This is a genomic window from Shewanella algidipiscicola, from assembly GCF_900380485.1.
GTDB lineage: Bacteria > Pseudomonadota > Gammaproteobacteria > Enterobacterales > Shewanellaceae > Shewanella > Shewanella algidipiscicola.
The window spans coordinates 346,030-397,500 of record NZ_OXJV01000016.1 but is presented as its reverse complement, the minus strand read 5'-3'; the positions used below and the strand labels follow the sequence as shown (position 1 = coordinate 397,500).

Here is a 51,471-nt window from a genome sequence, read left to right as displayed (position 1 = left end):
GCCTCAGCTTAGTGATAAAGAAGCTGAGGCCTACACGTCCACGTACTACTTTTTCGCTCAAGATGAGCCAATATGATGCTTTAAAATGAGAGTAGGGCGAATATCGTGGTAGCGATGTGTTTATGGCAGAAGTTTTCTCCAGGCATTTACTATAGCCCCCTACATCTATATATCGGTTAGCATGACGTTTTAGCGTAGCTGACCATTTCCAGATACCTAAATATCTTCAAAAAAAGCATTTTAGAAAGAGAGGCGAATAATTGCTAGCATGCAGTGCAGGGATTCGCTTTTAACATTATCATTCGAACATGGGGGGTATAAAGCCTGTGAACGGCGTAAGGTGTAATACCTATGTTGAGGTCGTTAATGTCTCCTCAGTAACTCTTAGATGCATTACGCTGTCTCCTACATTCTATAGCACTCCCGCTATTCTTGGCGCTTGTAGTATGGAGTTCCTGTATTTATCAAGAGCAGCTTAAAACTGGATAATAACCGCTTAAGATTGGTTACCATCTGGGCTGCACAAGATTAGCTATAGAAGTCGATAATAGATGCTCAATTACAAGGTCACTAATTCAGTGTTCCAATAAAGGTTTATGAAGGAATCTTATTGATCTTGGTTTGTTGAGCCTTTTTAAGTCCACATTTACCGCTAGATTCAGATGCTTTGCCTCGTTGTGTTTCATGGAAGGGAAAAGTCATCTAGTGAACTAATGGCGATTAACTTAGGATAAAACGTACATAATATCGATGATATAGGTTGTCTTGCATGAAAAAGAGGCAGTCAGGTGATTTAGCTTGAAAAAGTACTTTACCTTTGGAGGCTGTTTTTGCATAATGCCCCACGTCAACAGGGGTGTAGTTCCAATTGGTAGAACAGCGGTCTCCAAAACCGATGGTTGCGGGTTCGAGTCCTGCCACCCCTGCCAAATTAAAGAAGCCGTTCAGAAATGAACGGCTTTTTGCTTTTCTGCTTTTATTAAATGTGGATGTCGATCGATACGTTTACTGTGTTAATACCTGTCAAAGTGTTTGCCATCTTCCTCGTGTTTAACGACTTGCTTTAGTTACTCCAGTGACATTCTAACTGTGTAACTGGTATTCTTGTGTCGTATTTGGATTGATTGGAGTGAACTTGAATAGAGACGATTATTTGGACGCGATGGGGGTAACCCGTTGGACCGATGCTAATAATGTATTGCCTAGGGCTGTTATTCTGCTTGATTATAGTGGGCAACTCGATCTCAGTCATCCGATCATCCAAATTGTGCTTAGGCTTGTTGATGTAGAATCCGCTCAAGTTCAACTAACCACTAAATTACAACATAATATTCTTTGGGATATGCGTAAGTTAAAGCTGCCTAAAGTGAACTCTGTAATCAGCTCCGCCCCTTTGAATGAGCTTGAGCGTGACGTTCAGGCTAAGCGGGCGCTTTGGCAATCGATATGCGAGCAACAGCATGCATTATAAGTTAAGGGCTTTATCGCTGGCTGATGCGGGCAAGGTTGCTGAAATAGAGCAACGTTGTCACCCATTTCCTATGTCTATAGCAACGCTTGAGAGTTGCTTTGGGCGTTTCTATCATGTCATTGGTCTTGAGATTGATGGCGACCTCGTAGGATTTGCCATTTTGCACTTGTTATTTGAGGACGTCACATTGATGGATATTTGCGTGTCACCAGAAAATCAAGGCAAAGGACTTGGTAGAGTGTTATTAGATGCTGTAGTCGATTTAGCGGCCTCTGGTGGTGCAGAGCGGATAATGTTAGAGGTTAGGGCATCGAGTACTGCGGTGATCCGTTTGTATGAAAGGGCGGGTTTTGTTAGTACTGGTTTACGGGTTAACTATTATCAACATGAGCTAGGCAAGGAAGATGCGGTGTTGATGGAGCGATTATTATAGGCTTACCTGCAACAAATATTGTGATAAAAAAATAGCGCCTTGCGGCGCTATTTTTAGATTAAAACTTGTTGCGGTTAAAAGAAGCGCTTATTTAACTTCTTTGCCTTGCGCTTGCAGATCGGCATGGTAGCTAGAGCGAACCATTGGGCCACATGCTGCATGGGTAAAGCCTATCTTTTCGGCAAATTCTCTTAGCTCGTCAAACTCCGCAGGCGGAACATAACGTTCTACCGGCAGGTGAAACTTAGAAGGTTGAAGATATTGGCCTAGTGTGAGCATTTCGACGTTATGAGCGCGCAGATCTTGCAATACTTCAGCGATCTCTTCGTTGGTTTCACCAAGTCCCATCATCAATCCAGACTTCGTGGGAATTGATGGATGACGCTCTTTAAATTTCTTCAGCAGATCCAGTGACCATTGATAGTTGGCGCCAGGACGGGCCTTACGATAGTGCTTCGGCGCCGTTTCTAAGTTGTGGTTAAACACATCAGGCGGCTCTGTGGCTAAGATGTCCAGTGCGGCATCAATACGGCCTCTGAAGTCAGGCACGAGAATCTCAATTTTGATCTCTGGATTTAATATCCGAATTTCACGAATGCAGTCGGCAAAATGTTGTGCTCCACCGTCTCTAAGATCGTCACGATCGACAGAGGTGATCACCACATATTTAAGCTTCATATCGCGAATTGTTTGTGCAAGCTTGACGGGCTCTTCGGCATCAGGCTTTAGTGGTCGGCCATGGGCTACGTCACAAAACGGACAGCGGCGAGTACAAATAGCCCCCAAAATCATGAAGGTCGCAGTGCCATGGTTAAAGCATTCTGCTAAGTTCGGGCAAGATGCTTCTTCACAGACAGAGTGCAAACCGTTTTTACGCAGTGCTTGCTTGATGTCGATAATACGCTGATTAGAAGCAGGTAATTTTACCCTTAACCAATCGGGTTTACGTAACATTGTTTCGCGCTCTGAAGGCACGATCTTAACTGGAATGCGTGAGACCTTATCGGCGTCACGTAACTTAACTCCCGGTTGTAGTCTTTCAGGCCTATTCATATGACTTTGCTAACCCTTGATGATGTTCTAAATGATGATAGCCCAGTGTTTGGCTAAAGGTTTGGATAAGTTTTTCGCCTGCTTCTATGACGGTTTGAGGTCCGTTTAACGGTTTGCATTGCGCCATCTCTAAACCGGCATACCCACAGGGGTTGATGCGTTGAAATGGGGACATATCCATATCGACATTAAGTGCAAGGCCATGAAACGAGCATCCTTTGCGGATACGTAACCCGAGAGAGGCAATTTTGCGCTCATCGACATAGACACCCGGCGCATCGGCTTTGGGATACGCCTGGATATCATACATGGCTAGCATGTTGACGATGCTTTGCTCTATATCGGTCACCAGCTGGCGCACCCCAATTTTGAGACGCTTGATATCCAGTAAAGGGTACGCTACCAGTTGTCCAGGTCCATGATAGGTGACTTGGCCACCTCTATCGACTTGAATAACGGGGATGTCACCTGGATTAAGTATATGTTCACTCTTACCTGCTTGACCTTGGGTAAAAACGGCTGGGTGCTCTACTATCCAAAGTTCATCTTGGCTGTGCTCATCGCGAGTATCGGTATAATGCTGCATGGCATGCCATACCGATTCGTAATCTTGACAACCAAGATGACGAATGTGTAAAACTTTATCCTTCAAGGGCAACCTCTCCCCTTAGCATTTTGTGCGCTTATTATACGCGCGAAATTAAGAAATGTAATATAGATCACACCTCTTCTTGTATGGCACTGGATTAGAGCACGCGTTTAACACCGTCAATCGCGGCTAACTCAACGTACAGCGTCTCAATTTGTTCTTTGCTGTCGACCGTCACTTTGATGGTGATGGAGTTATAAGTGCCCTTGCTCGACGCTCTAGTGGTCGGAATATAGTCACCTGGTACATGGCGCTGCACAACGGCAACGACATCATCGGCCAGTGTGCCTCTTGCATCACCAACAACTTTAAACGGAAATGCTGCAGGGAACTCCATGAGCTCGTGAAACTTAGTGTCTAACATTGGTTTTAATCTCTTGCCGAAATAGATGAGGTATTAAATGGGGCGCATTATACCTAATTCAACCCCTGTAAGGTAAAACAAAAAGGCCACCCAGAGGTGACCTTAGTCTTGCGTGGTTAAATTAGCTGAACCAGCTGGCAAACATCTGCTTGAAGTAATCCATTAACTTACTGAACCAGCTACCTTCATTGACTTCTTGTAAGGTAACGAGTGGGAACTGGGCTACATCTTTACCATCAAGCTGGAAATAGAGGCGTCCGACAACTTCACCTTTGGCGAGTGGCGCGGTAAGTTCTTTATTCAGTTCAAAGTTAGCTTGAAGGTTTTGCGCCTGGCCACGGTAAATGGTGATAGGGGTGTCTGTGGTGACGCCCAGATCAACAGTTTCTCGGTCGCCGTACCAAATTTTTTGAGTAACAAAACTGTCACCGGCTTGATACGGAGTGATGGTTTCAAAGAAGCGGAAACCATAATTGAGTAGTTTTTTGCTTTCAGCCTTACGCGCTGACTCGCTTGCCGTGCCCATGACTACAGAAATAAGACGCATGCCATCTTTAGTCGCTGAGGTGACGAGGTTATAACCAGCGCCTGACGTGTGGCCAGTTTTGATGCCATCGACATTTAAGCTTTTATCCCACAATAAACCGTTACGGTTGTATTGCTTAATGCCATTAAAGGTAAAGGATTTTTCAGCGTAGACTCGATACTCCTCTGGTACATCTCGGATTAATGCCGCACCAAGGATCGCCATATCATAAGCGGTGGTTTTATGATTTTCCGAGTCAAGCCCATGTGAATTTTCAAAATAGCTGTCGGTCATGCCAAGCTGCTGTGCCCATGAGTTCATCATGTTAACAAAACCATCTTCAGTACCAGCAATATGCTCCGCCATCGCGACACAAGCATCGTTACCCGATTGAATGACGATACCGCGATTAAGGTCCTCCACAGTCACTTGCTTACCGACTTCGATAAACATCTTGGATGAATCAGGGAAGTTCTTTGACCAGGCTTTTTTGCTAATAGTAACCTGATCGGTAGGCGCGATATTGCCCACTTTGATCTCATGACCGATAACATAACTGGTCAACATTTTAGTCAAACTAGCTGGGTTTAAGCTTTCATAGGCATTTTCTTCAGCAATAATCTGCCCCGAATGGTAATCCATCAAAATATAAGCTTTAGCTGCGACCTTTGGTGCGTCTGGCGTAACCACTGGCGCGGCGCTGACAGCGGTAAAGGAGAGTGAGCTTAGAAGGAGCAGTGATTTAGCGTATTGATTTATCAATTTCATATTAAAAAGGCACGTCTTTTGGTTGAATGCGAAAAGAAAGCAGCTATCAGGCCGAGTATATCATTAGTCGACTCTGTAATTGAGTGAAGGTTCATTAATCTTCATTAAATTGAGTCAATTATTCATCTACTCTACGACTAAGTAGCTTTGCGGAAAACCATTTTGCCGCAGGGTTTGATGTAATTCGGCAGCAATTTGCTGCCGACCAATGGGACCCAATTGAAGCTTATATAAGTCTCCCGTTTGCTGAATACGGGTTTTTACTTGGTACTGGCTAGCTAATTGGCCAGATAGCTTATCGATGCGGCGCTTATCTGATGATGCCACCACTTGCACATAATGCAAGTCGGTACTTTTGAGTTCGGCAAGGGCAGCCGATTCTGGGTTCTCAATATAAATGACCTCAACCTTGACTTTGGCCGTCCCGGTTTTGAGCATATCGAGTCGATGGGCGGCGGCGTAAGACAAATCAATCAAGCGCTCATCATGAAACGGGCCTCGGTCGTTCACGCGCACGATCACACTCTTGTTGTTGGTTAGGTTCGTGATTCTAGCGTAACTGGGTAAAGGCAGGGTTTTGTGGGCCGCCGACATTGAATACATATCATAGGTTTCACCATTCGAGGTAAGGTGACCATGAAACTTGGCGCCATACCATGACGCAACTCCGGTCTTCTGGTAGCCTTTACCCGTATCGAGTACGCTATAGGTCTTACCGCGAACAGTGTAACTTTTACTGTTTCCGCCACGGCTGTAGGGTTCAAATCTAGGATGCGCGTCTTCAACCTTGGTGACATCTGGTGTGTGTGTAGGCGCCGTATCGTCACTCATTTTATAGCGGCGATCGCTGTTTGATGAGCATGCGCCAAGTAATAAAATACATACCATTAAGCTGGCGTGATACAGACAGTGTTTCTTATGATTAAAGCGGTAACTATTTAACATATGAGTCTTTCAGTTGTTGGCTGAATTGATAAACGGCCATGGCGTATAAGGGGCTGCGGTTGTAGCGAGTGATCACATAAAAGTTGTGCAATCCTAACCAATAATCGGTTTGCTGAGCTTGAACCAGCTCAACGATCATCGCTGGCTGGTTGATATCTAAGTCGGTATTTTGGGCCAGTGAAATCTGAGGCGAGAGTATATCGGCCACCTGGTAATGTAACTTTTCACCTTGCCACACCTTTAAATGCTCGGGTAGCGTATGATTGGTTAAGGGCAAGGCTATTGGCTCGCCTTTTTGCCAGCGATGTTGATGAAAGTAGTTAGCAACGCTGCCAATAGCATCGATAGGATTTCCTATTAAGTCACGCTGGCCATCATTATCAAAGTCTACGGCGTAATGGCGATAACTCGAAGGGATAAATTGCCCAAAACCCATCGCGCCCGCATAAGAGCCTTTTAAGTTGCTGATATCAAGTTGCTCCTCTTTAGCGAGCATCTGCAGATTAGCGAGCTCCTTGCTAAAGAACTTGGCTCTAGGAGTATAGTGAAACCCTAGGGTATATAGCGCATCGATGACAGGGTAATTTCCCAAATAACCACCATAAAAGGTTTCGATACCAATAATGGCTACAATGATCTCCGGTTCGACCTGAAACTCATTGGCGGCCTTAGTTATAGTATCGGCATAACGTTGCCAAAACTCGATACCTTTAGCTAGGCGTTGCTCGGTAAGAAAAATGGGTTGATAAAGATGCCAAGGTTTGGCTTCCCAGGGGGTGGTGATTGCATCGATGACTTTTTGATTATAATTAGCCTTGGCAAGAAACTGCTCTACCTCTGATGCGGTAAAGCCTGCATCGAGTTGTGCTTGAATAAAAGCTTGCTTGGCGGGGCTAATATCACCATCGGCAGCGACTACAGTTGCAGCTTGGGTCGTTGGCGAGGTCAGGCTCAGTGTGAGGGCGGCCATAATGACAATGAGGGTCGATCTTAGCTTCACTCTGGTGCTCCGTTATCGGTCGACAAAACGTCTATGGGTATGAATGCTCATTAAGATACCAAAGCCAGCCATCAGTGTCAGCATCGAGGTGCCTCCATAACTGATTAGGGGCAATGGCACACCAACCACAGGTAAAATACCCGACACCATGCCTATGTTGACAAAAATATACACAAAGAAGGTTAAAGTAATACTGCCAGCGAGTAAACGGGCAAAACTGGTTTGTGCCCGCGTGGCAATGACTAAGCCGCGACCAATTACGTATAAATAAAGCGCCAATAAAAATAGGCTTCCGATCAAACCAAACTCTTCACCAATGACGGCGAAGATAAAGTCGGTATGACGCTCGGGTAAGAATTCCAATTGTGACTGAGTTCCATCTAACCAGCCCTTGCCCAATAAACCTCCTGAGCCGATAGCAATTTTCGACTGAATAATATGGTAGCCCGCGCCAAGGGGATCCTTTTCAGGATCGAGTAAGGTTAATACTCGTGTGCGCTGGTAGTCATGCATTAAGAAAAACCACAGCACAGGTAACATGGCGAGTACGCCGCCGACAAAACTGCCGACAATCGCCCAGCTCATGCCCGACAAAAACAGTACAAATATCCCCGAAGCGGCGACCAAAATCGAAGTGCCCAAATCAGGTTGCTTGGCAATCAACAACGTTGGAACCAGCAGTAACACCCCCGCACCCGCTAGGTAGCGTTTCTTTGGTGGTAGAGGAAACTTACTGATATACCAGGCCATCGTGATGGGAAAGGCCAGCTTAATAAGCTCTGAGGGTTGAAACTCCATAAAGCCCAAGTTTAACCAACGCCGAGCCCCCTTGTTTATCTCGCCAAAAAAATGCACCCCGAGCAACAGCACAATCCCGGCAATATAGATGGGGAATGCCCAGCGCCTGAAGACTTCAGGGTTGATCTGTGCCACAAATAGCATGATGGCCAGCGATAAGCCGATACGCACTAACTGACGTTCCATTAGGGCAATATCTTCACCGCCAGCAGAATAGATAACAAATAGGCCAAAGCACATCAGTGCCAAGATCCCCAGCAGTAGGGGCAGGTCTATGTGTAAACGCTGCCAGATGTTAGGGCGATAGCTATGGGCGGTCATTGTTCGGCGCTCCAACGGTGACGGTGGGAGACTCATCTCTGAGAATATATTCATCGAGTAAGGCGCGTGCGACGGGACCTGCGTTAGCACCACCCCACCCAGCATTTTCGAGTACCACGGCTAATACAATTTTGGGGGACTCATAGGGCGCATACGCAATGACAAGCGCATTATCGCGTAGGTGCTCATCAATGGTATCGGCATCATACTTTTCATCTTCTGCCACGGTAAATACTTGTGCCGTACCCGTTTTCATCGCGGCGGTGTATCCGGCGTTGACAAAGCGCGATTTATGCGCCGAGTCTTTCATGGCGGAGTTGATGATCTCCCAATTACGAGGGTCTTTCAGCTCCAGCGGGGGCATTTTATCGATCAAGGTATCGACCTTGGTGGTGTCGTTTTCTACCGATTTAAGCAGGTGAGGCACAAATCGCTGGCCATTATTGGCTAAGATAACCGTTGAATTAGCAAGCTGTAGCGGGGTGGTAGTCCAATACCCTTGGCCAATTCCCACTGAAATGGTGTCACCTATATACCAAGGCTGGTTGTACTTAGCGCGCTTCCATTCTCGAGAGGGCATGATGCCGGCAGATTCTTCGAAAATATCCACTCCAGTACGTTCACCAAAGCCAAATTGCAGCATAAAGTGGCTCATCTTATCGATGCCAGTCTTATAAGCTAAATCATAGAAGTAGGTATCGCAGGAGTGTACTAGTGCACCATTAACATCAACCCAACCATGGCCCCAGCGTTTCCAATCGCGATACTTATGATCGACATTGGGGATCTGCCAAAAACCCGGATCCCAGACGCGGGTTTTCGCGGTGACGACTTTATCTTCTAAGCCTAATAGCGCCATATGGGGTTTTACCGTTGAGGCCGGTGCATATTGCCCTTGAGTCGATCGATTAATTAAGGGGCGTGAGCGCGAGTTAAGCAGCTCGCCATAGGCTTTAGAGCTAATGCCGTGTACAAATTGGTTCGGATCGTAAGTTGGGCTAGAAACCATGGCTAATATTCCGCCATCGCGGGGATCGATAGCGACAATTGAGCCGCGCCTACCGTCTAATAGCTCCATGGCCTTTTTTTGCAGCTGCAGATCTAAGGTGAGATGGATATCTTGGCCAGGTATCGGTGCGACTGACTTGAGGGTCCTAATGGTGCGACCACGGTTATTGACCTCTTCCTCTAAGTGACCTGGGGTGCCATGCAATAAATTTTCGTAAAACTTTTCGATGCCTTGCTTACCAATATCATTGGTGGCGGCGTAATTTTTCCATAAGCCAGCGCTTTGAAGGGCTGCTTGATCGCGGTTGTTAATTCGGCCGACATAGCCAAGTACATGGGTCATTAAACCGTTGTAAGGGTAATGACGTTTAAGGCCTGCATCGATAGAAAACCCGGGAAATTGATGTTGGTTAACACTAAAGGCGGCGACTTGCTCTTCTGTCAGGCGATTTTTAACCGTAATAGGCTTGAAGCGGCGATGATATTTCAAGGCTTCGAGGAGATTTTCTCTTTCATCGTTACTGATCTCAATCACCTCGTTAAGCGCATCGAGGGTCGAAGCTACGTCAGTGACTTTTTCGGGGATCAGCTCAAGCGAGAAGAAGGGTTGATTTTCTGCCAGTAGTTGTCCATGGCGGTCATAAATCAGGCCGCGGCTCGGTGCAACGGGAACCACTCGAATGCGATTGTCATTGGAGCGGGTTTCATAATCGGTGTAAGAGAGGATCTGCAACTGATAGAGATTGGTGAACAGGATGCACAATAACACCACGACACATATGAAAGTAAAAATCGCTCTTCGCTTGAACAGTGAGGCTTCGGCGGCATGGTTATGCATCGCCATCCGTTTACGTGGCGCCAATTATACTCTCCAGCAGTAAGTTGGTGTTCGCAATCATTAGCCTATCCTGTGGTGTCCTACGGGCATAGGAGCGTAAGGGTTATTCTCGATGATAGGGATGGTTATTGTTAACGCTCCAAGCGCGATAAAGGCTCTCGGCCACCAATACCCTAACTAAGGGGTGAGGTAATGTCAGTGCCGAAAGACACCAGCTTTGTGTTGCCGCTTGCTTGCAGGCGGGAGCAAGTCCCTCTGGGCCACCAATCAGTAAGCTGACGTCGCGTCCATCATGTTGCCAACGGCTAAGCTGGGTAGCCAGTTCAGGTGTTGTCCAGTTTTTGCCGGGGAGATCGAGGCTAACGATATGATTACTTTTAGGTATCGCCGCTAGCATCAGCTCGCCTTCTTTATGAAGAATTCGAGCTATATCGGCATTTTTTCCACGTTTACCCGCTGGGATCTCAGTTAATTCGAAAGGCATATCCCGTGGAAAACGGCGCTGATACTCTTCAAATCCAGTGGTAACCCAACTGGGCATACGGGTGCCTACGGCAACTAGCTGTAACTTCATTACTCTGGCTTTTCAGACCACAGCTTTTCAAGCTGGTAAAAATCACGGGTCTTGTCTTGCATTACATGCACAATAACATCGCCTAGGTCGACGAGAACCCATTCGCTGCTATCACGACCTTCAACACCATTGATGTGCAGGTTGGCACGTTTAGCTTCTAGTACCACGTTTTCAGCAATCGCTTTAACGTGAGTCTTAGATGTTCCTGAGCACACCACCATAAAATCGGTGATATTTGATTGCTCACTCACATCTAATACTGTGATATCTCTTGCTTTTAAATCTTCGACTTTGTCGATGACAAATTGTTTTAGCTCGGCGCTTTGCACGCGGTTTTCCTCATTCATTTTTGACAGCGGGGCAGTATAACAGGTTATCTTGCCAAAGTAATCGCCTATAGGCAGCATCGGCAGGGGATTTTTAGCAAATTAGAGCGCCGATAGCAACGCTTGTATCGCGATCAACGGTACAGTTGGTGCTCGGTAATATAGTCGCGAACGACTTTGGGCATGGCGTCAGCGGGCAAGGTGTTGTTAGCTAGTTGCTTTCTTATTTGCGTCGATGAGTAAGGTTGCTCTGTAATGGCCACTGGCAGAATAAGCCCGCCATATTGCCCCCGCTCTGTGGCGATGGCTAGGCTGGTTTTATCGCCGCGACGCTGTTCAAGTAACTGCTGCATGTGGGAGGCGTTTGCTAACTGCCAGCCTGGTCGTTGGCATACCACCAAATGGCACAGCTCGAACAATTGCTGCCATTGATGCCAGCTAGAGAGGTTGATAAATGAGTCCATGCCCATAATAAATAACAGTTGATCATTCGGGTGCGCCGCACGTAAACGTTCAAGCGTGACCACAGAATATGACGGGCTGCTACGTTTAATTTCGATATCACATACCTGCATTTGTGGGTATTGCTGGCAGACTAAACGCGCCATTTGCAGCCTATGTGCACTGCTGCACATAGGCTGAGGCTTGTGCGGCGGAATGTTATTTGGCATTAGCCACACTTGGTCTAACCCAAGTGCCTGCTGCACCTCAAGTAACGGTGTGATGTGACCATAGTGGATCGGGTCAAAAGTGCCGCCTAACAAGCCGATATTCATTTTATGCTAGTTCGATATGGCTCAAGTGCTTGTGAGCGTTAGGATCGTATAACAGGCATAGATGGCTCAAGGCGGTCCAATCTTCGACGCCTTGTTGTTTGAGTCTCAGCTCGGTTTTGGATGCAAACGCCAGCATGGCTTCGATTTGCGTTAGGCTTAAACGCGACAGCGCCGCTTGGTATAACGTTTTACGTTTATCCCAAATACGCAGTTTGCTCCATAAGCTACTGACATTGCCGCCCAGCTCTTGCGCTTGCTTTAGCTGTAATAGCGTGGTCAGCTCTTTAAATTGGCTCCACAATAAAATGGGCATGGCTACGCCTTCGGCCTGCAGTTGCGACAACATATGCTGCGCTTTATCTTGCTGATTATTAAGCAGCACATCGGCTAACTGGAAAACGGTAAAGCGAGATTGATCTTCAAAGTATTGTTCAAGTTGTTGGCTGTCGATCAGATCGTTAGGGTTGAGCAACAGCAGCAGTTGCAACGCTTGATCGGCGGCGAGCAAGTTACCCTCATACAGGTTAAACAGCATCTGCTGTGCATCTTGGGTCAGCCGTAACTTGAAGTGAGCTATTCTGCCTTGCAGCCAGCGCTGAAATTGCGCGCCTTCAGGCGTGGTGCACGGAATATAAACGCCTTTGGCGTCGAGACTTTTAAACCACTTAGATTTAGTCTGTTCGCTGGCTAATTTGGGGCCGGTTAGCAGCAATAAGATATCGGGGTTATCGTGTTGCATTAACGCTTGCAACTGTGCACTGCCATCACTGCCAGGCTTGGCTTGGGGTAAAGACAACTCAATAATACGGCGGCTCGCAAACAGGCTCATGGTATTCCACTCTTCGAGCAAGTCTGGCCAATTAAACCCTGTTTCTTGGGTGAGTTGAATTCGCTCTTCGAAACCGTCGCGTTTGGCTTGAGCGTAGATTAAGGATTTACTGGTTTCGCACAGCCAAGGATCATCGCCAAAGACTAAATAGCATTGGGCTAATGGCGTGAGCTGTTTGGCTAATTGATCTGGATAAATCCGCATCAATTAGTCTCGATTGAAGCCAAAATTTGAATAATTTGGTCTGCGGCTTGGATGCGCATCTCTTTAACCAGTAGCTCCATTTCACGGCTTTTAGCCAGTGCGGTGCGCGGGTCATCGAGGTAGTCGCGATGAATTGCCACTTCAAAACGCTGTGCATCACGTTCAGGCAGTTGCACCGCAAATGAGACTAGGTAGTTGAGCTCATACTCGGCGACATTCCCTGTGGGATATAAGGAGAGTGTGGTTCTGTCGAGTGAATCATTAAGGATGCTCAGCGTGGGTAAGGTCGCGTTCGCGTCAACCACATTGATGCTGTTAAGACGTAAGCGTTCACGTACCAAGCGGGTGAGTTCGCTGTATTGATCTTGACTGCTAAGATGCAGTGATTTGAGCGCATCGGGAATAGAGTAACTGCGCTGCAGTTTAAAGCCGCAACCGCTGGTGGCCAAAAGGGTCAGGGTTAACAGGGCGAAACACAGGCGTTTAATAAACATAAGTGAGTCTGTTCTTCCTAAAGTAATGATGCTCAGCCTAACAACATAGGCTGAGCATTGCAGCACCTGAATCACAAAGGTTATTCAGGTGCCGGGCTTGCGACAGTTAGCTTGCTACGATATTGAGCAGCTTACCAGGGACATAAATCACTTTACGTATGGTTTTGCCTTCGGTGTGTTTAATCACGCCTTCTTGCGCCATACCCAAAGCTTCAACTGCGTCTTTATCGGCATCGGCCGCGACAGTGATTTTAGCACGTAGCTTGCCGTTAACTTGCACTATGATAAGTTTACTATCTTCCACTAGCGCCGCTTGATCGACTTCAGGCCACAGCACCTCTTCGATCGCTTGTTCGTGCCCTAAAGCTTGCCATAGGCTGAAACACGTGTGCGGAATGATTGGGTACAGTAGACGTACCACAGCGCAAAGTGCTTCTTGCATTAAGGCGCGGTCTTGCTCGCTCTCTGCTGGGGCTTTTTGCAGACGATTCATCAACTCCATCACCGAGGCGATGGCGGTGTTAAACATCTGACGGCGCTCAATATCATCACCCACTTTAGCAATGGTCTTGTGCAGCTCGCGGCGCAGCTCTTTCTGTGCTGGATTGAGCGCAGTGAGATCTAAGCTCGTGGTCGCCCCTTGAGAGACATGGTCGTGTGCCAGTTTCCATAAACGCTTGATAAAGCGATGCGCGCCTTCAACACTCGACTCTTGCCATTCCAGAGTTAGCTCTGGTGGCGCAGCGAACATCATAAACAAGCGTACGGTATCGGCGCCGTATTTATCGACCATCTCTTGTGGGTCAATACCGTTATTTTTAGATTTAGACATCTTGCTCATGCCGGTATAAACCAGTTCATGGCCTTGGCTGTCTATCGCTTTAACGATACGGCCTTTGTCGTCCGTTTCGGTGACGGTGGCATCACTTGGTGAAATCCAAACACGGGCGCCTTTCTCGTCGTTGTAGTAGAAAGCATCGGCCAACACCATTCCTTGAGTCAATAGGCGTTTGGCTGGCTCATTACTGTTGACTAGGTCCATATCACGCAGCAATTTGTGGAAAAAGCGGAAGTAAAGCAGGTGCATACATGCGTGCTCAATACCACCGATATATTGATCCACAGGCAACCAATAGTTGGCTTTCGCAGGATCTAACATCTGGTCTGCGTGTGGGCTGCAGTAACGAGCATAGTACCAAGATGACTCCATAAAGGTGTCAAAGGTGTCTGTCTCTTTGAATGCTTCTTGGCCATTAATTTGAGTCTTGGCCCACTCTTTGTCCGCCTTGATTGGGCTTTGAATACCATCCATTACCACATCTTCTGGCAAGATGACCGGCAGTTGATCTTCTGGCGTTGGCATTACAGTGCCATCGGCGAGCGTGACCATAGGAATTGGCGCGCCCCAGTAACGCTGACGAGATACTCCCCAGTCGCGTAGACGGAAGTTAACTTGGCGTTTACCTTTACCTTCGCTCGATAGTTTGGCATCGATGGCATCGAATGCTGCTTGGAAGTCTAGGCCATCTAGCTCTGGGAACGCGTCGCCAGAGTTAAACACAATACCTTTTTCGGTATAAGCTTCTTTACTAATATCAAGCTCACCATCGACTGGCTTAATCACGCCCTCGATTGGCAGGCCATATTTAGTGGCAAATTCATAGTCGCGTTGGTCATGACCTGGAACCGACATCACCGCGCCAGTACCGTAGTTCATCAACACAAAGTTAGCCGCCCATATAGGCACTAATTTACCCGTGAGTGGATGAATCGCTTTAAGACCAGTATCGACGCCTTTTTTCTCCATCGCAGCCATAGCGGCCTCGGTGGTGTCGGCATTTTTACACTCCTCGATAAAGTCTTTAAGTGCGGGGTTGTTGGCCGCGGCTTGCTCAGCGAGTGGGTGACCGGCGGCAATCGCCACATAAGTCACCCCCATTACTGTATCGGGACGCGTGGTATAGATATCGAAACTCTGTTCGCTATCAGCCACTTGGAAGGTCATCTCTATGCCTTCACTGCGACCAATCCAGTTGCGCTGCATGGTCTTAACTTGCTCAGGCCATTCATCGAGTTGGTCGATGTCGTTGAGTAGCTCTTCGGCGTAATCGGTGATTTTAATAAACCACTGAGGGATCTCTTTTTGCACCACTTCGGTGTCACAGCGCCAACAGCAGCCGTCCTGTACTTGCTCATTGGCGAGTACGGTTTCATCGTTGGGGCACCAGTTAACCGCTGAGGTTTTTTTATAGACTAGGCCTTTTTCGTATAACTTGGTGAAGAACCATTGTTCCCAGCGGTAGTACTCTGGGGTACAGGTGGCGATTTCACGGCTCCAGTCGTAGCCAAATCCCAGCATTTTTAGCTGGTTTTTCATGTAGTCGATATTTTCGTAAGTCCAAGGGGCTGGCGCCGTCTTGTTATTGATTGCCGCATTTTCAGCAGGCAGGCCAAACGAGTCCCAACCGATAGGTTGTAGGACATTTTTGCCCTGAAGACGCTGGTAACGCGCAACTACATCGCCTATGGTGTAGTTGCGAACATGGCCCATATGGAGTCGGCCAGAAGGGTATGGAAACATCGAGAGGCAGTAAAACTTCTCCTTGCTTTCATCCTCGGTTACTTCAAATGTTTTTGTGTCTTGCCAGTGCTGCTGCACCTTAGCTTCAATCTCTGAAGGTAGATATTGCTCTTGCATTGATGATTCCCGGCCATGTCGCCTATTATTTGATCTTGCGCACGTTGCGCGCGAGTGAGATCTGCATAGAATAAACTAGAAGTGAGTCATTAAAAAGGTTCGCATTAAGGAGTATTGAACATGAGTCAAAGAAGTGCCGAATTACTATCGCTTTATCAGGCCCTGATCTCGCAGGTTAAATTGGATTTTGCTGATGATAACTCTATGACAGTAAAGGAGTTATATAAGGTTGTCACTAACAGTAAGGACTTTTTGGCTCTCAAGCAACAAGCTAAAACGGAAGAGTTAGCTTTAGTCGAACAATTTTTAAAACGTGATATCGCAGATTACTTGCAAGAGAAAAATGCCTCCGACTTAAGCCATAGCCCCACAGTTATCGCGGTTGAAAATACGTTATGGCATTGGTTAAGTGAAATCACTGATCGTAGCCAAGTGGAGTGGCATGAGGTCACGCAAGATTTTAAACATAATGGTCTGTATCAAAGTGGTGAAATTATCGGGCAAGGGACGTTAGTCTGCACCGCCTGTGGCCATGAGATGCGCATTGAATTTCCTGGGGTGATCCCCGACTGTCCTGAGTGTGATTGTGGGCAGTTTACTCGTGAGGCGTTAACGCCTTAGGGTTAGCTTGTGAGTGTCGCCAATCGCTTTGACGGCGCACGGTAGCGCTAACGATTCTTTGTTCTTAGCGCTACCATCTCTATCGAAACGGCTAGGTGTTTAACTTAATGTTTAACCGCTTTTCATACCGGTGCAGTGGGTGATTGATAATCGCTCAGCGCACCGTCCATCGGCGTATCATCACATACCCCAAAACGCCCCAGCTAAATAGCAATATTGGCCATTGTCCCCAGCGGCTAAACAGTGTTGTTCCTGTCATCAGTGGAATACTTGCGTGTAATACCCCGGTTTCAAATTGCGGTAAGCTGGCGGTGATCTCACCATCAACATTAACCACTGCAGTGACGCCATTATTGGTGCCCCTGACTAAGGGCCGACCCAGTTCAATGGCCCGCATCTGGGCAATCTCCATATGTTGCAAAGGGCCATTTGAGCGGCCAAACCAGGCATCGTTAGACACAGTCAGCAGTAGTTCGGTGTCGCTGGTCACATTCGCGCGCAGTTGCTCAGGAAAGGCAATTTCGTAGCAAATAGCGGGCGCGACTTGATGGCCTAGGGCATTGAGATTAGGTTGCTGATAATCGCCGCGCGCAAATGAGGACATGGGTAAATTAAAAAAGGGCGCTAGCGGACGCAGTAAAGCCTCAAAAGGCACAAATTCACCAATAGGGAGAAGGTGATGCTTTCTAAACTCATTAATTCCATTGGCTTGATAATCCGGGCTACTTTGCATCGGCGCCTGGTGATTGCCTAAGACAATAAGCGAGTTATAAAACTGCTGTTGTTGACGGCTGATAATGCCGGTAATGATGGCGCTATTATTAAGATTGGCCACCTGATTGGCATTGTCGAGAAAATCACTCACCATATCTTCAGGAGCGGGAATTGCAGCCTCTGGCCAGATAAAAATGTCGGTATTGGCAAATTCTGGTCGCGACAAGTCCATATATTTAAGCATGGTGGGCCATAGGGCTTCGGGCTGCCATTTCATGCTTTGGGCAATATTGCCTTGCACCAAGGTGACATTAACCTGCTTACCGGTAGGCGTGATGGGTGACAGTACTTTAGTCATGTAGCTCGCTGAGCAGGCCACTAATACGATGATGAATAAAGGCGCGCCGCGCTTTGCCAATGATGTTTTATGAGCGCTAAACAGCAACGCAAGCGCGCCAGCCAACAGTGCTACTAGGTAACTGAGGCCGAGTGCGCCGATCACACTGGCTAATGGACTCAACGGGCCGCTGGTTTGGCTGTATCCCGCCCATAACCAAGGAAACCCCGTCAATACCCAGCCACGAGACCATTCGGTGAGCACCCAAAGGGCCGGGAAGAGTAATAGGTTGCGCAGGTAATGTGATTGCGGCGTCAGCTTGGCCAGTAAATAGCCTGCCAGCGCAGGATACAGTGCCAAATACAGGGCCAATAACGCCATTAATCCAATAGAGGCCGCCAGCGGCAGGCCGCCGAAGGTGTCCATGCTCACGTGCACCCAGCTAATGCCTACTGAGAAGCAGCCAAAGCCAAAGCTAAGCCAATAGTAAAATGTCAGCTTCGGTGAGAGTGGCTGGCTTTGACTAAGGGCAAAGGCCATTGAAACCAGATAGATAGGCCATAGGCCATAGGGAGCAAACGCAAGGGTAGTGCTGGCACCCGCCAGATAGGCGAGCACCAGTTTTAACCAAGGTTGATGGGCTATAGCCCTAAGTGGTAGCAGCATTTAAGCCTCATCAAGGGGATACGAAACTAGTCGTTATCGTTGTCAGTTTGGTTATCGGGCAATTTAACCCTGAGTTGGACCAGTCTGCGGGTATCGGCGCTAATGACTTTAAATTCTATATCGTCGATCATCACCTTTTCATTACGCTCAGGCAGGTGCCCAAAAGCATGGGAGACCAAACCACCGACAGTATCAAATTCTTCGTCACTAAAGTGAGTACCAAATTTTTCATTAAAGTCTTCAATGGGCGTTAAGGCTTTAACCATATAAAGCTGTTTGCCCACTTGACGGATTTCCGTTTCTTCGGCCGAATCGTGGTCAAATTCATCTTCAATTTCACCGACAATCTCTTCGAGAATATCTTCAATCGTCACCAAGCCCGATACGCCACCATATTCATCGACGACAATCGCCATGTGATAGCGTTGTGAACGGAACTCTTTTAATAAGACATCAACACGCTTGCTCTCTGGCACAACAACAGCAGGGCGGATCACTTGCCCTAAAGAAAAAGGTTCGTCGTTGTTTTTAAAGCCGTATTTAAGCAGATCTTTGGCAAGTAAAATGCCTTCGATATGATCTTTATCTTCGTTGACGACAGGAAAGCGAGAGTGTGCAGAACCAATGACTGTCGATAGTAGTTCTTCAACTGTACTATCAATCTTTAGCGCCACAATTTGTGCTCGTGGGATCATGATGTCACGCACGCGCAGATCGGAAACTTCTAAAACACCTTTTATCATCTCGCGAGTGTCTTCGCTAATCACTTCTCTTAGCTCAGCATCGTGGATCACTTCCACTAACTCGTCGCGACTCTGTGGTTCGCCCTGGAATAACTGACTTACTTTTTCAAACCAGCCCTTCTTGTGGGCGTTGGTACTCGGTGGGATGTCATCGCTCATAGTAATTTCCTGGCTATTACAGCCAATTATTGCTCCTTGTAAGGATTAGGAAAGCCTAGGCTTTCAATCAGTTGAGTCTCTAAGGACTCCATCTCTTCTGCTTCGCTATCATCGATGTGATCATACCCTAGCAGATGCAGACAACCATGTACAACCATATGAGCCCAGTGGGCTTCTAAGGCTTTATCTTGTTGTTTTGCTTCAGCTTCGACAACGGGTACGCAGATCACTAAATCGCCAAGTAGTGGTAATTCCACTTCTGGAGGCGCTTCAAACGGGAATGATAGCACATTTGTCGGCTTGTCTTTACCGCGATAGCTATGATTTAAGCGTTGGCTCTCTTCTATGTCAACCAGTCGAATCGTCATTTCAGCTTCGGCCATAGTGTTGCCCAGTGCTAAGCGCACCCAGGTTTCAAATTGTGCCTGAGTCGGAAGCGCTTGGCTGTCGGTTGCAATTTGCAGGTCGAGACTCAATGCAAGAGTAGGGTGATCAGACATCATGTTGGGCTTGTTCCTGGGATTGATATTGGCTTGCGCGCTTGGCTTTTTCGCTAGCCATTTTTTGCTCATGGGCTTCATAAGCTTCGACAATGCGGGCCACAACGGGGTGGCGCACCACATCTTTGGCTTGGAAAAAGTTAAAGCTCACCTCATCGACATCACTAAGGACTTCAATGGCGTGACGCAGGCCTGATTTTTGGTGCTTGGGCAGATCTATCTGAGTAATATCGCCGGTGATCACGGCGCGCGAATTAAATCCGATGCGGGTTAAAAACATTTTCATCTGCTCGACGGTGGTATTTTGGCTTTCGTCTAAGATGATAAAGGCATCGTTTAGGGTTCGTCCGCGCATATAGGCCAGTGGCGCCACTTCGATAACGCTGCGTTCAATTAATCGTTCGACTTTTTCAAAGCCCATCATCTCAAAGAGGGCATCGTATAGCGGGCGCAGATACGGATCGACCTTTTGGCTTAAATCACCTGGCAGAAAGCCCAGTTTCTCACCGGCTTCAACCGCAGGGCGCGTCAGTAAGATGCGTCTTACCTCTTGGCGCTCGAGCGCATCGACCGCGGCGGCGACCGCAAGGTAGGTTTTACCCGTACCAGCAGGGCCAACGCCAAAGCTGATGTCATGGCGGACGATATTGGCTACATAATCACTTTGGTTAGGGTTTCTGGGCTTAATGACACCGCGTTTGGTTTTTATATACAGCTCTTTGTCATCGCGGGGGGCGTCGGCCTCTAGGGCGATGGCAGCTTGAATGGCCATATGAACAGCGTCTGGCTCTAAGTCAGGAGTACTGCCTCGTACAGGCTGGGTTTCAACATACAGCTCTTTGAGTAAGTTGTTGGCGGTTAAGCAGTTGCGTGGCAGGCCAACAATTTGAAAATGGTTGTTGCGGTAATTGATCTCAACACCGATGCGGCGTTCTAACTGTTTGATGTTGTCATCAAAAGGGCCGCATAGCGATGCAAGCCTACGGCTGTCAGCGGGTTCGAGATACAAATTGAGGGTGGTTAATTTATTTGACAAAAATAACTCCAAATGATGTTTGTCTGTATCCACAAATAGGGTTAACTCAGACAGTTTACGAGGCATTAAGTTGAAATGCTAACGCTAATTTTAGTGTTCGATGCCATTAAAAGGGGGCCACAGGTGTAGTGGCCTATGTGTACTGGCAAGTCGAGTGAGCAATAAAAAAGCGACTGTGATGCACAGTCGCTTTGATTCAACTTATCGTTGTCACTCGCCCAAGTTAAGGGATGTACTGGGTGACGCCTAGCTCATCATCTTTCTTATGCTTAGCCAAGATGTCAGATGGACGAAGGTCGCGACGTAAGTCCATCTCATCTTCACCACGGATAAAGATACCGCGCAATGAGTTAGTGTAAACATCGACAATTTCAACATCGACAAAGCTGCCAATGTGCTTAGGATCGCCCTCGAAGTTCACCACGCGGTTATTTTCGGTGCGTCCACGAAGCTCCATTGGGTTTTTAACCGATGGCCCTTCGACTAAGATACGCTGCACGGTACCGAGCATTTGACGACTGTAACGCATCGCTTGCTGGGTGATCCTGTCTTGCAATATGGCTAAGCGCTCTTTTTTCTCTTCCATTGAGACATCATCTGGCAGATCGGCCGCAGGCGTGCCCGGACGAGCGCTGTAGATAAAGCTAAAGCTGTGGTCAAATTGCACATCTTCTATTAGCTTCATGGTGTCGGCGAAATCCTGTTTCGACTCACCAGGAAAGCCAATAATAAAGTCAGAGCTTATCTGAATATCGGGACGTGCTTTGCGTAGACGACGAATGATAGATTTATATTCAATCGCCATATGACCGCGTTTCATCTGGGTCAAAATTAGATCGGAACCCGACTGCACAGGCAGGTGCAGGAAGCTCACCAATTCTGGTGTATCTTCATAAACATCTATGATGTCTTGGGTAAACTCGATGGGGTGGCTAGTGGTGAAACGAATACGGTCGATACCATCAATAGCGGCTACATAACGCAGCAGTTCGGCAAACGTGCAGATGTCATCGTCGTGGGTGGCCCCACGATAAGCATTCACGTTTTGGCCAAGTAGATTGACCTCACGGACTCCTTGTGCCGCCAATTGGGCAATCTCAAGAATGACATCATCGAGCGGGCGGCTGACCTCTTCACCGCGAGTGTATGGCACTACGCAGAAAGAGCAGTATTTGCTACAGCCTTCCATGATAGACACGAAGGCGCTTGGTCCTTCGGCACGCGGCTCAGGTAGACGGTCAAATTTTTCGATTTCAGGGAAACTGACATCGATAACCGCTTTGCCGCCTTGCTGGATTTGGTCAATCATTTCAGGCAAACGGTGTAAGGTCTGTGGCCCAAAGATCAGATCCACACACTGGGCTCTGTCTTTAATCGCCTTGCCTTCTTGTGAGGCGACACAGCCACCAACACCAATGATAAGATTAGGCTTTTTATCTTTTAAGGTTTTCCAGCGACCAAGTTGGTGAAACACCTTTTCTTGCGCTTTTTCACGGATAGAGCAGGTGTTAAGCAGCAGTACGTCTGCCTCTTCTGCATTATCCGTTAAGGTATACCCTTGGTATTCGTCTAGTAGGTCGGCCATCTTTGATGAGTCATACTCATTCATCTGACAGCCCCAAGTTTTAATATGGAGTTTCTTACTCATCAGTTTTGCGCCGTGGTTGCAATTACTGGGAAAAATAGCGCGACATTTTACCCTTTGAGCACCACTCTGGCTAGCTTTTGCGCGTTATATATTAGAAATTACTCCGGGCTAAAGGTTTTTGCCGTTAACATTGACGTTGTGTCGAAGGCCGATTCAAGGGCTGCGCTTTCGAAGGCTTGCGCCATTGCAAGGCTGCTGTTTCTGGCTTGATCTTGTATGCTGTCATAAATTTCTACTCTGTATTGACTGCGCCATTCTGTCGTATATTGATATAGGGCATAATCGAGCGGCGCGCGATAGGTTATAGTCATGGTTTCCATGGCGGGGGCCTGATCGGCTAACGCCACATTGGCGATTAATGCGCTGGTCATCATTACACTGGCAATCATTGAGCGTTTCATAGTGAACCTCTAATGCAATAAATAGTGAATGTAGGTGCATAAGTGAGTATCCATACTGACTAACGTCCACAACCACTATAGAACACGCTGAGCTTGGGATTGGCCGCCTTTGTAACTGAGTGTGAGTGATTGCAGTGTCAGTCATATTTGCATACGTAATAGGCCTAATTGACATATTTAGACACAGAAACCGCTCGTCAGGGAACCAACGTAATAAATGTGTCGCCATGAGCGTGCACTAGAGAGTTAACCATCAGGGAGTAAAGCGTAAGGTGAGTCAGAATCAAAACCAACATCTAGAACAAGATGTCGTGATCCTCGGCGGTGGCATGGTGGGAGCCGCGACCGCAATTGGGTTAGCCCAGTTAGGGTTAAAGGTTGCCGTTGTTGAAGCCTTTGCGCCTCAAGCATACAGCCCTGAGCAACCATTGGATTTACGTGTTTCAGCCATCAGCGTCGCTTCTGAGCAGTTGCTGCAACAGCTAGGAGCGCTCGACGCTATCGCCGCGATGCGTCAGGTGGCCTATAAAGGACTGGAAACTTGGGAGCTTGATGGGTGCCAGACACAGTTTCATAGTGATCAAGTGGGTGCGACTCATCTTGGGCATATTGTCGAAAATCGTGTGGTGCAATTAGCCTTGTGGCAGGCATTTGACAAGTATGACAATTTGCAGCTTATCTGCCCGGTTAACGTCGACCAGTTTAGCCGGAGTGAGCAAGGGGTTAGGCTACGATTAAGTAATAACACAAGCATAGATACTCGCTTGTTAGTCGGTGCCGATGGGGCAAACTCTCAAGTACGTCAGTGGGCAGGGATCGGCTTAACTGGGTGGGATTATGCCCAGTCGGCGATGCTGATTAATATTGAGACCCAGCAGGAAGAGCAAGATGTTACTTGGCAACAGTTTACTCCCCAAGGCCCACGCTCTCTGTTGCCGCTACCAGGTCGCAACGCGTCTTTGGTGTGGTACGACGATGCTAATCGCATTGCGCAGTTAAGCGGATTAAGCGCTGAGGCGCTGTACGAGCAAATTAACGCCCATTTCCCCGCACGCCTCGATCGGGCATTTAAAGTGGTGTCTCATGGCAGTTTTAAGCTTACCAGACGTCATGCGCAGCGCTACTATCAGGATAATGTGGTGATTTTAGGTGATGCTGCACACACGATTAATCCATTAGCTGGTCAAGGAGTGAATATTGGCTTTAAAGATGTCGCGGCATTAATTGCATCTGTTAAAGGGGCTATTGATGAGCAGCGCAGCTGGTGGACTCAAGATGTGTTGGCACAATATCAGCGTCGCCGCTATGGCGACAATTTGTTGATGATGAGCACTATGGACCTCTTTTATGCCGGCTTTAGCAATAAGAATTTACCGCTAAAATTACTGCGCAACAGTGCGCTTAAAATCGCTAATATAGACTCACCCATTAAGCATAAGGTGTTGAAATACGCCATGGGTCTCTAAGCGTTAACTCAAACGAGCTGGCTTTACTCGTCATCTTGTGGGTAAAGCGGCTCACCGACCAGTCACCGCAGCACCATGACGATTGATTTCGCGGCTGAGGTTAATCGCTTAGATCTTAGGGCATGGCGCAGTGCTAACCTTCCTTAAATTCCGCTGTCTTTACTACAACAAATTTGTTGCTCGGGCGATAGAGTGCTAAAATGCCGCGTTTTTATGCGCCCTGGCGAGATGGACATAGGTTAAATGAGCAATATTAAGCTGATTGTTGGGCTTGCAAACCCAGGTGAGAAGTACGAGCAAACCCGCCACAATGCGGGTGCTTGGTATGTTAATGAACTGGCGCGCGTTTGCGGTGTAACATTAGTTGCAGACAGTAAATATTACGGCCTCACAGCGAGAGCGACCCTATACGGTAAAGATGTTCGCTTATTGATCCCAACCACATTTATGAACCTCAGCGGTAAATCGGTTGGTGCCTTGGCTAATTTCTTTCGCATCGAGCCCGAAGAGATCCTCGTCGCCCATGATGAGCTGGATATGCCGCCCGGCGTGGCTAAGTTTAAACTCGGTGGCGGTCATGGTGGTCACAACGGTTTAAAGGATATCATTGCTAGGCTTGCCAATAATAAAGGCTTTTATCGTTTGCGCATTGGTATCGGTCACCCAGGTGATAAGAGTCTAGTGAGCAATTATGTTTTAGGTAAGGCGCCGCAAGTTGAGCAAAGGTTAATCGAAGACGTGATTGACGAAGCGGTGCGGGCCACCGAACTGTTATTTAAAGAAGATATGAGTAAGGCGATGCATAGACTGCATTCTTACAAGGCGGGTTAATCCATCACATTCTGAAGCAATCAGGTGTGAGCAGCGTTATTATTGGTTGTGCCGATAATACTAATTGAATAAAGGTAAAGATATGGGTTTTAAATGTGGCATCGTTGGCCTACCAAACGTAGGTAAATCGACATTGTTCAACGCACTGACTAAAGCGGGCATCGAAGCGTCTAACTTCCCGTTTTGTACGATTGAACCTAACACCGGTGTGGTGCCAGTGCCCGATCCACGATTAGCAGCATTGGCTGAAATCGTGAAGCCTGAGCGTATTTTGCCGACTACAATGGAATTTGTCGACATCGCAGGCCTAGTGGCGGGCGCTTCTAAAGGTGAAGGGCTGGGCAACAAGTTCCTTGCTAACATTCGTGAAACCGATGCGATTGGTCATGTGGTGCGTTGCTTTGAAGATGACAATATCGTGCACGTGGCAAATAAAGTGTCGCCTGCCAGTGACATTGAAGTGATCAACACCGAATTAGCCTTGGCTGACTTAGACTCGTGCGAGCGCGCTATCACGCGTCAGCAAAAGCGTGCTAAAGGTGGCGACCAAGAAGCTAAGTTCGAAGTCAGCGTGTTAGAAAAGATGCGCCCAGTATTGGACGAAGGTCAAATGCTGCGTTCAATGGACTTAACTAAGGAAGAGTTGGCGGCAGTCGCTTATCTTAATTTCCTTACACTTAAGCCAACCATGTATATCGCGAACGTCGCAGAAGATGGTTTTGAAAATAACCCGCATCTGGATACGGTTCGCGACATTGCGGCCAAAGAGAATGCCGTGGTCGTTGCCGTGTGTGCTGCCATTGAATCTGAACTGGCAGAAATGGACGCTGAAGACCGTGAAGAGTTTATGGCTGACCTTGGTTTAACCGAACCTGGATTGGATCGTGTGATCCGCGCCGGTTACCAGCTACTGGATCTGCACACCTACTTTACCGCAGGCGTTAAAGAGGTACGTGCTTGGACCGTTAAAGTGGGGGCGAGTGCACCACAAGCCGCTGGTGTTATCCATACAGACTTTGAGCGCGGCTTTATTCGTGCCCAGGTAATGTCTTATGATGACTTTATTACCTATAAAGGTGAAGCTGGCGCGAAAGAAGCAGGTAAACTGCGTATCGAAGGTAAAACCTATATCGTTAAAGATGGCGATGTGATGCATTTCCTATTTAACGTATAAGCATGAGGCTAATCTTGCTAATAAAATAGCAAGTGGCATTATAGAATCTAAACGGCTCAATAAATTATTGAGCCGTTTTTGTATTTTAAGGCTTATATAAATCTGATATTTAAACCCAACCTAAGGCTTAATATGGCGCTTTAAGCCTCTTTTTTGGATAACTGCTGCTCACTTTGGTGAGTTTATAAGCGAACGATGAGGTAAGTGTAAATTAGCGGAAAAAAGCTGTTGACCTCAATACGCTGAATAAGCATAATACGCCCCGTTCCTCACCAAGAGGGACACGTAAGAAAACGATGGCAATGTAGCTCAGCTGGTTAGAGCACAGCACTCATAATGCTGGGGTCGCAGGTTCAAGTCCCGCCATTGCTACCATCTTATTCGGATGAAAAATGAATGCGTAGCAAGTCGGTATAAGCCCCGGCAATATGGCTACCATCTTCTCTAAGATGTAAAACTTGAGGTAAGCCGACTAGTTGATGGTTGAAGTATATCAATCAGCAGAAATAGGGTTGGCAACATCTTAATCAAGATGTAAAACTAGGTACAGCGTAAGAGTGGTGGATGTTGATAGTTAGACAAGCCATATCTTAATGCCATCTTAATCAGGATGTAAAACTAGATGCAGTACGGGAGTAGTGGATGTTGATAGTTAGACACGCTAGTTCCATAATGCCATCTTAATCAAGATGTGAAACTAGATGCAGTGCGGGAGTGGTGGAATTGGTAGACACGCCAGATTTAGGTTCTGGTGCCGTAAGGTGTGAGAGTTCAAGTCTCTCTTCCCGTACCATTTATTTTAAGTTAGAGATTGTAAAGTCTTTAACTTGAAGCAAGAAAAGATTGGGGTATCGCCAAGCGGTAAGGCACCGGGTTTTGATCTCGGCATTCCCAGGTTCGAATCCTGGTACCCCAGCCATTTCTTTTTGCTTCACACAGTTTTGGGGTATCGCCAAGCGGTAAGGCACCGGGTTTTGATCTCGGCATCCCCAGGTTCGAATCCTGGTACCCCAGCCATTATCTATATGATAATTATGTGGCAATGTAGCTCAGCTGGTTAGAGCACAGCACTCATAATGCTGGGGTCGCAGGTTCAAGTCCCGCCATTGCTACCATCTTATTCAGATGTAAAATGAAAGCGTGACTTGAATGAGTTACCATCTTAATCAAGATATAAAACTAGATGCAGCTTGAGAGTAGTGGATGTTGATAGTTAGACACGCTAGTTTCATAATGCCATCTTAATCAAGATGTAAAACTAGATGCAGTGCGGGAGTGGTGGAATTGGTAGACACGCCAGATTTAGGTTCTGGTGCCGTAAGGTGTGAGAGTTCAAGTCTCTCCTCCCGTACCATTTATTTTAAGTTACAGCCTTGTGGTCTACAGGGTGTAACAAAAGCGAAAGCTTTTGGGGTATCGCCAAGCGGTAAGGCACCGGGTTTTGATCTCGGCATTCCCAGGTTCGAATCCTGGTACCCCAGCCATTATTCAACCACCTAAGTCATTGACTTAAGTGAGTGGGTTAGCCCCACCATCTTTAATCAAGATGTAAAAAATGATGCAGTGCGGGAGTGGTGGAATTGGTAGACACGCCAGATTTAGGTTCTGGTGCCGTAAGGTGTGAGAGTTCAAGTCTCTCCTCCCGTACCATTTATTAAAAACAAATAAGCCTGTCTTTTTGACGGGCTTTTTTGTGCCTAAAATTTGCCCCCTTTAGCCTGTACGACTCTACTATTAATCTATATTGTCTGCGGCGTTAAGCGCTTTACAGTCGCGACTTTAGATGCTTTGTTGCCCTAAGCGTGTATGTATTGAGTTAAGCCGTTGGCAGCGAGTCAGTGGCGTTAGCGAGGCTTAGGGATGGTTTAGGCTATGACTTATACCTAGGGATTAAAAACTTACTTAAATCGAGGGCTGATATTCACGATCTTTTGCGTAGGTACCACCTCGGGCCGCCGCATAGGCTTTCTTGCCAGCGCCACCCTAATGACCAATTCAAGCAATATTGTCGCTCCCTTGCATTGTGTTCGCATCTCAATTTTCGCTTCTTGAGTTTGTACAATCTGGTCATTTCATCAGTGTAATGGGTTAAATTTGCTGTGAATTAACTACTCTAGAGCCGTCTTAGGAAGTGTTAGCGCATTATGTTTTGATGCTGGCTTAAAGGTAATGGCCCGTTTTGAGGGGGCGTTAGCGATAAACTTAGCGGCCTTGACCATGAGCTATCTTTCATCACAGGGCTATTTCATCGCGAGCGGTATTCATAGTATTTACAGAGCTATATCAAAGCGGGCATTTGAGGGCGCTAGGCCTTTATTTAGGGGGGGCAGGTAAAGCGGGTTGAATAGGGCAAGGGCAGAGCTGTGCGTATTAATTAGGCTCCTGACTACAAAGTATAAAAAAACGCACTCAATCGAGTGCGTTTTTTATTCGCTAAATAATCTAATCGATTAGTGCTTGAACATCGCAGAGATGGACTCTTCGTTGCTGACACGACGAATGGCTTCGGCCATCACTGTTGACATAGTCAACTGGGTGACTTTATCTAGCGCGGCAATTTCAGGACTTAGCGGAATAGTATCGGTCACAATTACTTCATCAATCACTGATTCAGCAATGTTCTTTGCAGCGTTGCCAGAGAAGACTGGGTGTGTCGCATAAGCAAATACACGGTTAGCACCATGTTCTTTTAACGCTTCAGCGGCTTTACACAGTGTGCCCCCAGTATCAATCATATCGTCAACGATAATACAGTCACGGCCTTGAACATCACCGATAATGTGCATCACCTGCGCGACGTTTGCCTGTGGACGACGCTTATCGATAATGGCGAGATCAGAGTCATCAAGTAGTTTGGCAACAGCACGAGCACGTACTACACCACCGATGTCTGGCGATACCACAACAGGATTATCTAACTTCTTGGCTAGCATATCTTCTAACAGTACTGGGCTACCAAATACGTTATCAACTGGCACATCGAAGAAGCCTTGGATCTGCTCAGCATGTAAGTCGCAAGTCAGTACGCGGTCTACGCCTACGCTTGACAAAAAGTCGGCAACCACTTTAGCAGTAATAGGTACACGAGCACTGCGTACGCGACGATCTTGACGTGCGTAACCAAAGTAAGGAATAACCGCAGTAATACGGCCAGCAGATGCGCGGCGTAACGCATCAACCATAACGATAAGTTCCATTAGGTTATCGTTAGTCGGTGCACAAGTAGATTGAATGATAAATACATCCGCCCCACGTACATTTTCGTTAATCTGGACACTGATTTCACCGTCGCTGAAAACGCCAACCTCTGCGTCTCCGAGTTTACAAAATAGACGATCTGCTATCTTCTTTGCGAGACTGGGTGTTGCGTTACCGGCAAATAGTTTAATGTCAGGCACTGTATGAACCTCAGGCGTATGCTTCATTTTAATGGCCGGGATAAAGTAGCCTTATCCCGCATGATTTTAACACTGCGCTAAGCGCAGCATAAGTGGTGATTTATTTGTCCCTTTCGCGATAAAACCGCTCATATCGGCAGGTTTTTTGGCAAAAACTTGCTCTGCTTGCTCGCGAGTAGCGAATGTCCCGAAAACGCATGCTCCGGTTCCGGTCATTCTAGACGGCGCATATTCTATCAGCCACGCCAATGCTTTGGCAACTTGAGGGTGACGTTTGGCGACCAGTTGTTGGCAATCATTGTGCCAGTCACTGGTCATTAAATCGGCTAAAGATAACTTTGGCGTATCTCGCGGTAATTGTGGATCGTTAAACACCTCAGCCGTTGACACATGAACGTCGGGCGTGAGTACTAGATACCAAGGCTCTGGTAAATCTACCGCAATAAGTTTCTCACCGACACCTTCGGCAAAAGCGGATAAACCATTAATAAAAACAGGTACATCGGCACCCAAACTTAGGCCGATCTCTGTCAGTTGAGTTAATGATAACTGGGTGTTCCATAAGTGATTTAGCGCCACTAAGGTTGTGGCGGCATCTGACGAGCCGCCGCCAATTCCACCGCCCATAGGCAATTTTTTATCGAGCCATATCTCTGCGCCAAGTGTAGTTGCGGTTTTTTGTTGCAACGATTTTGCCGCTCGAAGAATTAAGTTATCTGTATTTGCGACAACATCACTAATGTTGGAGTGTAAGGTAAGTTCGCCAGTCTGGTTGATGGCAAAATCCAGTAGGTCACTCTGCTCGATAAATTGAAATAGGGTTTGCAGCTCATGATAACCGTCATTACGGCGCCCATTGATGTGTAAAAACAGGTTAAGTTTTGCTGGCGCAGGCCATGCGATAGAGCGTTTATTCGTCATGCGATAGTCCGGCGTTATCTGATGATGGGGTGCTGTTAGTAAGAGCTTGCCATTGATTTATTTGCATTTTTAATCGTATGTTTTCACGAGTTAACTCAAGTAATCTAGGCAGTTGTGCGCCGCTTTGGTGTTGCCAACTCTTAAACTCTACCTGCCATGGTGTTTGTGTCATTGTTGACTGTACTTGTATCGGTCTGTGATTGTTATCATAACGGATCACCAGATCTGAAGACGCCACTTGGCCTGTTATCCATAATGGTAAATGTTCGATAGGGATAGACCAGCCCGTGAGCCGCTTGAGCAGTTGCTCGGCGTCATGATGCTGGTAGGTGTTACCGTCAATCATCAGTTGAGCCCCATCCTCGTCACGCTCCAGTAGCATGACCGTTGTGCCTAACATCGTCGTTAGGCGTAATTGGTCGCGATTGGGGGTGTGAAGCCAATACAAATTGGTACTGAATTTATCGTCACGGGTTTTGACCGCTAGCTTGCCCTGCATCTCCCAGGCTTTAGCTTGCTCAACATGGCTGACATTGATGTCCTGCAGATCAATATCGGAGCGACTGGCGCACCCTCCTAACAATAAAGGTGTCAGCAATAGGGCGCTAATTAAGATTTTTGTGAAGTAGTTCAAATTATTTATCTATTACTGTTACAACGAGCTCATATCATACGAGTGCTGTGTATAAATACCAATGGCAATCGTTAAATTTCCTGCCAAGCCTAGGCTTTCAGCTAGTGCTAAGTGTTTTTGTAATGGCTTGTATTTTGGTGATTATTGCTGCGCTTTAATGTGAAAAAAGCGTAATAAACGAGATTATTATTCGGTTTTGTTAAGCGTATTCTGTTTTTAGTTGGCTCAATTCAGTAGAATGGCTGCCACTAAGAGAGATTAATCAGGGCGATGGCCCTTGCATGAGGACTTTGTCGCCACTCTATGAGGCAATGTGACGCGCTCGCATTAAACCAAGTGTCGCCTGTGACTATCAAAAAAATGGTAATAAGGCATGGTCAGCAAAAGTCAGCAGCAAGCTAAACCCTAGTCGTTCGCCTCAAAGCCGTTAGTGGAGCAATATGAGCCAGTCGCATTTTCGTTTGTATTCTGACCACCGCTTTGAGCCAGAACAAATCTAATTCGCAAGATAAACAGACCCTAGAGACCAGAAAGAGTCAGATGAGCCTTGTAGCAATCGGTATTAATCATAAAACAGCGACGGTAGACCTACGTGAGAAAGTAGCGTTTTCACCCGATAAAATTCATGACGCGATGAAAAGCCTTGCCAGTCTAACTAAGACGGGTGAAGCGGTGATCATCTCGACCTGTAATCGCACCGAACTTTACTGTAACAACGGTGAAGCGCAGGACGTGATTACTTGGTTAGAGGAATATCATCAGCTGTCCCATGAAGATGTGCTACCTTGCCTGTACCAATATCGCGGCCAAGAAGCCGTGCGACATTTGATGCGTGTCTCTGCAGGTCTTGACTCATTGATCTTAGGTGAGCCACAGATCTTAGGCCAAGTTAAGCAATCTTTTGTTAAGGCAAAAGAAGCAGGCACGGTGGCGGTCACCATGGACCGACTGTTCCAAAATACCTTTTCTGTTGCCAAGAAAGTGCGCACCGAAACTGAAATCGGTGCCGCAGCCGTGTCGGTAGCGTTTGCCGCGGTGAGCATGGCTAAACATATTTTCTCGGCTTTGAGTGCCACTAAGGTGTTACTCATCGGCGCGGGTGAGACCATAGAGCTGGTTGCCCGGCATCTTAAAGACAATGGCGTCGAGTCAATGATTGTGGCTAACCGCACCATTTCGCGCGCCGAAGCCATGTGCGAAGAGTTTGGCGCAACGGCCATTACGCTCGAACAGATACCAGATTTTCTCCCTAAGGCCGATATCGTGATATCCTCTACCGCCAGCCCATTACCTATACTGGGTAAAGGCATGGTAGAAAAAGCGCTGAAACAGCGTCGTCATCAACCTATGTTATTGGTTGATATAGCAGTACCTAGAGATATTGAAGCCGAAGTAGGGGATCTAGATGATGCCTTTCTCTACACGGTTGACGACCTGCAAAGCATCATTGAACAAAATATGGCCTCCAGACGTGAGGCTGCCGAGCAAGCCGAATTAATTGTCGAAGAAGAGTCTCATCTTTTCATGGAGTGGATCCGCTCATTAGAGTCGGTCGACAGTATCCGTGAATACCGTACCCAAAGTATGGCGATCAAAGATGAGCTGGTAGAGCGCGCGATCAATAAGTTAGCCCAAGGCGGTGATAGCGAACAGCTAATACTGGAACTGGCCAATAAGTTAACCAATAAATTGATCCATGCGCCGACTCAAGCCCTTACTCAGGCGAGTCGACGCGGTGACTTAAACAGCATCGGACAATTAAGAGCGGCGCTTGGATTAGATAAAGACTAAGGTTAGCGTTGGAATGAAGGACAGTGTGATTCGCAAGCTTGAAGGCTTGCTTGAGCGTAATGAAGAAGTATTGGCGCTACTGAGTGATCCTAGTGTGATTGCTGACCAAGAGCGTTTTCGCGCTCTGTCCAAAGAGTACTCTCAACTCGAAGACGTGGTAAGAAGCTTTAAGGCATTTCAACAGGCGCAGGCCGATCTCGAGTCGGCGCAAGAGATGTTAGCCGAAGACGATGCCGAGCTAAAAGAGATGGCGCAAGAAGAGATTAAAGCCGCCAAGCAAGTGCTCGAGACGCTCGAAGATGAACTGCAGATCCTACTGCTGCCTAAAGATCCTAAAGATGACAACAATGCCTTTGTCGAAATTCGTGCTGGCGCAGGGGGGGACGAAGCGGCCATCTTTGCCGGTGATCTGTACCGTATGTACAGCCGTTACTGCGAAGCTAAACGCTGGCAGATAGAGGTGATGAACGCTAACGAAGGCGAACATGGCGGCTTTAAAGAGATCATCATTAAAGTGTCTGGCGATGGGGTCTATGGCCGACTGAAATTTGAATCGGGTGGGCATCGTGTACAGCGTGTGCCTGAGACCGAGTCGCAAGGGCGGGTGCATACCTCAGCTTGTACTGTGGTCGTTATGCCTGAAGTACCCGAAGCCGAAGCGATTCAAATTAATCCTGCCGATCTAAAAGTGGATACCTTCCGCGCATCGGGCGCGGGTGGTCAGCACGTTAACAAAACCGATTCGGCTATCCGTATCACTCATATTCCGTCTGGCATCATCGTTGAATGTCAGGATCAGCGCTCGCAGCATAAAAACCGCGCTCAAGCCATGAGTGTATTGACGGCTCGTATACAAGCGGTTGAAGATGAAAAACGCCGCAGCGAAGAGGAATCGACTCGCCGCACATTAGTGGCCAGTGGTGATCGCTCTGAGCGTATTCGTACTTATAATTTCCCTCAGGGGCGTGTCAGTGAGCATCGTATCAATTTGACCCTTTATCGCTTAAATGAAGTGATGGAAGGGGATTTAGATGCGATTATCGAACCGCTAATGCAAGAAAACCAAGCCGATATGTTGGCTGCTTTGGCAGACGATTAATATACTCAATATCGCGACTCTAGGTTAATAAGGATATTTTTTTGTACCAGACGTTAGCTGAAGCCCTTCAATGGGCTTCTTCTCAACTTGTTGAGATCTCTGATACTGCCAAGCTAGATGCCGAAGTGATGCTGCTTCATGTCATCCATAAGCCGCGCAGCTACCTCTACACTTGGCCCGATGAACGCATTACCAGTGAACAATCCGCCGCGTTTCAGCAGATGGTTGCAAGGCGTGCGATAGGCACTCCTATCGCGCATATCGTTGGCGAACGCGAGTTTTGGTCATTGCCATTTATGGTTAACCCCACCACGCTTATTCCGCGTCCCGATACCGAAATTTTGGTTGAGACCGCGTTAAACTTGCCGTTAGCACAAAATGCTAAGGTGCTCGATTTAGGCACGGGAACGGGGGCAATAGCCCTGTCGTTAGCCTTTGAGCGCAGCACATGGCAGATCACGGCTGTCGACAAAGTGATTGAAGCTGTGGCCTTGGCTAAGGCGAATCGTGACAACTTGAAGTTACCGCAAGTCGAGGTACTACAAAGCGATTGGTTTGATGCCGTCAATCAGTACGATTTCAATCTGATTGTCTCTAACCCGCCTTATATCGACGAAGAAGATGAGCATTTGTCTCAAGGCGATGTACGCTTTGAGCCACAGAGTGCGTTGACCGCTGCCGAACATGGTTATGCCGACCTGTTTCATATTGCTCTGTCGGCGCGTGATTATCTGGCGCCCGGTGGCTATTTGCTACTCGAGCACGGTTTTGAGCAAGCCATTACGGTGCGCAATAAGATGATTGAGCTAGGTTATGAGTCGGTGTCGACCGTGAGAGACTTTGGCAGTAACGACCGTTGTACCTTAGGCCGTTGGCCTAGGCAGGGTTAACTGACACGCTCGATACTTTATTAAAGCGACTAAGGTGATTAAACGCCATTGGCTTATGCTAATGGCGTTTTTTTTGTGTATGTTTTTGCTCCGAATGTTGATTGTCCGCATGATTAAGCTCAAGTTCGCGTTAAACAATACTGCCTGACGAAGATAAGTTCACCTTGTACAAATCTAAATGCATTACTACCTTAATATCTGGGTGAGCGTTTTAGCGTGGGTGGTCTTTGTTCACTTGCATATTTAGGTTAGTCATCGTCGTTGTGTTCTGGCTATGTGTCGCCAGCACATACACAGAAATGTTGGGTAACTTGTAATTCATTAATAACCAAGGAGTTAGGTGTATGAATACAAAGCTCGTCAATGTCGCACTACTGTCAGCCCTCGTCAGTGTGACAATATCGACCCATATCGTTGTCAACGCCGCTGGTGGTGGCAGCGTGGTAACAAGTGATCCGAATAAACACTTTGATCCTAAAGGGCAAGCACCATCAAAATACACCTTAGCATTACAAAATGGCTTGCGTAAGACCCTACCGTTTGACGATAAACGTGACTTTGAAGAAGCCCAAAAAGGCTTTATCGCGGCGCCCGAATATAAACAAATTATGGCCGAAGCGGGTAACGTTGCGTGGGATATGGGCAGTTATGAGTGGCTGCTCGATGAAGGCAAAACCTTCGATACCATTAACCCTTCGTTGCAGCGTCAAGCAGTGCTCAACATGGCTTATGGCTTGTATGAAGTGTTACCCGACCATATTTATCAGGTGCGAGGCTATGATCTTGCCAATATCAGTTTTATTAAAGGTAAGACGGGTTGGATTGTATTTGACCCCTTAACGGCCAAAGAGACCGCGGCGGCGGCATTGGCCTTTATTAATCAGCAATTAGGTGAGCGTCCGGTTGTGGCTGTGATCTACTCTCACTCTCATGGCGACCACTTTGGTGGGGTCCGTGGTGTGGTGGATGAACAAGATGTTCAAAGTGGTAAGGTGAAAGTCATTGCCCCTGAGGGCTTTATGCATCATGCGGTCTCTGAAAATGTCATGGCCGGTAATGCCATGACGCGCAGGATGTTTTTTCAATACGGTGTACTACTCCCCAGAAGCCCTTATGGTCATGTAGATCAATCTATCGGTAAAAATACCGCGGCAGGTAATTTAGGTTTAATTGCGCCTAACGTAATTATCGATAAAGCCTTTACTGAAATGACCATAGATGGCGTCAACATGGTGTTTCAAAATACCCCAGGTACTGAAGCGCCAGCAGAGATGAACACTTGGTTTCCAGACTTGAACGCTTTTTGGGCCGCCGAGAATATAACTGGCACCATACATAATATCTATACCTTACGCGGCGCATTGGTACGTGATGCATTGGAATGGTCTAAGCAAATTAATATTTCGCTGTATAAATTTGGCCAGCAGGCAGAGGTGATGTTTTCTGCCCACTCTTGGCCTCGGTGGGGCAATGAGCGTATTCAAGAGGTGATGCGCAGTCAGCGTGATACCTATGCGCACCTCAATAATCAGGTGCTGCATCTGGCTAATCAAGGTGTGACCATTAATCAAATTCACAACGTATATAAGCTCCCCGATAGTTTACAGCGGCAATGGTCAGCCCACAGTTATCATGGATCTGAGGAACACAATAGCCGCGCAGTGTTGAATCGTTATTTAGGTTATTGGGATGCTAACCCCGCGACCTTAATGCCGCTATCACCAGAAGATTCAGCGCCCTTATATGTTGAGATGATGGGAGGTAGCAGTAAGATTATTGCCAAAGGCCAGCAATTATTTGAGCAAGGAAAATATTTCCATGCCATAGAGATTCTCAATAAACTGGTGTTTGCTGAGCCCCAAAATCAAGCCGCTAAAGATTTACTCGCTAATGTGTATGAGCAAATTGGTTATCAAAAAGAGAGCCCTAGTGTGCGAAATAGCTTTTTAGCGGCGGCTTACGAATTGCGAAATGGTATGCCAACAGGTGCTTCGCCTAAAACGACTGGACCCGACATTATCCGTGGTATGTCTACCGGTTTATGGCTTGACTACCTCGGCGTTCGCCTTGATACCAGCAAGACTGCAGATAAACACTTTGTCATTAACTTGGTCACTCCGGATAATGGCGAGCAGTATCTGGTTGAACTGAGTAATTCGGCGCTGACCAATATCGAGGGAATACAATCACCGCAAGCGGACCTCACTTTAACGATAGATCGCAGCGAGTTAAATGATGTCATGATGGGCACGCAGAGTTTCGACGATAAAATCAAAGCCGGCAAAGTGAAGGTGGAAGGAGAGCGTCGTGCAATCGATGAGCTAATGGGGGCAATGGTCGAATTCTCCATGGAGTTTGAACTGCTCCCCGGCACATTGCCTGATACGGTCAAATAGGCCACCGCTTACGGTTAATTTCAACAGACAGCCGCTTGCCACAGGTAGCCGGTGATAATTGGTTGGCAGTCGGCTCAAACCACGCTAAAGCTGCGGTCTTGGCGTGGTTTTTTTATTAGATAAGTTGGGGAGATAAATACGGGATCATTGCGAGTGACATTATCTTTTTTAAATTCATCACGTTTTGGTGATTATCTTGTGTTATTGGCTGCGATGCTGATTATGCTGTGTTTATCGTCGATAATCGGTTGATGATATTGGTGCGGTTGGAGCAGATCAGTTACACTAGCGCCTTTGTCAGCAACCAAAGAATTTAAAATGGACAGTTTATACCCTGCTATAAAGCATATTCACCTTACGTTTATTGCCCTCAGTGTATTGTTTTTTATTGTGCGTTTTGCGCTGCACTTAAAGCAGTCGCCTATTATGGATAAGAAGTTCGTTAAAGTCGCCCCGCATGTTATCGACACTCTGCTGGTGCTATCTGGTTTAACCCTGTGTTTTATCATCAAGCAATATCCTTTCCAAGATGTATGGCTGACCGAAAAAATCGGCGCGCTTTTGGCCTATATCTTCTTAGCAACCATTGCGCTCAAAGCCAATCGCAATAAGCTGTTTAAGATATTTGCCGCCCTCGGTGCTATTGCTTGGGTAGTCTATGCAGGTAAGGTCGCCATGCTTAAACAAGCGATAATACTGAGTTAATGGCGCAGATGATCCTAAAAGATGAGCTCTTGTTACCCGAGAGCGTGTTTGACATCACTCAGCATTTAGGTTTTTCCAATAAACAGAGTGCTAATTGGGCTTGGCTAGAACTTGCAGGCTCTGTACTGAGTCATTATGTGGTCGACCGTGAAGATAGATTAAATGCCTTGGTTAAGTGGTTTTATGGCGACTTAGGTTTTTGTGCTCGCGAGGCGTATTTTAGTGTAGAGGCTGCCGATTTAGGCAGCTGCATACTCACTCGTCAAGGTAATAGTACAACCTTAGCCACCGTATTGATGTTACTGGCGAAACAGTTAGACCTAGTGCTTGAGCCCTTGCTGCTGCCCGGCAATACGGTGTTGTGCAGTCGCATTGACAAGCAGGTGCGTTATATCGACCCATTAACGGGGCGGTCGCTGTCTCGGCACCAGTTGCATGTGTTGGTACGTGGCGAGTTGGGTAATGGCGCGGCCTTTAAACCGCGTTACTTAAAGCCTGCAAGTTTGAAGCGGTTATTGTCGCGCATGATCCACGAGCTCAAAGCGGGAGCGATTTTATCGAACCAGTTTGAGAGTGCGATGGAGTGTTGCAATCTGTTATTGCAGTGGCATAGCGATGACCTTAACCTCAATCGTGAGCGAGCTTTTATTGCACAGCAGTTAGGCTGCATCAGTGTAGCCGCCGCGGACTTACAGCATTTTGTCGACAATAGTCCGCATGATCCTGTGACTGAATTGGTTAAGCTACAAATTAAAGAGCTAAATGAAGAGCTTGAGATATACCATTAAGGAAAAGCTGAAGCCGTTATGGCTTCAGCTTTTTTATGTGGGTCAATGAAGACCGTGGCAATAGATGCCTTGGCGTTAGCGGCCATTTTATGCTGGTCGGCTCGCAATCTTGTCAATCTTATATTGAACCACCTGTCGTTACAGGCTAAAACGGCTCACCATTGGATCAACTAATACCATTATTAATATTTACAACAGGCTTGCATCACAGGCCTGATAAATGACGCGCTTATACAAGCCGAATAAAACAACAAATTGATATTAAAAATAAAACTAAAAATAGATGTGAATTAGGGGGAAATATGAGCGGTACCGCATTAGTGACCAATGATGCCACAGGGTTGGGATTATTAGCAGCCATTTTAGGCTTAGTATTTTATACCAATAGCAGCACTCATCCATTTTGGGTAAAATTTTATCGTTACATTCCAGCGTTGTTACTGTGTTACTTCCTGCCATCACTGCTTAATTCATTTAATATTGTCGATGGCGATACCTCTAAGCTCTATTATGTGGCTTCACGTTATTTACTACCAGCCTGCTTAGTATTATTGATCTTAAGCGTCGATTTAAAAGCGATCTTAGGCTTAGGCCCTAAGGCCATTGTGATGTTTCTCACCGGCACCGTAGGTATTGTGATTGGCGGGCCGATTGCCTTGCTTATTATCTCCAGCATTAACCCTGAGGTATTAGGTGTTAGTGGTCCCGATGCGGTCTGGCGTGGCATGACCACCCTAGCCGGTAGTTGGATTGGCGGCGGTGCGAATCAGGCTGCGATGAAAGAGATCTATGAAGCGGGCGGTAATATCTTCTCAATTATGGTCACCGTGGATGTGATCGTAGCCAATATCTGGATGGCGGTGCTGCTCTATATGGCCTCGAAAGCCAAGGAGATCGATGCTAAAACTGGTGCCGATACCCGTGCCATAGAAACCTTAAAGCTCAAGGTTGAGAAGTACCATGCCGAGCATGCACGAATCCCTAGCTTACGCGATTTGATGATGATAGTGGCGGTCGGTTTTGGTATTACCGGACTGGCGCACATGTTTGCCGATTTCCTCGGGCCTTTTTTCGAAACCAATTATCCGTGGACACGTGATTACAGTCTAACGTCCAAATTTTTCTGGTTAATCGTCACCGTCACCACTATTGGTTTGGCGATGTCATTTAGCCCGGTGCGCCATTTAGAAGCCGCTGGCGCCTCTAAAGTGGCGTCGGCCTTTTTGTATATTCTGGTTGCCACCATTGGCTTGCATATGGATGTGTTTAAACTATTTGATCCGGCAAATCTTTGGTATTTCGCCATCGGTATTATCTGGATGTTAGTGCATGCCAGCTTTATGCTGCTGGTGGCTAAACTGATTAAGGCGCCGCTGTTTTATATGGCGGTGGGCAGTCAAGCCAATGTGGGCGGCGCTGCATCTGCGCCAGTTGTGGCGGCGGCATTCCACCCCGCATTAGCGCCCGTCGGTGTGTTATTGGCTGTGTTAGGCTATGCTGTAGGCACTTATATGGCATGGTTATGTGGCCAAATTTTACAGGCAGTTGCGCTATAATCGCATGCAGCGATACCTATTTGAACAATGCTAAGGTGTGGCCTTAGCTTCTTAAGAGAGAAGTAATGATGAGTAATAAAACCATAAAGTTAGGTAGCATTGAGATTGCAAACGATAAGCCGTTTGTGTTGTTTGGCGGCATGAATGTGCTTGAATCACGTGATTTAGCCATGCAGATCGCGGAAACCTATGCCGAAGTTACTCAAAAATTAGGGATCCCTTATGTGTTTAAGGCCTCATTCGATAAGGCTAACCGCTCTTCGGTGAACTCCTATCGTGGCCCCGGTATGGAAGAGGGGCTGAAGATTTTTCAAGAGATAAAATCGACCTTTAACTTGCCGTTAATCACCGACGTCCATGAACCGCATCAGTGTGCGCCAGTGGCCGAAGTGGTCGATGTGATTCAGTTACCCGCGTTTTTAGCACGCCAGACAGATCTGGTGGTAGCAATGGCCAAAACCGGCGCCATCATCAACGTTAAAAAACCGCAGTTTTTAGCGCCACACGAGATGCGCCATATCATCACTAAGTTTAATGAAGCGGGTAACGATGAGATCATGCTGTGCGAGCGTGGCTCAAGCTTTGGTTACAATAACTTGGTGGTCGACATGTTGGGCATGGATGAGATGAAGCAATCGGGTTACCCAGTGATTTTCGATGCGACCCACGCCTTACAGCGCCCGGGTGGCCGCAGCGACAGTGCGGGTGGGCGTCGTGCGCAAGCTACTGAACTTGCCCGCAGTGGTATGGCATTAGGCTTAGCCGGTCTGTTTATCGAAGCGCATCCCGATCCAGATAATGCAAAGTGCGATGGTCCTTGTGCTTTGCCTCTGCATCAGCTTGAAAACTACCTCAAGCAGATGAAGGCGGTGGATGAACTGGTTAAATCATTTGAGCCTATAGACACCAGTAAGTAGTGTCTCCACTTAGTCTGTAACGCCTTGCAATCGCGAGGCTTTTTTTTAACTAATGCTAAGGCTTACGATAACCTGATTGGGTATAGTATTGAATATTAAGCCTAATATATAATAGCGGCTCAGTGGTGCTGAGTATGCTTGTATTAAGCTGATTTATTGGGCTAGCTATTATGCATGCTGCGACAACCAAGGATAATAACAAGTACGTGTAAGTACAAGGAGTGATGATGACAACAAATGCGCAGGCCCCCGGCTTTTTAGGGCGGGCACTCGATGCCATAGAACGTGTGGGCAATAAACTGCCCGATCCGGCTATGTTATTTTTAATGTTACTGTTTGCGGTATGGGGCTTATCGGCGCTGCTATCTGGGGTCAGTTTTGATGCCATAGACCCTCGTACTGATGCGCCTATCGTTGTCAGTAATCTACTGAGTGCCGAGGCGTTGACCCACTTTTTAACCTCCATGGTATCGACGTTTACCGCCTTTGCGCCTTTAGGCGTGGTGTTAGTGGCGATGTTGGGTGTGGGCGTCGCGGAGCATTCTGGGTACATCAATACCGCGTTAAAGCAAATGCTAAAGATAACGCCGGCTAAGTTGCTAACGCCTGCTGTGGTTGTGGTGGGGATTATTTCCCATACCGCGACGGATGCGGGCTATGTGGTGGTGATTCCGCTGGCTGGGGTGATCTTTTTTACCGTAGGGCGTCATCCGCTGGCGGGGATCGCGGCAGCTTTTGCGGGTGTGTCTGGCGGTTTTTGCGCCAACTTCATACCCTCGGGTATCGACCCATTACTGCAAAGTTTTACCCAATCGGCGGCGCAGATTGTCGATGCTGATATTCAGATTAATCCATTGAATAATTGGTTCTTTGCCGCTTCATCATGTATTCCGATCACCTTGATTATTTGGTATCTCACCGACAAAGTGTTGGAGCCGCGTCTTAACCGTACTCACAAGGTCAATCGCGACGCGGTAGATATTCCTGAGATGGAGATGACAACGCCCAGCGAGCTTAAGGCTTTTCGTATCGCCAGCCTAGTGATGCTGGTGGCGATTATTGGCTTTTTCTCGTTAACCTTGCCTGAAACCTCGACTTTGCGCGACGCTAACGGCTCACTCACCAGTTTTAGTGCTCCTTTGATGAAGTCGATTGTGCCATTGATTTTTATCTTCTTCATGCTGCCTGGCCTAGTGTATGGCTATCTCACTAAGACCTTTACTCAGTCTGCCGATGTGGTGCAGGCGATGTCTAAATCGATGAGCGGCATGTCGCACTATATTGTGATGGCTTTTTTCTGCGCTCAGTTTGTCGCGGCGTTTTCAGCCTCTAATTTGGGGGCATTAATCGCGGTCGAGGGGGCTGGTGCACTCAAGGCGCTTAACTTGTCTGCCGAAGTCACCATTGTCGGCATGATAATACTGGTGGGTTTTGTTAACTTATTTGTCGGCTCATCGTCAGCCAAATGGGCACTGATTGGGCCAGTATTAGTGCCCATGTTAATGCAGCTCAATATTAGTCCAGATCTGTCGCAGGCAGCCTATCGTGTCGGTGACTCTAGCTCTAATATCATCACGCCCTTGATGCCCTATTTCCCCTTGGTGGTGGTCTATTGTCAGCGTTATGTGCAAGGCATAGGTATCGGTACCTTAATTGCCATGATGTTGCCGTTTAGTGTGGCATTGATGTCGATTTGGAGTGCCTGGTTATTGCTGTATTGGTCACTTGGATTGCCACTGGGCTTAGGAGCCAGCTATACCTATTTTTAGCGCTAGATGATTCACGCGCCTGAGATTAGAACTACCACGTTGAGCAAAGAGTGACTGTGTAGCAAGCCAACAGGATAAAAAAACGCCATGATCAACATGGCGTTTTTTTGTTAGCTACGCAGGCTCTCAATCAGATAATTGAGGCTGGGGTTGTCCTCTAAGTTTGCGGTCGGAGTGACGTTAAACTTAGGGGCGATGAGCCAGTTGCGCTGCACTAGCTCATCGAGTAAATCCAGATACTGTACGCTGGTTTTTCCCACCAACAAGTTGGTTAAGCTGCGGCTACTTGAGAGCTGCAACATCTGCAGAAAACCACTGAGGTAAAGATGGTCTTTGGTGAAACCGCCGCCGCGATAGACCCGCGCCGTCGTCACAAAAGCGTCACCAGGCTCCATACCCACCTCATCTACTAGGTAATTATGGGTGAGATAAAAATCTTGCTCTTTGAGCATAGATTCAACCGCCAATACGCGACAGGCGAGGGTATTGAGGCGTGAGTGTGCCATAAAGCCAGCCTTTAGTTCGGCCAAGATAGCCAAACCTTCCTGGGTATAGGTGGCGCCCGGTAATCCAAGGCGTAACACCTTTAAGGGCTGCTGTTTGGCATTTAAGGTGGTTGCCATGTGGACCCCCAGTTCATGCTGGATCAGCCGCTGCACCTCTGCATGGGAAAATGTCGCATGGCTGTTAACGGTCAGCTGTGGTGGCATTGAGCTCACCATGGCCCGCGCCACAATCGATGAGCTAAGGCTTACCTTGCACTGCATGTCCCATTGCTCAGCTTGTCGCTTCATGAGTTCGGTGGCGGTTTTGGCATCATATTGCTCACCAGCAACCTCAGCAATCTCTTTGGCATATAACAAGAACTTAGCATTGTTAATTGCATGGGTATCGGGGCGGCCATGGTAGCGTAGCGAGTTATAAACAAAGCCTTCTTGGCCAACACTGGTCAGTAAGTCGACCTGTTCGCCGAGCTTGTTGACGATATCGCTGTACATCTGTTTGAGCGCAGGATCAGAGATATTGTCTATCGGTAATCGATACAACTTATATTTAAACTCGTTGGCATCGATAGGCAGCTGACGGTAGCGAAAGTTGGGCTTATAGCGGCTTGGCGCGCTAAAAAAGCGTTTGCGCTCAGCGACCAAGTTGGTCGGATTGACATATTTTAAGGTGTCGACCTTTTGCGCTAAGCGAAACAGGGCGGCATCGATGTCCAGTACCGTTGGCTCGATGGCACTGCTGAGCATGTCGGCGCTACGGGTTTTACTGCGTCGATTTAACTTGCGCTGAAAATAGGCACTGGTGGCACTGAAGGCGTTTTTAAGCCCTAACTTTAAGTCATCGAGCACGATAGGATAAACTTCGCCAGTGAGTTCATCCATAAACACTTTTTTGATCTCAGTGGGTAACACTAAGGTGCGGTCAAAGTGGGCATTGGTATGAGCAATAAGGTAGCCACGACCCTCAAAAATCGCGTTAATTTTGGCGTCAACTTCGATATTGGGTAGGGTGATCTGGTTAAGTTCACTCTGGAACTTTTTCACCACAGGTGCCCAACGTTCCATGTCGATTTGCGCGGTGCCGATATTGAATACCGGCACGGGTTTGTCGATGCGTTTGTAATTGTACGAGTGCAGGTCAAACACAATCACCATGCCAAACAAGGACTCGAGCTTACTGATAAGCGCTTCATAGAGGAGGTAAAAATCATTGTGTTTGGCTTGGCTGATCGCGCGCTGTTTGGCACTAAGCGGTTTACGCCATACCTGTTTTAACCAGGCCGATTTGTAATAGGTGCTTAAACTTTTGGGTCGATTAAGATCGTACTCAAAACGTGAGTCAGTACCCACTAATGTGATGGGTTGTGATGCAATAACCTCGTCGGTATAAGGGTCTTCCTCAAAATAGCGTTCCTCTGCGCTGAGCTGACCGAGTTTGATCAGCTCATTACGTAAGGTGTGGCCCGCATGGATAGCGGTACACACTACAGGCAGGTATTCTTCAATTTTGATAAAACAACCTGATGATTCGAGTTGCCCCGAGAACGCTTCTCCACGTTTAATCAGGCCTAACATCTGCTCTAAACTATAGGTTTGCATCTTCTACCGCACGTCGATATGCATTCTTACGTTGCATCAATAAGTCTTTTGAGTTGATGATGTTCTCGGCAAAATCGATCACCTGTTTTTGCAGTCTTACGCGATTAAGCTTGTTAATACGGGTTATGCCACCTGGGCTTAACACGTTTACCTCGACCAATTTATTACCTATCACGTCTAGGCCGGTAAAATAGAGGCCATCGCGCACCAGTTTAGGACCAATCGCGGCGCACAATTCGCGCTCTTCGCGGGTGATGGTGTGTTTAACGACGGTACCACCGGCGTGCACGTTAGAGCGAAATTCACCGCTGGCGGGGACGCGTCTCATGGCACCAATCGGTTCGCCGTTGAGCATTAAAATGCGTTTATCACCCTCTTCGGCGCCTTCGATGTAATCTTGTAAGATCACATAGTTACTCTGATCATCGGCACCAATATAAAAGTCGAGTAGCGAGCTAAAGTTTTGCCGTGCGCTTTTTTCAATGACGATAACCCCATGACCGCCAAAACCGTTTAAGGGTTTAAGGATCATCTTGTCGCTGTCACTCTCTTCGAGTACACGTTGCAAGTAGTCGCGGTTTTTGGATACGTGGGTGGTAGGAATATAGCGACTCGCCGCACCGCTCATGCTGGCGGTGTACAGTTTATTGTTGGCGACCCTTAAGCCTTCAAGATCGTTAATGATCAGGGTGTCACCTTTTACCGAGTCGAGAAAGTTTAACGCTAAGTTGTCCAAAGGAGGGTTAGCGCGCATAAAAATGCAGTCAAACCCCGCCATTGGTAGACGCGCCTTATGAAACTCAACTGAGCGATAAAAGCGCGGAACATTATCCGGAATTTTGATGCCTTTTTTGATGATTTGGCAAAACCCGTAGACGCTACTGTCTCGAATGGTTAAACCACTGGTGGTGGTTATGGCAACGGTGTGACCACGCTGAGCGCACTCATGAACTAGTCTTAGGGTGGTATCGGATTCAGCATCGATACGTTCCCACGGGTACATCAAAAAGCAAATGTGCATCTTAGTTAAGCAACCTCATCTTCCGGGTGTGATTCTACATACGTGTATTGTTCAACACGCTGATTAACTGTGCTATTGAGCGTGTGAAACTTCTTTGGCTCTCGTGTGAGTTTTAGGTATTTCATCCACACATGTTCGAGCTTAGTATTGGCTTTATTGGGGTGTTTGAGCACCTTAATAAAATGTTTTTCCTCTGCAGTCTCAGGGTCTAATTGCTCGGCCTCGAAGGCTTGCATTGTGTCGCCGTATAGGCTTAACAACTCCGCTTCGGATAAGGTAAATTCTCCTGACTTGCTGAACCCTCTTGGAAAGTTTTTGTCATCAAAAAAACGCTTTTGACCAAAACGGAATGACTCTTCTGACATGGCAACCTCTAACTGTGATTTAAACGCTTTAACTACAGGGATATTCGATCGCGAAATTATGTTTTTTGGGGGCAAAAGAGAAACAAAACATTTTTGTCGTCACCATCAGGATTAGTTGTTATTCTCTCGGTCAAATCGATAGAGAGACCAAAATGGACGTCAAAGTATTTAAAACGTTTTTAGAAGTTGCGCAAACCCGCCATTTTGGCCGCGCCGCTGAGAACTTATATATTACCCAAGCTGCTGTTAGTGCTCGAATTAAGCAGCTAGAGTCTTTTTTTGATTCAGCACTTTTTATTCGAGACCGAAACAGCATTAAATTGACCTCGGCAGGCGAGCGTTTAGTCGGTTACGCCCAAGTGATGGTGAATACCTTAGAGCAAGCCAAAAATGAGTTAGCCCTAACCAACAATAAAGCGCTGCAATTGACCATGGCGGGGACGCCTAACATTTGGGATGCCTATTTACAGCACTGTTTAAGCAAGGTCACTGACGCCTTTGGTGGCTATGGTTTTATGGCACAGGCGCTTAGCCGTGAGCAGCTTAATCGCAACCTCATTGAGCGCACCTTAGATATGGCGTTTGCCTTTGACCCATTAAAGTCAGACGAATTAGTCTGTAAACAGGTGGCCGATTTAGTGCTGGTACTGGTGTCTACGTCGCCATGTGTCCAAGAGCAGGCATTAGCGGATAAATATGTGTATGTGGATTGGGGCACACGTTTTGCCTCGGAGCACGCCGAGCGTCATCATTGTGCGGTGCCGCCGTATTTGCGTACTTCGACTGGGCGTATCGCGCTTGATTTTATTCTCGATAAGGCGGGCGCCGCTTATCTGCCGTTATCGATTGTTGAGCCTTTTTTGGCATCAAAGCAGCTGTATCGTGTTGCGGACGTCGAACCTTGGCATCGGCCTATTTACCTTTCTTATCGTAAGGATAGTAGCTCATTAGAGGCGATCACTAAAATTCAAGAGCTGGTAAAAGAGATCGCTCCCTTGACGGCGTATTCGTTGCAACAGATAGGGCAAATGCGTTAGTCCATATCAGCTACTGCTCGTTACCATGGCGGCGTTTATAGGCAATCGCAATGCATAGCGCCGCGCCTCCCCAGGTTAGCGTTAATGCAAGACACATCATGATTAAGGCGCTGTTACTCATGTTTTTTTTCTCCTTTAGTCGATGACATCGGCTGGCTCTGCCACAGCTCTCGGTGAGGGGAGCGTTTACTGGCAAAATCGATCAACAGAGCAAATAATAACATGGCCGCCACCAGTCCCCAGCCTAACAAGAGTTGGTCGGCAATAGGGTAATCACCGTAACCATGGAGCAGGGTGTTATAGAGATTCTTAGCTAATATAGTGGCTAAAATGGCAGGGCTTACTATTTGCAAACAGATCTCTAACCAGCGGCCAACATGGAACTCAGAGCAATGATTAGCGTGGCGTCTCACCAAATTGACCTTTAACATCCAAGTGATAATCAGCAGCTCTACTAGGCAGCTCAATAACAGGGCGATGTTATTAATAAAGTAATCGACCAGATCCAGCAGTAGCAGTCCACCACTGGTGGCAAAGGCCATCGACACCAGATAACCGACTGCGCACACAATAATGGCCGCCGCTTTTCGTGGCAGATGAAACTTATCGATGATCGCGCTGATAACCGCTTCAATGATAGAGATGTGCGAGCTTAATCCTGCAATAACTAAGGCCACAAAAAACAGCGGCCCAAGCAGTTGTGGCAGTGGCATCAAATTGATGGCCGTCGGGATGGTCACAAAGGCAAGTCCGATGCCTGAACTGACCACTTCGGTCAAGGGCTTCATCTGTTGCTCAGCCATGTAACCGAGCACCCCGAAAATCAATATGCCCGCCAAAATAGAGAAGCCACAATTGATCAGTACTGTCATAAAGGCATTATTGTTGATGTCGGCTTTGGTGGGCAGGTAGCTGGAGTAAGCTAGCATAATGGCAAAGCCGACGCTTAAGGTGAAAAATATCTGCCCATAGGCGGCGGACCAGACTTGAATATCCAATAAACGACTAAAATCGGGCTCAAACAAGTAGTTTAGACCCGATAGCGCGCCGGGTAACAACAGCACTCGGGTGATCAACACCAATACCATAATAAATAGCATGGGCATCATGATTTTACTCGCCCGTTCAATGCCGCCTTTAACCCCAGTGAACACCGCCATTGTCGTGATGGCCCATGCTAAGCTCATGGCGGCGGCAATGCCCCACTGGAACTGACCTAAATTCGTTGGGGAATTATTACCTAACTGTAGATACTGCTCAAAGAAGAAGGCGTTAGGATCATCCCCCCAACTCTGGCTGAAAGAGAAGCCCAAAAAAGAGAGGGTCCAGCCGATAATGGCCACATAATAGACCGCGATGATGGCGGCAATAAACACCTGAAACCACCCCAACCACTCGAGGCGGAGCCCTAAGTTGGCCCCCAGTTGATTAAAGATACGCGGGGCGGTCTTTTTAAGTTTATGGCCTAGGCTAAACTCCATGATCATAAATGGGATGCCTGCGGTGACCATGGCAAACAGATAGGGTACAAAGAAGGCGCCGCCGCCATTTTCGTAAGCCATATAGGGAAAGCGCCAAATATTACCCAGCCCAATGGCAGAGCCTACTGCGGCTAAGATAAATCCCACCCTCGAATTCCATTGCTCTCGCTTCATCACTCACCTCGTGTCGGCTGGTCTGCTAATGCCTTAATTAACTGTAGCCGTTAATCTATGAATGAGGGGGAAAACACATAAAAACAAAGACAAGCAATAAGCTTTGCGGCGTCAACTCGGCTAGTTCGAGCGCTGCTCAAGCGTCGTGAGCTGCTGATAGATGGCCTGATTATGGGGCGTTGGGATGCCATGAGTGGCAGCGCGCTGGATAAGATAACCCGTTATGGCATCGATTTCGGTTGGCCGCCGATGGGCAATATCTTGATACATCGACGAGAAGTTATTAGCGGTTAAGTGAATAACGTCAAATACCCGCGTAATGAGAGGCTCTCTGGCAAGCGGCACCTGCTCAGCCTGAGCCACCAAGATCACCTCATCGAGCAGCCCTAAGATGGTGTGGCGATATTGAGGAGCGGCCAATGCCCCATTGCGACATTGATAAATAGCAGTTAAGGGGTTGATTGCAATATTGACCGCCAATTTCTGCCAGAGCATAGGAATAATGTCGCTACACCACTGGCTATTGGGAATGGCATTAAGTAAGTGTGTTTTCGTCGTTTGTGTCAGTTTCGGGCCGCTAAATAGCCCGAGCTGGGTAAGGCCTGCCCCTGTTTGACGCACCTGCCAGCGCTGTTGCTTTAAGGCCCCTTGCGATGTGGTGCCAAGGCAGAGGGTTCGCCCGTTGAGATAGGGGGCAAGGGCCAGATGTGGGCCCATTCCATTATGCAGTAATAACAGTTGGCACTCGCGATTAAGGCGAGGTAGCAGCGGTTTGAGGGTCTCGATGACTTGATAGGCTTTAACGCAGACAATTAGCAGAGAGATGTGTTTTAAGTCAGCCTGCGCATCATCGCTGTTGGGGGCGATAACTTGAGCGGTGCGGGTCGATGAGACACCCTTTAGGTCGGTAAATTGTAGCAAGGTCGGTCTGTTATCGGTGCTAGCTTGTTGCCGACCGATAAGCAGCGGCGCTTGCCCTGCACTGGCTAATTGATGAAACAGTAATTGACCAATGGCCCCAGCGCCGACTATGGCGATGCTAGGTTGGGGAGAGTCGGTTTGATTTACCGATGATATTTGAGGGCTCATGGCTTGCTTAATTTTGTTGGATGACAGTGGCTTTGATATAGCGTCGATACAACCACAAGCCACAATAAAACAGCATAACACCGAGCATATCGGCGATAAAGTCGCCAAGTGAAGCGCTGCGATAAGGCAGGCGCGATTGTACCGCTTCGATAAAGCAGGCGTAAGCGGCGAGTATCGCAGCCAGACTATACCATTTGGGCTCAAAGGCTAAATGCGTCAGCAAGGCCAGACAGAAAAAGCTGCCTAGATGGCCAATTTTATCTAGATTGGGGATCGCTTGAGAATAACTCGGACGAGAGAAGACTAAATAACTGATCACCAGTAAGGCGATAAGTAGGGCGATTTTAAAAATGAATTGTCTTGAGTTCACAGGTCACGATACATCGGCGAATTTTAGCAATCATAGAAAAATGTCATCCTAAAGTCATTAATAATTAAGTCTGAGTCGTTCGCGCCAGCGTTAACTTTTTTTGCCCCCACTGACAGCAAAAAGGTAAACTAGCGCCATTAGATCGAGCGGCAACATGAGGAACAAACATGCCATCAATGGATATCGTATCGGAAGTGAATGAAGTTGAACTGCGCAATGCGGTCGATAATACCCGTCGAGAGCTGAGCACTCGGTTTGATTTTCGCAATGTTGAGGCGGAAATCACCTACAAAGATCATCAGGTGACCTTGGCCTCAGAGTCTGATTTTCAATGCCAACAACTGCTCGATATGTTGCGTAACCAACTGAGCAAACGCAATGTTGATCCAGCTTCGATGGAGGTCGCCGATAAGGCGATCCACAGCGGAAAAACCTTCTCGCTTAAAGTGACCTTTAAAGAGGGTATCGAGAGCCTAGTGGCGAAAAAGCTGGTTAAACAGATTAAAGATAGCAAGCTTAAAGTGCAGGCGGCGATTCAGGGGGACTCGGTGCGAGTGACAGGTAAGAAGCGCGATGACTTGCAAGCGGTAATGGCAT

General features: G+C 47.3%; 47 protein-coding genes and 9 tRNA genes (1 of these 56 only partly in view). 26 read left to right on the top strand and 30 right to left on the bottom strand.

The genetic code is table 11. The features are described 5' to 3' along the window. Positions 1-852: 852 nt before the first annotated feature. The 3 genes from DN599_RS12195 (at position 853) to rimI (ending at position 1,904) form a co-directional block, all read left to right on the top strand. Positions 853-929 (top strand) — tRNA-Trp (locus tag DN599_RS12195). Positions 930-1,129: 200 nt separating this feature from the next. Next, complete coding sequence (locus tag DN599_RS12190; RefSeq protein WP_162599202.1) at positions 1,130-1,471, top strand: DNA polymerase III subunit psi; 342 nt, start codon at positions 1,130-1,132, stop codon at positions 1,469-1,471. Then, the gene (gene rimI, locus DN599_RS12185; protein ID WP_110457844.1) at positions 1,461-1,904 is read left to right on the top strand and encodes a ribosomal protein S18-alanine N-acetyltransferase; all 444 of its coding nucleotides are present in this window, start codon (positions 1,461-1,463) and stop codon (positions 1,902-1,904) included. Before DN599_RS12190 ends, rimI begins: the two co-directional genes overlap by 11 nt. Positions 1,905-1,991: 87 nt before the next feature. Here the strand turns inward: rimI and lipA are convergent, their stop codons facing one another. From lipA to leuS, 14 genes are all read right to left on the bottom strand, one after another. Then, on the bottom strand, positions 1,992-2,957 hold the full coding sequence (lipA, locus tag DN599_RS12180) for a lipoyl synthase (protein WP_110457843.1): 966 nt from the start codon (positions 2,955-2,957) through the stop codon (positions 1,992-1,994). After that, positions 2,950-3,609 carry a lipoyl(octanoyl) transferase LipB gene (lipB, locus tag DN599_RS12175; protein WP_110457876.1) on the bottom strand — a complete coding sequence of 220 codons (660 nt, stop codon included), beginning with the start codon at positions 3,607-3,609 and terminating at the stop codon, positions 2,950-2,952. Before lipB ends, lipA begins: the two co-directional genes overlap by 8 nt. Before the next feature lie 94 nt (positions 3,610-3,703). Beyond that, positions 3,704-3,970, bottom strand: coding sequence for a DUF493 family protein YbeD (ybeD, locus tag DN599_RS12170; RefSeq protein WP_110457842.1), 267 nt, complete (start codon positions 3,968-3,970; stop codon positions 3,704-3,706). A 121-nt stretch (positions 3,971-4,091) separates the two neighbouring features. Next, the gene (locus DN599_RS12165; protein WP_110457841.1) at positions 4,092-5,264 is read right to left on the bottom strand and encodes a serine hydrolase; all 1,173 of its coding nucleotides are present in this window, start codon (positions 5,262-5,264) and stop codon (positions 4,092-4,094) included. A gap of 126 nt (positions 5,265-5,390) precedes the next feature. Further along, entirely contained in the window at positions 5,391-6,209 is an 819-nt protein-coding gene (locus tag DN599_RS12160; protein WP_204165127.1) for a septal ring lytic transglycosylase RlpA family protein, read from the bottom strand. Beyond that, entirely contained in the window at positions 6,199-7,179 is a 981-nt protein-coding gene (gene mltB / locus DN599_RS12155; RefSeq protein WP_110457875.1) for a lytic murein transglycosylase B, read from the bottom strand. Before mltB ends, DN599_RS12160 begins: the two co-directional genes overlap by 11 nt. Before the next feature lie 42 nt (positions 7,180-7,221). Then, positions 7,222-8,328, bottom strand: a complete 1,107-nt coding sequence (gene rodA, locus DN599_RS12150; RefSeq protein ID WP_110457839.1) for a rod shape-determining protein RodA — start codon at positions 8,326-8,328, stop codon at positions 7,222-7,224. Next, a complete protein-coding gene (mrdA, locus tag DN599_RS12145; protein WP_110457838.1) occupies positions 8,315-10,198 on the bottom strand; it encodes a penicillin-binding protein 2 in 1,884 nt (627 codons plus the stop codon). Before mrdA ends, rodA begins: the two co-directional genes overlap by 14 nt. Before the next feature lie 79 nt (positions 10,199-10,277). Further along, entirely contained in the window at positions 10,278-10,748 is a 471-nt protein-coding gene (gene rlmH, locus DN599_RS12140; protein WP_110457837.1) for a 23S rRNA (pseudouridine(1915)-N(3))-methyltransferase RlmH, read from the bottom strand. Beyond that, entirely contained in the window at positions 10,748-11,077 is a 330-nt protein-coding gene (gene rsfS / locus DN599_RS12135; protein ID WP_110457874.1) for a ribosome silencing factor, read from the bottom strand. Before rsfS ends, rlmH begins: the two co-directional genes overlap by 1 nt. A gap of 131 nt (positions 11,078-11,208) precedes the next feature. Further along, entirely contained in the window at positions 11,209-11,850 is a 642-nt protein-coding gene (gene nadD / locus DN599_RS12130) for a nicotinate-nucleotide adenylyltransferase (RefSeq protein ID WP_110457836.1), read from the bottom strand. Position 11,851: 1 nt separating this feature from the next. After that, on the bottom strand, positions 11,852-12,883 hold the full coding sequence (gene holA / locus DN599_RS12125) for a DNA polymerase III subunit delta (protein ID WP_110457835.1): 1,032 nt from the start codon (positions 12,881-12,883) through the stop codon (positions 11,852-11,854). Beyond that, positions 12,883-13,377: an LPS-assembly lipoprotein LptE gene (locus tag DN599_RS12120; protein WP_110457834.1), complete on the bottom strand. Its 495-nt coding sequence runs from the start codon at positions 13,375-13,377 to the stop codon at positions 12,883-12,885. Before DN599_RS12120 ends, holA begins: the two co-directional genes overlap by 1 nt. 106 nt (positions 13,378-13,483) lie before the next feature. Then, complete coding sequence (gene leuS / locus DN599_RS12115; protein ID WP_110457833.1) at positions 13,484-16,075, bottom strand: leucine--tRNA ligase; 2,592 nt, start codon at positions 16,073-16,075, stop codon at positions 13,484-13,486. A 120-nt stretch (positions 16,076-16,195) separates the two neighbouring features. Between leuS and DN599_RS12110 the strand changes: the two genes are divergently transcribed. Further along, the gene (locus tag DN599_RS12110) at positions 16,196-16,696 is read left to right on the top strand and encodes a zinc ribbon-containing protein (RefSeq protein WP_110457832.1); all 501 of its coding nucleotides are present in this window, start codon (positions 16,196-16,198) and stop codon (positions 16,694-16,696) included. A 154-nt stretch (positions 16,697-16,850) separates the two neighbouring features. Here DN599_RS12110 and lnt read toward each other — a convergent pair whose 3' ends face one another. The 6 genes from lnt to DN599_RS12080 all read right to left on the bottom strand — a co-directional run bounded on the left by lnt (position 16,851) and on the right by DN599_RS12080 (position 22,900). After that, complete coding sequence (gene lnt / locus DN599_RS12105) at positions 16,851-18,413, bottom strand: apolipoprotein N-acyltransferase (protein WP_110457831.1); 1,563 nt, start codon at positions 18,411-18,413, stop codon at positions 16,851-16,853. 26 nt (positions 18,414-18,439) lie between these two features. Continuing rightward, complete coding sequence (gene corC / locus DN599_RS12100) at positions 18,440-19,315, bottom strand: CNNM family magnesium/cobalt transport protein CorC (RefSeq protein WP_110457830.1); 876 nt, start codon at positions 19,313-19,315, stop codon at positions 18,440-18,442. 26 nt (positions 19,316-19,341) lie between these two features. Then, positions 19,342-19,818: an rRNA maturation RNase YbeY gene (ybeY, locus tag DN599_RS12095; RefSeq protein ID WP_110457829.1), complete on the bottom strand. Its 477-nt coding sequence runs from the start codon at positions 19,816-19,818 to the stop codon at positions 19,342-19,344. After that, a complete protein-coding gene (locus DN599_RS12090; RefSeq protein ID WP_110457873.1) occupies positions 19,808-20,851 on the bottom strand; it encodes a PhoH family protein in 1,044 nt (347 codons plus the stop codon). Before DN599_RS12090 ends, ybeY begins: the two co-directional genes overlap by 11 nt. Positions 20,852-21,074: 223 nt before the next feature. Further along, complete coding sequence (miaB, locus tag DN599_RS12085; protein ID WP_110457828.1) at positions 21,075-22,499, bottom strand: tRNA (N6-isopentenyl adenosine(37)-C2)-methylthiotransferase MiaB; 1,425 nt, start codon at positions 22,497-22,499, stop codon at positions 21,075-21,077. A gap of 98 nt (positions 22,500-22,597) precedes the next feature. Then, positions 22,598-22,900: a hypothetical protein gene (locus tag DN599_RS12080; protein WP_110457827.1), complete on the bottom strand. Its 303-nt coding sequence runs from the start codon at positions 22,898-22,900 to the stop codon at positions 22,598-22,600. 272 nt (positions 22,901-23,172) lie between these two features. On the opposite strand from DN599_RS12080, the gene DN599_RS12075 reads away from it, so the two are divergent. The 11 genes from DN599_RS12075 (at position 23,173) to DN599_RS12025 (ending at position 28,021) form a co-directional block, all read left to right on the top strand. After that, a complete protein-coding gene (locus DN599_RS12075; RefSeq protein WP_110457826.1) occupies positions 23,173-24,366 on the top strand; it encodes an FAD-dependent oxidoreductase in 1,194 nt (397 codons plus the stop codon). A 243-nt stretch (positions 24,367-24,609) separates the two neighbouring features. Continuing rightward, positions 24,610-25,197 (top strand): aminoacyl-tRNA hydrolase, encoded by a 588-nt coding sequence (gene pth / locus DN599_RS12070; RefSeq protein ID WP_110457825.1) that lies wholly within the window; start codon positions 24,610-24,612, stop codon positions 25,195-25,197. An 82-nt stretch (positions 25,198-25,279) separates the two neighbouring features. Further along, positions 25,280-26,371 carry a redox-regulated ATPase YchF gene (gene ychF, locus DN599_RS12065; RefSeq protein WP_110457824.1) on the top strand — a complete coding sequence of 364 codons (1,092 nt, stop codon included), beginning with the start codon at positions 25,280-25,282 and terminating at the stop codon, positions 26,369-26,371. A gap of 298 nt (positions 26,372-26,669) precedes the next feature. After that, positions 26,670-26,746: transfer RNA gene (locus tag DN599_RS12060), tRNA-Met, on the top strand. Between the two features lie 333 nt (positions 26,747-27,079). Continuing rightward, a tRNA-Leu gene (locus tag DN599_RS12055) sits at positions 27,080-27,164 on the top strand. Positions 27,165-27,215: 51 nt separating this feature from the next. Next, positions 27,216-27,290: transfer RNA gene (locus DN599_RS12050), tRNA-Gln, on the top strand. 23 nt (positions 27,291-27,313) lie between these two features. Next, positions 27,314-27,388: transfer RNA gene (locus tag DN599_RS12045), tRNA-Gln, on the top strand. 21 nt (positions 27,389-27,409) lie between these two features. Further along, positions 27,410-27,486 (top strand) — tRNA-Met (locus DN599_RS12040). 154 nt (positions 27,487-27,640) lie between these two features. Next, positions 27,641-27,725, top strand: a tRNA-Leu gene (locus tag DN599_RS12035). A 55-nt stretch (positions 27,726-27,780) separates the two neighbouring features. After that, positions 27,781-27,855, top strand: a tRNA-Gln gene (locus tag DN599_RS12030). A gap of 81 nt (positions 27,856-27,936) precedes the next feature. Continuing rightward, positions 27,937-28,021, top strand: a tRNA-Leu gene (locus DN599_RS12025). 800 nt (positions 28,022-28,821) lie between these two features. Here the strand turns inward: DN599_RS12025 and DN599_RS12020 are convergent. From DN599_RS12020 to lolB, 3 genes are all read right to left on the bottom strand, one after another. Beyond that, positions 28,822-29,769: a ribose-phosphate pyrophosphokinase gene (locus DN599_RS12020; RefSeq protein ID WP_110457872.1), complete on the bottom strand. Its 948-nt coding sequence runs from the start codon at positions 29,767-29,769 to the stop codon at positions 28,822-28,824. A 66-nt stretch (positions 29,770-29,835) separates the two neighbouring features. After that, on the bottom strand, positions 29,836-30,690 hold the full coding sequence (ispE, locus tag DN599_RS12015; RefSeq protein ID WP_110457823.1) for a 4-(cytidine 5'-diphospho)-2-C-methyl-D-erythritol kinase: 855 nt from the start codon (positions 30,688-30,690) through the stop codon (positions 29,836-29,838). Then, a complete protein-coding gene (lolB, locus tag DN599_RS12010) occupies positions 30,680-31,333 on the bottom strand; it encodes a lipoprotein insertase outer membrane protein LolB (protein WP_110457822.1) in 654 nt (217 codons plus the stop codon). Before lolB ends, ispE begins: the two co-directional genes overlap by 11 nt. Before the next feature lie 531 nt (positions 31,334-31,864). Here lolB and hemA point away from each other — a divergent pair. From hemA to DN599_RS11965, 9 genes are all read left to right on the top strand, one after another. Further along, positions 31,865-33,115, top strand: coding sequence for a glutamyl-tRNA reductase (gene hemA, locus DN599_RS12005; protein WP_110457821.1), 1,251 nt, complete (start codon positions 31,865-31,867; stop codon positions 33,113-33,115). 13 nt (positions 33,116-33,128) lie between these two features. Continuing rightward, positions 33,129-34,214: a peptide chain release factor 1 gene (prfA, locus tag DN599_RS12000; RefSeq protein ID WP_110457820.1), complete on the top strand. Its 1,086-nt coding sequence runs from the start codon at positions 33,129-33,131 to the stop codon at positions 34,212-34,214. A 41-nt stretch (positions 34,215-34,255) separates the two neighbouring features. Next, the gene (prmC, locus tag DN599_RS11995) at positions 34,256-35,104 is read left to right on the top strand and encodes a peptide chain release factor N(5)-glutamine methyltransferase (protein WP_110457819.1); all 849 of its coding nucleotides are present in this window, start codon (positions 34,256-34,258) and stop codon (positions 35,102-35,104) included. Positions 35,105-35,448: 344 nt separating this feature from the next. After that, positions 35,449-37,500, top strand: coding sequence for an alkyl/aryl-sulfatase (locus tag DN599_RS11990; protein WP_110457818.1), 2,052 nt, complete (start codon positions 35,449-35,451; stop codon positions 37,498-37,500). 318 nt (positions 37,501-37,818) lie between these two features. Further along, positions 37,819-38,205 carry a SirB2 family protein gene (locus tag DN599_RS11985; protein WP_110457817.1) on the top strand — a complete coding sequence of 129 codons (387 nt, stop codon included), beginning with the start codon at positions 37,819-37,821 and terminating at the stop codon, positions 38,203-38,205. Then, positions 38,205-38,993 carry a transglutaminase family protein gene (locus tag DN599_RS11980; protein ID WP_110457816.1) on the top strand — a complete coding sequence of 263 codons (789 nt, stop codon included), beginning with the start codon at positions 38,205-38,207 and terminating at the stop codon, positions 38,991-38,993. Before DN599_RS11985 ends, DN599_RS11980 begins: the two co-directional genes overlap by 1 nt. Before the next feature lie 302 nt (positions 38,994-39,295). Continuing rightward, positions 39,296-40,549: a DUF819 family protein gene (locus DN599_RS11975; protein WP_110457815.1), complete on the top strand. Its 1,254-nt coding sequence runs from the start codon at positions 39,296-39,298 to the stop codon at positions 40,547-40,549. Positions 40,550-40,617: 68 nt separating this feature from the next. Beyond that, complete coding sequence (kdsA, locus tag DN599_RS11970; protein ID WP_110457871.1) at positions 40,618-41,466, top strand: 3-deoxy-8-phosphooctulonate synthase; 849 nt, start codon at positions 40,618-40,620, stop codon at positions 41,464-41,466. A gap of 227 nt (positions 41,467-41,693) precedes the next feature. Then, a complete protein-coding gene (locus tag DN599_RS11965; protein ID WP_110457814.1) occupies positions 41,694-43,235 on the top strand; it encodes an AbgT family transporter in 1,542 nt (513 codons plus the stop codon). 110 nt (positions 43,236-43,345) lie between these two features. Here the strand turns inward: DN599_RS11965 and DN599_RS11960 are convergent, their stop codons facing one another. The 3 genes from DN599_RS11960 to DN599_RS11950 are packed head-to-tail and all read right to left on the bottom strand — an operon-like array spanning position 43,346 to position 46,723. Continuing rightward, complete coding sequence (locus DN599_RS11960; protein ID WP_110457813.1) at positions 43,346-45,337, bottom strand: flavohemoglobin expression-modulating QEGLA motif protein; 1,992 nt, start codon at positions 45,335-45,337, stop codon at positions 43,346-43,348. Continuing rightward, positions 45,324-46,358, bottom strand: coding sequence for a glutathione synthase (gshB, locus tag DN599_RS11955; RefSeq protein ID WP_110457812.1), 1,035 nt, complete (start codon positions 46,356-46,358; stop codon positions 45,324-45,326). Before gshB ends, DN599_RS11960 begins: the two co-directional genes overlap by 14 nt. Before the next feature lie 5 nt (positions 46,359-46,363). Next, positions 46,364-46,723 carry a MaoP family protein gene (locus DN599_RS11950; RefSeq protein WP_110457811.1) on the bottom strand — a complete coding sequence of 120 codons (360 nt, stop codon included), beginning with the start codon at positions 46,721-46,723 and terminating at the stop codon, positions 46,364-46,366. Between the two features lie 152 nt (positions 46,724-46,875). Here DN599_RS11950 and DN599_RS11945 point away from each other — a divergent pair, with 152 nt between their 5' ends. Beyond that, on the top strand, positions 46,876-47,760 hold the full coding sequence (locus DN599_RS11945; RefSeq protein ID WP_110457810.1) for a LysR family transcriptional regulator: 885 nt from the start codon (positions 46,876-46,878) through the stop codon (positions 47,758-47,760). Positions 47,761-47,770: 10 nt separating this feature from the next. Here the strand turns inward: DN599_RS11945 and DN599_RS11940 are convergent, their stop codons facing one another. From DN599_RS11940 to DN599_RS11925, 4 genes are all read right to left on the bottom strand, one after another. Further along, on the bottom strand, positions 47,771-47,881 hold the full coding sequence (locus DN599_RS11940) for a MetS family NSS transporter small subunit (protein WP_110457809.1): 111 nt from the start codon (positions 47,879-47,881) through the stop codon (positions 47,771-47,773). Continuing rightward, positions 47,874-49,415: a sodium-dependent transporter gene (locus DN599_RS11935; RefSeq protein WP_110457808.1), complete on the bottom strand. Its 1,542-nt coding sequence runs from the start codon at positions 49,413-49,415 to the stop codon at positions 47,874-47,876. Before DN599_RS11935 ends, DN599_RS11940 begins: the two co-directional genes overlap by 8 nt. Before the next feature lie 120 nt (positions 49,416-49,535). Continuing rightward, complete coding sequence (locus DN599_RS11930; RefSeq protein ID WP_110457807.1) at positions 49,536-50,504, bottom strand: ketopantoate reductase family protein; 969 nt, start codon at positions 50,502-50,504, stop codon at positions 49,536-49,538. A 7-nt stretch (positions 50,505-50,511) separates the two neighbouring features. Further along, on the bottom strand, positions 50,512-50,874 hold the full coding sequence (locus DN599_RS11925; RefSeq protein WP_110457806.1) for a VanZ family protein: 363 nt from the start codon (positions 50,872-50,874) through the stop codon (positions 50,512-50,514). Between the two features lie 167 nt (positions 50,875-51,041). Here DN599_RS11925 and DN599_RS11920 point away from each other — a divergent pair, with 167 nt between their 5' ends. Beyond that, a protein-coding gene (locus DN599_RS11920) for a YajQ family cyclic di-GMP-binding protein (protein WP_110457805.1) crosses the window boundary here: on the top strand, positions 51,042-51,471 show its 5' portion. 56 nt of this gene lie beyond the right edge of the window; 430 of the gene's 486 nt are visible here — the first part of the coding sequence; it begins with the start codon at positions 51,042-51,044; its stop codon lies beyond the right edge, outside the window.

Excerpts from the sequence above, each read along its gene's own strand:
- rodA (WP_110457839.1), bottom strand. The coding sequence starts at position 8,328 with ATGACCGCCCATAGCTATCGCCCTAACATCTGGCAGCGTTTACACATA.
- DN599_RS12110 (WP_110457832.1), top strand. The coding sequence starts at position 16,196 with ATGAGTCAAAGAAGTGCCGAATTACTATCGCTTTATCAGGCCCTGATC.
- ybeY (WP_110457829.1), bottom strand. The coding sequence starts at position 19,818 with ATGATGTCTGATCACCCTACTCTTGCATTGAGTCTCGACCTGCAAATT.
- rlmH (WP_110457837.1), bottom strand. The coding sequence starts at position 10,748 with ATGAAGTTACAGCTAGTTGCCGTAGGCACCCGTATGCCCAGTTGGGTT.
- DN599_RS11985 (WP_110457817.1), top strand. The coding sequence starts at position 37,819 with ATGGACAGTTTATACCCTGCTATAAAGCATATTCACCTTACGTTTATT.
- holA (WP_110457835.1), bottom strand. The coding sequence starts at position 12,883 with ATGCGGATTTATCCAGATCAATTAGCCAAACAGCTCACGCCATTAGCC.
- DN599_RS12080 (WP_110457827.1), bottom strand. The coding sequence starts at position 22,900 with ATGAAACGCTCAATGATTGCCAGTGTAATGATGACCAGCGCATTAATC.
- DN599_RS12160 (WP_204165127.1), bottom strand. The coding sequence starts at position 6,209 with ATGTTAAATAGTTACCGCTTTAATCATAAGAAACACTGTCTGTATCAC.
- DN599_RS11980 (WP_110457816.1), top strand. The coding sequence starts at position 38,205 with ATGGCGCAGATGATCCTAAAAGATGAGCTCTTGTTACCCGAGAGCGTG.
- gshB (WP_110457812.1), bottom strand. The coding sequence starts at position 46,358 with ATGCACATTTGCTTTTTGATGTACCCGTGGGAACGTATCGATGCTGAA.
- ychF (WP_110457824.1), top strand. The coding sequence starts at position 25,280 with ATGGGTTTTAAATGTGGCATCGTTGGCCTACCAAACGTAGGTAAATCG.
- DN599_RS11935 (WP_110457808.1), bottom strand. The coding sequence starts at position 49,415 with ATGAAGCGAGAGCAATGGAATTCGAGGGTGGGATTTATCTTAGCCGCA.
- lnt (WP_110457831.1), bottom strand. The coding sequence starts at position 18,413 with ATGCTGCTACCACTTAGGGCTATAGCCCATCAACCTTGGTTAAAACTG.
- lipA (WP_110457843.1), bottom strand. The coding sequence starts at position 2,957 with ATGAATAGGCCTGAAAGACTACAACCGGGAGTTAAGTTACGTGACGCC.
- DN599_RS11945 (WP_110457810.1), top strand. The coding sequence starts at position 46,876 with ATGGACGTCAAAGTATTTAAAACGTTTTTAGAAGTTGCGCAAACCCGC.
- DN599_RS11930 (WP_110457807.1), bottom strand. The coding sequence starts at position 50,504 with ATGAGCCCTCAAATATCATCGGTAAATCAAACCGACTCTCCCCAACCT.
- kdsA (WP_110457871.1), top strand. The coding sequence starts at position 40,618 with ATGAGTAATAAAACCATAAAGTTAGGTAGCATTGAGATTGCAAACGAT.
- DN599_RS11950 (WP_110457811.1), bottom strand. The coding sequence starts at position 46,723 with ATGTCAGAAGAGTCATTCCGTTTTGGTCAAAAGCGTTTTTTTGATGAC.
- nadD (WP_110457836.1), bottom strand. The coding sequence starts at position 11,850 with ATGAATATCGGCTTGTTAGGCGGCACTTTTGACCCGATCCACTATGGT.
- mltB (WP_110457875.1), bottom strand. The coding sequence starts at position 7,179 with ATGGCCGCCCTCACACTGAGCCTGACCTCGCCAACGACCCAAGCTGCA.
- DN599_RS11990 (WP_110457818.1), top strand. The coding sequence starts at position 35,449 with ATGAATACAAAGCTCGTCAATGTCGCACTACTGTCAGCCCTCGTCAGT.
- ispE (WP_110457823.1), bottom strand. The coding sequence starts at position 30,690 with ATGACGAATAAACGCTCTATCGCATGGCCTGCGCCAGCAAAACTTAAC.
- DN599_RS11960 (WP_110457813.1), bottom strand. The coding sequence starts at position 45,337 with ATGCAAACCTATAGTTTAGAGCAGATGTTAGGCCTGATTAAACGTGGA.
- rimI (WP_110457844.1), top strand. The coding sequence starts at position 1,461 with ATGCATTATAAGTTAAGGGCTTTATCGCTGGCTGATGCGGGCAAGGTT.
- miaB (WP_110457828.1), bottom strand. The coding sequence starts at position 22,499 with ATGAGTAAGAAACTCCATATTAAAACTTGGGGCTGTCAGATGAATGAG.
- DN599_RS12120 (WP_110457834.1), bottom strand. The coding sequence starts at position 13,377 with ATGTTTATTAAACGCCTGTGTTTCGCCCTGTTAACCCTGACCCTTTTG.
- DN599_RS12165 (WP_110457841.1), bottom strand. The coding sequence starts at position 5,264 with ATGAAATTGATAAATCAATACGCTAAATCACTGCTCCTTCTAAGCTCA.
- ybeD (WP_110457842.1), bottom strand. The coding sequence starts at position 3,970 with ATGTTAGACACTAAGTTTCACGAGCTCATGGAGTTCCCTGCAGCATTT.
- leuS (WP_110457833.1), bottom strand. The coding sequence starts at position 16,075 with ATGCAAGAGCAATATCTACCTTCAGAGATTGAAGCTAAGGTGCAGCAG.
- pth (WP_110457825.1), top strand. The coding sequence starts at position 24,610 with ATGAGCAATATTAAGCTGATTGTTGGGCTTGCAAACCCAGGTGAGAAG.
- hemA (WP_110457821.1), top strand. The coding sequence starts at position 31,865 with ATGAGCCTTGTAGCAATCGGTATTAATCATAAAACAGCGACGGTAGAC.
- DN599_RS11940 (WP_110457809.1), bottom strand. The coding sequence starts at position 47,881 with ATGAGTAACAGCGCCTTAATCATGATGTGTCTTGCATTAACGCTAACC.
- corC (WP_110457830.1), bottom strand. The coding sequence starts at position 19,315 with ATGAGCGATGACATCCCACCGAGTACCAACGCCCACAAGAAGGGCTGG.
- DN599_RS11975 (WP_110457815.1), top strand. The coding sequence starts at position 39,296 with ATGAGCGGTACCGCATTAGTGACCAATGATGCCACAGGGTTGGGATTA.
- prfA (WP_110457820.1), top strand. The coding sequence starts at position 33,129 with ATGAAGGACAGTGTGATTCGCAAGCTTGAAGGCTTGCTTGAGCGTAAT.
- DN599_RS11965 (WP_110457814.1), top strand. The coding sequence starts at position 41,694 with ATGACAACAAATGCGCAGGCCCCCGGCTTTTTAGGGCGGGCACTCGAT.